Source organism: Microvirga sp. KLBC 81, assembly GCF_003075415.1.
GTDB lineage: Bacteria > Pseudomonadota > Alphaproteobacteria > Rhizobiales > Beijerinckiaceae > Microvirga.
This window is the reverse complement of the sequence record NZ_QDAH01000045.1, coordinates 1-46,875: the sequence shown is the minus strand read 5'-3', so window position 1 is coordinate 46,875 and position 46,875 is coordinate 1. Positions and strand designations below refer to the sequence as shown.

Sequence of the window (46,875 nt, the reverse complement as noted above, 5' to 3'; positions counted from 1 at the left end):
GATGAACTGCCAAATGATGCGGGTCATCTCGTCGCCGTCGAGTTCGACGACCGGATTGGCAACCTTGATCTTCGCCATGATCTCACCTTGCGCTTCTTGAGGAACTGGAACAGGCCTGCCGGCGGCAGGCGGTTACCGGGGGCTATAGCGCGGTTGTGGCCGGTGGGGAAGGTGGGGGGAGGCCCGGAATTCAGCGCTTTCTCACGCTATGCGGACTTTTCCTTACCTCGATGCAGGGCGTGAGGGCGAAAAGCGTGTTGTCCATGGTGGCCTTGGTCCTCACGGTTTTGTCCGTTCTCCGGCGCTGAGCCAGGGCTGCCGTCGCCCTAAGAATGCCCGGTCGCAGCTGCAGGCTCCCCGACCCATTCGTTCATAACAGAGGTTGTGCGCCCGGCAGGCTGCATCGAAGGCGTCCTCCGGCACGCCCCGCTTGATATCCCGAGACCACGCCAATTGCCGTGGAAGAGGGTGGGAACGGGGTGCGCGATCCTGGCCGTGGAGGAGGCGGCCATCGTCAGGCCTGAGGAGAGAATCGCCAGACCGGCAATAGGAAGAGTGGAACGCGGCCAGGACAGTTTGGCTCTCCAAGGAAGAAGGTGGGTGCATGACGTAGCAGACTGAAGAAAAGTTCTGTGTGGGTTTCTGTCCCAACAGTAAGAATAACTGCCTTCAATGTGTGCTTACGCACGGAAAAGCAAGCGTGGCCGAAGTGAGATCCTCTTATTCCGATGGCTTTTCACAGGGCTGGTTCGACGTGTCTGGGGCTGTGAAACGCTGCTCACCTTGAGCAATCGGAAATTTTACTTCGATGTCAAAGAGGAACTGAAATGCGTCTTGCCATTCTTCTCGGGGCGACGGCTCTTGTGCTCGCCGGCTGCCAAACGGCGGAACAATCCATGTCAAATGCCGAGGCTGTCTGCCAGGAGACGGGTCTGAAGCCGGGGACCAAGACCTACACGCGCTGCGTCAACGCCAGCTACCGCAACAACGTGGCCCAGTCGAACACGGCGGCCAATCAGGCGGCTGCCGGTGCCGCTGCCGGCGTCGTCGGCGGTGCGGTGATCGGAGCAGCTGTGGCCCGTCCGCATTACTATTGCGGCTGGGGTGGTTGCTGGTAACGGCGGCGTTCGCAGCCCTGCAAAAGAGAAGCCTCCCGGGGAACCCAGGGAGGCTTTGTCTTGGGTGAGCCGATGATCGCTTAGAACGGATAATGCTGGTTCGGATCCTCGATGGTGATCCAGCGCAGGTCCGTGAACTCGTCGATGGCTGCCTTGCCGCCGAAGCGGCCATAGCCGGAGCCTTTCACGCCGCCGAAGGGCATTTGCGCCTCGTCGCCGACGGTGGGGCCGTTGATGTGGCAGATACCGGACTGGATACGCTTGGCGACCTGCAGGGCGCGCTGGATGTCACGTCCGAACACGGCGGAGGAGAGGCCGTATTCCGTGTCGTTGGCGACGCGGATCGCTTCCTCCACTCCTTTCACGCGGATGATGCTCTTGGCGGGGCCGAAGGATTCCTCCTCATAGATGCGCATGCCCGGAACCACGTTGTCGACGAGCGTCGCTTCCATGATCGTGCCGTTGCGACTGCCGCCTGTCGCGAGCGAACCGCCTTTCGCGACCGCGTCCTTCACCAGCCGCTCGACGCGTTCCGCCTCCTCGGCGCTGACGATGGAGCCGAGCACCACATGCTCGCGGGGATTGCCGGCGGGCAGGGCCTTGGCCTTGGCGGCGAGTTTCGCGACGAACTCGTCGGCCACCTTCTCGTCCACGATGATGCGCTCCGTGGACATGCAGATCTGGCCTTGGTTGAGGAAGGCCCCGAAGGCTGCGGCATTCACGGCGGCATCGACATCGGCGTCGTCGAGCACGATGAGAGGCGCCTTGCCGCCGAGTTCCAGCAGAACGGGCTTCAGATGCCGCGCCGCGATCTCGGCAATGATTTTGCCGACGCGCGTCGAGCCGGTGAAATTCACTCGGCGAACGGCCGGATGGACGATGAGGGCTTCGACGACCTTCGGCGCATCGGCTGCCGCGTGTGTCACGACATTGATCACGCCTGCCGGAAAACCGGCTTGGGACAGAACTTCGCCGATGAGGCGATGCGTGCCGGGGCAGAGCTCGGAGGCCTTGAGCACCAGCGTATTGCCGCAGGCGAGCGGCATGGCGACCGCACGGGTGCCGAGGATCACAGGAGCATTCCAGGGAGCCATGCCGACGCAGACGCCAGCCGGCTGGCGAATGGCGAGCGCGGTCGTGCCCGGCTTGTCGGAGGGGATGACTTCGCCCGTGATCTGCGTCGTCATCGCGGCGGCCTCGCGCAGCATGTTCGACGCGAGCATCACGTTGAACCCGGCCCAGGGCGCGGTGGCACCGGTTTCCTTCACCATCAGCTCGGTGAACCGCCCGGCATTCGTCTGCATCAGATCGGCGGCTTTCAACAGGAGAGCGCGCCGTTCGCCCGGTCCCGTTTCCGACCATTGCGGAAAGGCAGCCGCCGCCGCTTCGATCGCCCTGTTGGCATCCTCGACACCGCCGGCGGGCGCGCGCGTGGCGACCTCGCCCGTCACGGGATCGCGCCGCTCGAAGGTCGCGCCGCTCTGGGCTGTCGCGTCCTGGTCGCCGATGAGTAGCCTTACGTCCATGCTGTCCTCCCTTTACACGCCATCTGAAGAGGCGCGGTGATATCGTTCGAATCGATATTAGAGCGGTTCATTCGCTGAGGCGAAAGCCCCGGCGATGGACATGGCCCTGGAGCATCGTTCTTGCGGAAAGCCGGGTCCCCTTTTCGCTGACGCGGCCCTTCGGGTCGCTGACGCGGATCTCCGGTTCCGCACGGGGCGCTAGGCGCGGCGCTTCGTTTGGCGTTATGGAAGGGGGCATCCTGTCTGCCCCTCGGGCCAGATCTAAATTCAAAGACGCATCATGATCCGCCCCATCATCGTCCTCGTGGAACCGCAGCTTGCCGAGAATATCGGCATGGTGGCGCGCGCCATGGCCAATTTCAGCCTCTCGGAACTGCGTATCGTCGCGCCGCGCGACGGTTGGCCTAGGAAGGGGGCGCATTCGGCGGCATCAGGCGCGGTGCATGTTCTGGAGGGGGCGAAGCTCTACGACACCGTGCGCGAGGCCATCGCCGATCTGAACTTCGTCTTTGCCACCACGGCGCGGGAGCGGGGGCAGATGAAACGGGTCTTCGGACCTGACGAGGCGATGGTCGAGACCCACCGGCGGGGCGCGGAAGGGCAGCACATCGGCATCATGTTCGGGCGCGAGCGCACAGGCCTGGAGAACGACGAGGTCTCGCTGGCGGATGCCATCATCACCTTTCCGGTCGACCCGCAATTCTCGTCCCTGAACTTGGCCCAGGCCGTGCTGCTCGTCTCTTACGAATGGTACAAGCTCGCCACTGGCGGGGCGCTGCCGTTCTCCGGCGAGAGGCTCTCGCCGCCCGCACCGCGCGAGATGGTGACCTCGTTCTTCGACTATCTCGAAGCCGAGCTCGATGCAGTGAACTTCTACCCCGAGGACAAGAAGCCGACCATGACCCGCAACATGCGAGATATCTTCCACCGGCTCGAGATGACGGAGCAGGACGTGCGCACCCTGCGCGGGGCGATTCGCGCTCTTGCGGAAGGGCGCCGGTTGAGAAAGTCTTAAAGATCTTCTGCTCTAATGTTGCCAGGAGCCCTTCTTGCTCCGCACATTCTGATCTGAGATCGCCATGCGCCGCTCGCTGACTGCCCTCGTTGTCCTCGGTTCGTGCCTCGCCGCTCCGGCGGCCATCGCAGCCTCGCCGCCGCAGCAGCCGGAGAAGGGGCCGGGTGGGTCGGACTACAAGATCGCGGAGGTGGTCAAACGCGGGACCGGCACCGTCAGCTCGGGGGCTTACGTCTTCCATGGCAATGATACGCCCGCAGCGCCGCGTCCGGTCGTGGTGTTCTTCCATTCCTGGGGGGCAGTGAATCCGGCCCTCTATGGCGGCTTCATCGATCATCTGGCCCGCAAGGGCTATCTCGCCATCTTCCCGCGCTTCCAGGAAGTGAACCGCTCCCGCCCTGCCGATGCGACGGCGCGGGCGGAGGCTCTGATCCATGATGCATTGGCGGCTATGGCCAATGATGCCCAGGCACGCCCCGATCTGAACCGCGTTGCCTTCATCGGCCATTCCGCCGGCGTGCCGATTGCGCTCAACGTGGCGGCGGCTGTCGAGGAGACCAAGCTCCCTGCGCCCAGGCTGATCTTCGGCCTCGTGCCGGGCGGCATCGCCTCGAACGAGAAGGAGCGCGGCATCATGCTACGCGACCTCTCGACCGTTGATGACCGGACCCTGCTGATCACCATGAGCGGCGATAGGGAGCACCTGCCGAGCGACCGCGCGTCCCGCCGGATCTTCGAGGCGACGAGCGCGATCCCGGCCACCCGCAAGCTCTTCATGCGCGCAAGCTCGGACGATCACGGCTATCCGGCGCTCACCGCGACCCTGGCCTCGCCCGGTTCACCCAAGCCCGAATATGATGCCGCTGCGATCAAGCTCCCGCCCGATCCGCCCCGCGACCCGAAGCAGAAGAATACCTGGAAGTGGAGCGCCGACATGGCGCTCTCCGGCCCCCAGACCATCCTGACCCAGCAGCTCGGGAACAACGGCATCGACACCCTCGATTATCTCGCCTTCTGGAAAACCTTCGAGATGGCGGCCGAGGCTGCCTTCGTTGGCAAGGATGCCGCCGCTCTCGCGCGTGATCCGAAATTCGTGGACATGGGCAACTGGAGCGACGGCTGGCCCGTGCGCCGCCTCTCGGGGCAGATGCCGAAAGCGGAGGGGCAGGAGGAGAAGCCGGAGCGGGGGCCGCGCCGCAAGCTCAACATGTCTCCCACCGAGAACAAGCAGGGACTGAACGATTTTCTGAAGCAGGTTCGTTCGTAAGGTTTGCCGATGCGTATCGATCTTCTGGCCGGGGCGTCCTATAACTCGGCTGTCATGCCTTCTCCCGTTCCCACCATCCTCGTCTTCGATTCCGGCCTCGGCGGCCTCACAGTGTTCTCCGAGGTCCTGAAAGCTCGTCCCGATGCCCGCTTCGTCTATGCGGGCGACGATGCCGCTTTTCCTTATGGACGGTTGAGTGAGCAGACGATCATCGTCCGGGTTCTGGCAGTCATGGAGAGGCTGATCGGCCTTTATGATCCGCAGCTCGTGGTGGTCGCCTGCAACACGGCCTCGACCATCGTGCTGCCGCATCTGCGTGAGCGTTTTTCCGTGCCTTTCGTCGGCACCGTCCCGGCCATCAAGCCGGCGGCCCAGGCGACCCAGACGGGATACATCACGATGCTGGCGACATCGGCCACCGTGACGCGCGAATACACCCGCGATCTCGTCCAGACCTACGCAGCCGATTGCAAGGTCAATCTCGTAGGCTCACGCCTCCTAGCGGGCTTCGCAGAGGCGGAGCTGGCGGGAAACCCAGTTTCCGATGAAGAGCTGATCGAAGAGCTTCAACCTTGCTTCATCGAGGACGAGGGCGGCCGGACGGATGTGGTGTCGCTCGGCTGCACCCATTATCCGCTGCTCCTGCCGCGCCTCCAGAAGCTCGCGCCCTGGCCCGTGACCTGGATCGACCCGGCTCCGGCCATCGCCCGCCGTGTAACCCAGCTCATCGGCTCACCTATTCCGGGGCATGAAGCCGATGAGAACGAGGCTCTGGCGGTCTTCACAGGTGGGGCGGGCATCACGGCAGCCTTCCGCGAGGCCTTGCGTGCCAAAGGCCTGCCGGTCGTGATGATCGAGGATATGCCGCTCCTCCAAGGGTGAGGCGGCTGCGGGCCCGCCTTGATTGACTTATGCCCCGTTTTCTCTTACATCCCTCCCGTTCACGCGGTCCTCACGGGCCGCGTAACTTTTTACGCTCCCGTGGCCCGGCTTTCAGTCGGCCTGTCGTCCCGTCCCTCGAGACGGCCCTTTGGGCCTCCTCGGGATGAGGGGAAGAGGAGGGCGCGTTCCTCGCAAATTCGACACAGAAGAGGAACAGCGATGTCGAAGCGCATTCAGGCCAAGCACAAGCTTGACCGCCGCATGGGTCAGAACATCTGGGGCCGCCCGAAGAGCCCCGTGAACCGCCGCGAATACGGCCCCGGCCAGCACGGCCAGCGCCGCAAGGGCAAGCTCTCCGACTTCGGCACGCAGCTGCGCGCCAAGCAGAAGCTGAAGGGCTACTACGCCAACATCACCGAGAAGCAGTTCCGCCGCTACTATGCGGAGGCTATCCGCCAGAAGGGCGACTCCGGTGAGAACCTGATCGGTCTGCTCGAGCGCCGTCTCGACGCGATCGTCTATCGCGCGAAGTTCGTTGCGACCCCCTTCGCCGCCCGTCAGTTCGTCAACCACGGTCACGTGAAGGTCAACGGCCGCCGCGTGAACATCCCGAGCTATCTCGTGAAGGCTGGCGACGTGATCGAGGTGAAGGACAAGTCCAAGCAGCTCGAGGTCGTGGTCGTTGCGTCGCAGCTCGCCGAGCGTGACGTTCCGGACTACATCGAAGTCGATCACTCCAAGATGACGGCTCGTTTCACCCGCATCCCGACCCTCTCCGAGGTGCCGTATCCGGTGCAGATGGAACCGAACCTCGTGATCGAGTTCTATTCGCGCTAATTCTTGCGAAGTCGATCTCAAACTGAAAAGGCCGCCCGATTGGGCGGCCTTTTTGTTTTCGGGTGAGGCTTACTGCTGGGGGGCGGCGCCGCGCGGGCCGGAGCCCATCGGATCGTGGTGCCTCATCTCCGCCCGGCGACCGTGGTGACCGTCGCGGCCACCGCGACCGTGGCGCTGGCGCCAGCCCAAGCCGTCCTCCACGGCCTCACGCATGAGGCGCGGAGCGACGCGCTTCTGGTCTTCGCTGAACGTATCCCAGAGGGGGCGCAGAGCCGTGGCGATGGCCGACGAGGTCTGGGCGCGCTCGGTCATCATGGTGCTGCGTTGCTCGAAGCGCTGCATGAAGTCTGCCGAACGGCGCTGCTCGCGGTTCTCGCGGAACTGCGTCATTCGCGTATAGCGCTGGTTGGCGGCGTTGCGGATGGCGATCTCCACCGGGCTCCAGATCCTTTCCTGATCGGCAGTGAGCTTCAAGCCAGCCTTGATGGACGCGATGCGGGCATCGACGAAGCGGTTGAAGTCATCCTGCGACATGCGGGGCTGAGCCTCCTCCTGAGCCTGTGCCGCCGGAGGCTCGGCGGGGGCCTGCGCCTGGGCGAAGGCATAGGTGCCGACGCCGGCGAGCATGGCGGCAGCGGTCGCGAGGGTGGCGATTGTCTTCATACGGGTATCCTCCTTGAACACCGATGAGGATGAGATTGCTCCCATCCTGCTCACGGCCGGATGACTCCCGCATGAAATTTTCGTCATGTTGGAAGGATCAGCCCAGGCGCTTCAGGAAACCCGCGAAGCGCATCAGGCCTTCGGGCCAGGGGCCGTGGCCGCTGTCCGTATTGAGGTGTCCGGCGTCGCCAGCGTCGACGATGGCCGAACCCCAGGCATAGGCGATGTCCTCCGCCTTCTCGTAGTCGCAATGCGGGTCCGTACGGCTTGCCACGAGCACCGAAGGGAAGGGCAGGGGATCGCGTGGGATCGGTGCGAAGGCGCGGTCGATGGCAGGGATGAAATCAGGTCTCTCCACATCCGGCATGCTGACCAGAAAGGCGCCCTGCACCTTGTTTCGGGGGAGAAGTGGAGCCGCATGGACGATGGCCAGAACGCCGAGGCTGTGACCGACCAGAACCACGGGCCTTTCGGCGCGCTTCACGTCTTCGGCGATGCGCTCCACCCATTTCTCCTTGTCGGGGGCATCCCAGTTCTCCTGCTCGACCCGCCATGCGGTCGAGAGCTGACGCTCCCATCGGCTCTGCCAATGGTCGACGCCGGAGTTTTCATAACCGGGGACGATGAGGATGTCGCAATCGGAGGTTTTCATGTCCCCGAGATAAAGGCGCACCCTTACCGGTTCAAGCGCTGCGCTTGAACTCCACCGTTTCGGCGCGCTTGAGTGCGGCTTGTCTCTCGGCGATGTAGTCGCGGGTCAGGGGCACCGCATCGTTGCGCTTGGCCAGCTGAATCTGGAACACCACCGCATCCTGCCAGCGGAAGGCGGATTCCGACATGGCAAGGTAGCATTCCCACATCCGGCAGAAGCGCTCGTCGTAGAGCTTCAGCGCCTCGTCCCTCTGAGCCAGGAAACGCTCGCGCCAAGCCTGGAGCGTATAGGCGTAGTGCAGGCGCAGGATCTCGATATCCGTCACCACCAGTCCCGCGCGCTCGATGGCGGGCATCATCTCCGAGAGCACCGGCAGGTGGCCGCCGGGGAAGATGTAGCGGGCGATCCAGGCATTGACCGGGTAGGGCGTGCCGGACCTTCCGATGGTGTGAAGGAGCATCACCCCATCATCCTTCAGCAGCTTGCGGCAGGTCTCGAAATAATCGTCATACGACGCCGGGCCCACATGCTCGAACATGCCGACCGACACGATGCGGTCGAAGCTGCCGGTCGTGGCACGGTAATCCTGAAGCTCGAACTTCACCCGCTCCGCGAGGCCGGCGGTGGCGGCGCGCTTGCGCGAGACTTCCAGCTGCTCCTCCGACAGGGTGACGCCCTTCACCGAACCCGCGCCAGCCACCTGAGCCAGATAAAGCCCCATGCCGCCCCAGCCGGAGCCGATATCGAGCACGCTGTGGCCGCGCTCCACCAGGAGCTTCGCCGCGATGTGTCGTTTCTTGGCGGCCTGAGCCTCTTCGAGGCTTGCATCCGGGTGGTCGAAATAGGCGCAGGAATACTGCCGGTCGCTATCGAGGAATAGGGCGTAGAGCCGCCCGTCGAGATCGTAGTGATGAGCGACATTCCGCTTCGAACGCCGAGCGTCGTTTTCGCCGCGCATCGTCAGCCAGGCGCGGATCTTCCGTAAGCGGTGGAAGGGCAGCTCGTTGAACTCGCCATGCGTGTCCTGAAGAAGGAGCTGGAGCAGGTCCAAGATACCGCCCTGCTCGATGATGAGCCTGCCGTCCATGAACAGCTCGCCGAGCTTCAGTTCAGGGTGGAGGCAGAGAGCCGTCTGGGCCGCGGTATCCGTGAACCGGATGGCGACTTCCGGAAATCCGCCATCGCCGAAGGTGAAGGTCTGGCCCTTGGCGGTGGTCATCGTGAGGGTGCCCCGCTTCACGGCACGCGTGAAGGCGGTGGCGAGGATCTTCTCTGACAGCATGGTCTCAATCCCCGTGCCGTTGATCTCCTGCACGGGGATTGTCGCGCGTTAGGCAAAAATGTCCAGGCCTGGAGTTATGCCCCAGCGGAACCGAAGACCCGCGTGAAGATCGTATCCACATGCTTGAAATGGTAGCCTAGGTCGAAGCAGGCTTCGATCTCCTCCGGCGTCAGGTACTTCGTCACGTCCGCGTCATTCTTGAGAAGCGTCAGGAACTCGCCTTCGCCACGCCAGACCGGCATGGCATTGCGCTGTACGAGGCGATAGGCATCCTCGCGGGAGGCGCCTTTCTGGGTCAGCGCCAGCAGAACGCGTTGCGAGTGAACGAGGCCGCCAAGGCGGTCCAGGTTCTTCTGCATGTTCTCCGGATAGACCACGAGCTTGTCGATGACTCCCGTGAGGCGCGCCAGCGCGAAGTCCAGGGTCACGGTCGCGTCGGGGCCGATCATGCGCTCGACGGAGGAGTGGGAGATATCCCGCTCGTGCCAGAGCGCCACGTTCTCCATGGCGGGCAGCGCATAGGCGCGCACCATGCGGGCGAGGCCGGTGAGGTTTTCCGTCAGCACCGGGTTGCGCTTGTGCGGCATGGCGGAGGAGCCCTTCTGGCCCGCCGAGAAATACTCTTCCGCCTCCAGAACCTCGCTGCGCTGCAGATGGCGTACTTCCGTCGCCAGGCGCTCGATGGAGGAGGCGATCACGCCGAGCGTCGCGAAATACATGGCGTGACGGTCGCGCGGGATCACCTGGGTCGAGACGGGCTCGACCTGGAGACCCATCTGCTCGGCCACGTATTCTTCCACGCTCGGGTCGATATTGGCGAAGGTGCCGACCGCGCCCGAAATGGCGCAGGTGGAAATCTCGCGCTGGGCCTCGATGAGGCGCAGCTTGCAGCGCTCGAATTCCGCATAGGCCTGGGCGAGCTTGAGGCCGAAGGTGGTGGGCTCGGCATGGATGCCGTGCGAGCGGCCGATGGTCGGCGTCATCTTGTGCTCGAAGGCGCGGCGCTTGATGGCGGCGAGCAGCTCGTCCATGTCGCGCAGCAGGATGTCGGTGGCGCGGGCGAGCTGCACGTTGAAGGTGGTGTCGAGCACGTCGGACGAGGTCATGCCCTGGTGGACGAAGCGGGCCTCGGGACCGACGATCTCGGCCAGATGCGTGAGGAAGGCGATGACGTCGTGCTTCACCTCACGCTCGATGGCGTCGATGCGCTCCACGTCGAAGGTGGCGTTCGAGCCCTTCTCCCAAACCTTCTCCGCCGCCTCCTTCGGCACGATGCCGAGATTGGCGAGCGCCGTGGTGGCGTGAGCCTCGATCTCGAACCAGATGCGGAACTTCGTTTCGGGCGACCAGATGGCCACCATCTCGGGACGGCTATAGCGGGGGATCACGGGACTTCTCCTGCGGACGGAATGCTGGGTGATGGCTATGTGATGACCGAGGAGAAGGCAAGGGATGGAAGGCCTTGCGAGTGACATCTCACGATCTAGGGACAGCTTTTGATAAAGGAGCCCCCTGGACGACCCATCTCGGGAATTGTAACGGTATATGGATTATTTTCCTCACGAGAAGAGAACCATGGCCGTCCTGACCGTTACCCCGCGTTCGTCCGAAGACTTTTTCCGCATCAATGCATTTTTCTACGGGGTGGGGCAGGGATCCGTTCGCTACAGCTCCGAGTCGGTGATCGTCCTCGGAACGCCCGATCTGAACCGGGTCGTGCTCAACGGAACCCGGCTCCAATATGACCTGACGCAGGAGAATGCGTGGGCGGGCGGCATCGTCACGAGCATCACGCTCTGGGATCGTGCCTATGAAAAGAGGATTGCCGTGATTAGCGGCCTGAGCATCGAATTGAGCGATCTCGGTCCGAGGTTCGGCACATCCATTTACAGCGTAGGCGGCTTGGTGAGCTATCTCTTCAGCGGTTCCGACTATCTGTTCGGCAGCGGCTACGGCGAGTCACTCTTCGCTTACGACGGAAATGACACTGTGATTGCCGGTGCGGGCGATGACGATATCGCACCGGGTGCAGGCAACGATACTGTCAATGGCGGCGCGGGTTACGACTTCCTGACCTACTGGAACTATGAGGTGGTCGGCGGTAACGACACCACCCCTGGCGCGGTCATCGACCTGCAACTGACCAGCGTCGTGGATCCCTGGGGCGGCACCGATCAGCTCGTTTCCATCGAGGGCGTCGAGGGCACGGCCTATGCAGACACCTTGACTGGTAATGACAGAGACAACTCGCTCTACGGTCTTGAAGGCAACGACCATCTCATCGGTCTCGGTGGCAACGACTTCTTCGTAAGCGGACAGGGTGTCGACACGGTCGAGGGCGGCGGGGGATTCGATACGGTTTCCTACGCCGATTATGCCGGAGCCGGCTCTATCGATGTCGATCTTGTGGCGGGCACGATTAGGGAGGCATGGGGCACCACGGACAATGTTTCCGACATCGAAGCCGTTCGCGGAACAGGCAATGGTGACAAGTTCCTGGGCAGCGATGCGGATGAAAACTTCCAGGGCATGGGTGGCAGCGACACCATTGATGGAGGAGAAGGGGACGATACTGCTTCCTACTCGGCCGATAAGACCCGCGGGGGATTGTCGGGCGTGTCGGTGGATCTTGCCGCGGGAACAGCGCGTGACGGCTTTGGGTCGAGTGATATCCTTATCAGCATCGAAAAAGTCTTCGGCACAGCCTTTGCGGATACTCTCTATGGAAGCGGCCTAGCGAACACCCTGAGCGGAGGTTCTGGCAATGATCGGCTCGATGGCCGAGGCGGGGCCGACGTGGTTGACGGGGGCGTCGGTAACGATAGCCTCACGGCAGGAACGGGTAACGATTGGCTTTATGGCGGTACAGGCAAGGACACATTGGTCGGCGGCAGCGGCCGGGATGGGTTCGTGTTCGACACCAAGGCGTCTGCCGCCAACATCGACAAGATCACTGACTTCAGCGCTCGCGATGACACGATCTGGCTTGATAATGCCGCGTTCACGAAGCTCAAGCTCGGTGGGCTCAGCGCATCAGCTTTTCATATCGGGACTATGGCGCACGATTCCAGCGACCGGATCATCTATGACAAGGCTACGGGAGCGCTTTACTACGATCCCGACGGAACCGGTCTCGCAGCTCAAGTGAAGTTCGCCCTTGTGGGGGCCAACAAGGCGCTGACATCCTACGACTTCTACGTCTATTGATGCTCCAACAGGGGTGTTAAACCCATGCGTTCAACACCCCCTCAACGCTCAATCATTTCTATGAATGATCGAGCTCCGTCCCAAGCGGCAGAGCTTTCGTTCATCCTGTCCGCCGCATAGCTTTGTTCTTATCGTGCCTTCGCGGCTGCCTCGCGAATGGCCGCGATGTTGGGAGCGTAGGCCGAGGGGCCGCCCTTGAAGATAGCGGAGCCCGCCACCAGGACGTTGGCTCCGGCTTCCGCCACCAGAGGCGCGGTTTCGGGGGTGACGCCGCCATCGATTTCGATATCGATGTTCCGGTTGCCGACCATTTCCCGGACGCGCCGCAGCTTCGGGCAGACGGAGGGGATGAAGGCCTGCCCGCCGAAGCCGGGATTGACGGTCATCAGGAGGATCAGGTCCAGGTCGTCGAGCACGGGCTCGATGGAGGCTTCGTGGGTGCCCGGATTGAGGACGATGCCTGCCTTCTTGCCCAGCTTGCGGATGGTCTGAAGCGACCGGTGGAGATGAGGGCCGGCCTCCGCATGAATGCTGATGATGTCCGCGCCCGCCTTGGCGAAGGCTTCGAGATACGGATCGACCGGGGCGATCATGAGGTGAACGTCGAAGACTTTCGACGTGTGCGGGCGGATCGCCTTCACGATGTCCGGACCCATCGTGATGTTCGGCACGAAATGGCCGTCCATGACGTCGATGTGGATCCAGTCGGCGCCGGCGGCGTCGACAGCGCGGATTTCCTCGCCGAGCTTCGAGAAGTCGGAGGCGAGAATGGACGGGGCGATGAGCAGAGGGCGTGTCATGAAAGCGGCGGTAGCACGCGCTTTCTCCAACGGCAACGGGCATTCGCGCCGCGCCCAAACCATTCTAAGACCACTTGGCTGGGGAGAGGCGTTTTTGCCTCTGGAAAGACGTGGACGGCCCTCCCGGATCGGGAGTAGAAGTCGTTCTGAAAAGGGCAAAAACCCTGGCTCTCCCGATGAGAGCACAACAGGACAGGCAGGGCTTCATGCGTAAGGATGTGGTTGTTCTTGGCGCCGGCATCGTCGGTGTGTCGATTGCCGTGCATTTGCAGAAACGCGGCCGTTCCGTTCTCCTGGTCGATAAGCGCAAGCCCGGTGAGGAGACCTCCTTCGGCAATGCGGGCCTGATCCAGCGGGAAGGCGTCTATCCTTACGGCTTCCCGCACGATTTCGGCGCGTTGCTGCGCTATGCGCTGAACAACAACATCGATGCCCATTATCATTGGAGCGCGATTCCCAAGATCGCGCCCTTCCTGCTCCAGTACTGGATGCATTCCCGCCCGGCCCAGCACAAGGCGATCGCGCGAATGTACGCGCCGCTCATCGAGCGCAGCGTCACCGAGCACATGGCATTGGCCGAGGAATCCGGTTCCACGCACCTCATCCGCCCAACCGGTTGGCTGAAGGTGTTCCGTGATGAGAAGAGCAGGGACGAGCAGTTTCGCGACGCCGAGAACGTGAAGCGCGATTTCGGCGTGAACTTCGACGCCCTCAACACAGAGGGGGTGGCCGAGCGCGAGCCTCACCTGAAGGTCGAGACCAAGGGCGGCATCCATTGGACGGACCCTGCCTCCGTCTCCGATCCCCATCTGCTGACCATGGGCTATGTCGGCCTGTTCGAGCGCCTTGGAGGCGAGCTGGCTGCCGGCGATGCCCGGACCCTTGAGGAAACCTCGACCGGATGGCGCGTCCAGACCGAGAAGGGGGCGGTGGAGGCTGGCGCCGTGGTCGTGGCGCTCGGCGCCTGGGCCGACGTGGTCACCAAGCGGCTCGGCTATAACCTGCCGCTCGCCGTCAAGCGTGGTTATCACATGCACTACAAGCCCGAGGGCAATGCGGTGTTGAACCGGCCGACCCTCGACTTCGACCGTGGCTACTTTCTGGCTCCGATGCAGAAGGGGATCCGCCTCACCACGGGCGCGGAATTCGCCGTGCGCGACGCGCCCAAGACGCCGGTCCAGCTCGACCGGGCCGAGCCCATCGCCCGGGAATTCTTCCCGCTCGGCGAGCGCGTCGATCCCGAACCGTGGATGGGCATGCGCCCCTGCACGCCGGACATGATGCCGATCATCGGCAAGGCTCCTCGCCACAAGAACCTGTGGTTCGGCTTCGGCCACGCCCACCATGGCCTGACCCTTGGTCCCGTCACGGGCCGCCTGCTCGCCGAGATGATCACGGGCGAGACGCCGATGGTCGATCCGAAGCCGTATCGGGTTGAACGCTTCTGAGCCTTCCAATCCTGGATTTTCTCGTCATGGCCGGGCTCGTCCCGGCCATCTCGATTTTGAGAAGCACTGTGCCCTTTTCATCGAGATCACCGGCACAGGGCCGGTGATGACATGGAGGATGGTTTCAGCACTTTAGTGCGCGAAGGCGTCCTAGCCTTTGACCAGCCCGCCGAACCTGTCCTTCCACGCTGCTTGCGCGCCAGGGAAGGGCAGGGCGGTGGCCTCGTAGACGCCGCGTGCGATGGCACGGGCCAGGCAATCGCCCGCGAGAGCGCCGATCTCGATGAAGTCCGCCGCCTCATCCTTCAGGGGCTTCTTGCCTGTCGCGGCGGCAAAGACCGTATCTCCGTCGTAAAGGGCGTGGGCGAAGCGCAGGCCCTTCGCGTGGCCGTCATGGGAAATGACAGCCAGCCGCTTGGCTTGCGCCTTGGTCAGCACGGCGTCCGTGGCGACGAGCGCGATGGTTGTGGAGATGGGCGGCGCGGCCTCCTGAGCGCGGCCTTTCCAGTTGAGCTTGCGCATCTCGGGCGTGATCCGACTCGGCAGCCCTAAGCCTCCGAACTCTTGGGCCTCCTCATAGGCTCCTGCCCAGAAATGCGGCCCGTCTCCGACCAGGGTGGAGGCCAGTGCGTTGACGATGACCAGCGCGCCGACCGTGTGGCCTGCGCTCGTCACCGCGCTCGCCGAGCCGAGGCCTCCCTTCAGATCGACCGTTGTCGCCCCATAGCCGCCGCCCGCCGTGCCGAGCGCGAAGTCGAGACCGGCGGCCTTGGCGGCCTCGTAGCCCAGCTCGCGATAGGGCGGATAGCGACCCCATTCCTTGTTGCCGCCGTTGAGGAGATCGAAGGTGATGGCTTGAGGCACCAGGGGAACGAGGGCAGGACCCACGGCAAAACCGATGCCCTTTTCCCGCAGGAAGGCCTGCACGCCGCCTGCTGCATCGAGACCATAGGCCGAGCCGCCTGAGAGGACGATGGCATTGACGCCCGGCACGACCTTGTCCGGCTCCAGCAGGTCCGTGTCGCGCGTTCCGGGAGCTCCGCCATTCACGGCATAGGAAGCGACCGCAGGCTCGTCGAACAGAACGGCCGTGACCCCGGAGCCGAGTTCCGGGTCGTGGGCATTGCCGACCCGAAGGCCTGCCACATCGGTGATGAGATTGCGCAAAGCTGTCATCCCTTAAGGCAACCGCAAAAGCGCCGGCTTCACAAGCAGGCGAGCCTTGCATCCACCAGCTTTCTCAAGAAGCCGGAAAAGGCTAGAAGGCCTCATGCTCAGCGTTTCCTTTCCTGCCGCGGCTCTCGGCGGCCTCATCAGCTTCTTGAGCCCCTGTGTCCTGCCGTTGGTCCCGCCATACCTGTCGTTTCTCGCAGGCACGACCTTCGACCAGCTGCACGCCGGGGATGATCGGGCCGTGCGCCGTCGTGCGATGCTGGCAGCTTTGCTCTTCGTGGCAGGCTTTGCGACCGTGTTCGTGCTGCTGGGCGCGACCGCTTCGGCCCTGGGCCAGGTAATCCGGCAGTACCTTGATGTCCTGAGTACGATTGCGGGCATCGCCATCATCATCATGGGCGTGCATTTCTTAGGCGTCTTCAGGCTCCATTTCCTCCACCGGGAGGCGCGCTTCCATGTGGAGAAACCCATCGGCCTGTGGGGCGCCTATGTGATGGGCCTTGCCTTCGCCTTCGGCTGGACACCCTGCATCGGCCCGGTGCTCGCGGCGATTCTGGCGGTGGCGGGATCGGAGGACAGCGTCTCCTACGGCGCCATGCTGCTCGCAGCCTATTCGGCAGGCCTCGGCATTCCCTTCCTGCTTGCGGCCTTCGCCATGAAGCCCTTCGTCGCCCTCATGAAGCGCATGCGCTCCCGCTTTGGCCTGGTCGAGAAGACCATGGGCGTTCTGCTGATCCTCACCGGCATCGCCTTTCTCACAGGGTGGATCACCAACATGTCCTTCTGGCTGCTTGAGACATTCCCGGTTCTCGGCAAGCTAGGGTAGGGCAGCACAGGAATCGGGTCGTTCTCCCGCTTCTGAGGTTGCAGAGTGATGGTCTCGACAGGGAGACCATCCATGACGTTTCAAATTCGCGGCCTTGAGGCAGAAGCCTTTGCCCCTCTTTTCCGGCTCAGCGACAAGGACCTTGAGTCCATTGGTGCCCAGCGGGTCTATGCGGACGAGGCCGATGCCTATCCCTGCCGGGTCTCGCTGACCCGTGTCCCGGTGGGCAAGGAGCTGCTGCTCGTCAACCATGTTCACCAGCCTGCGCCCTCGTCGCCTTATCGCGCCAGCGGGCCGATCTTCGTCAGCCGCTCGGCCACGACGGGCCATTATCTCGGCGAGCTTGCGCCCATCCTGAAGAACCGGCTCTTGTCCCTCCGCGCCTATGATGCTGCGGCCCTGATCGTCGATGCTGAGGTGGCTGAGGGTGAGACTGTGGTCGAGGTGATCGGGCGCTTCCTGGCCGATCCGCAGGTGGCTCACGTGGATGCGCATTTCGCACGCCGGGGCTGCTTTGCCGCCCGCATCGAGCGCGCCTGAGATCAGGCTATCACCTGATGGCCTGCGGCGGCGAAGAGCGCGGGCATAGCGGCAATCGGCTTCGCTCAAGGGATTTCATGAAAAAACCCGCCCTGTTGCCAGGGCGGGTCTGTTCGTTCGGCTTTAGGCCGATCGATTACATGCCAAGCTCGTTGCCGGAATAGTCGATCTTGCCGTCGGCACCCTTCTTCCAGACGTACATGATGTAGTCCGGACGGGTGATGTCGCCCTTCTTGTCGTAGGAGATATCGCCGATGACGGTCTTGAACGGCTTACCGGCCTTCATGATGTCAGCCATCTTCTTGCCGTCCGTGCTACCCGCCTGCTTGGCGGCCTCGACCAGGATCTGGGCCGCGGCGTAGCTGTAGAGGGTATAGGCTTCAGGCTCGAAGTTCTTGGCCTTGAACTTGGCCACTGCGTCCTTCGCGTTCGGGTTCTTGCGCGGATCCGGCGAGAAGGTCATCAGGGTGCCTTCGGCGCCCGGGCCGGCGATCGAGGTGAACTCGGCCGACACGATGCCGTCACCCGACATCATCGGGGCGTTGAGGCCCTGGTCGCGCATCTGGCGGATGATGAGGCCGGCTTCCGTGTGGAGACCGCCGAAATAGACGACGTCAACGCCGGCCTGCTTCAGCTTCGACACGAGAGCGGAATAGTCCTTCTCGCCCGGGTTGATGCCTTCGTAGACGACTTCCTTGAGGCCCTTGCCGTTCATGGCCTTCTGGGTCTCGTCGGCAAGGCCCTTACCGTAGGGGGTCTTGTCGTGGACGATAGCGACCTTCTTGCCCTTGAACTTGTCGGCGAGATAGCCGCCGGCAACGGCGCCCTGCTGGTCGTCGCGACCGCAGGTACGGAAGGTGTTCCACATGCCGCGCTCAGTGAACTTCGGGTTCGTGGAGGCGGGGGTGATCTGGACGATGCCGGCTTCCTGATAGACTTCCGAGGCCGGGATCGAGACACCGGAGTTGAAGTGGCCGACGACCATCTTCACACCTTCAGCGGCGAACTTGTTGGCAACGGACACGCCCTGCTTCGGATCGGACACGTCGTCGCCGATCACGACCTGGAGCTTCTGGCCATTGATGCCGCCAGCGGCATTGATGTCCTCGACAGCCTGCTCGACGCCGTTCTTCAGCTGAGCGCCGAAAGCCGCGTTCGGGCCGGTGATGGGGCCTGCAACGCCGATCTTGATCTGCGCGCTGGCTGCGCTGGAGAAGGCGAGGCCAAGACCAAGCGCCACGCCGGTCAACAGCATTTTTTTCATGAGGTCACTCCTCTGGGTGGTTTTATGGGCCCCTCTTCCTCGTGGGGCCGGTTTGACGGGGAACCCGTCATCCAAGGTAACATCATGCTGGTTTTTAAGCGGATGTCACCTGGGAATTTATTGGACTTAGCCCTTTGTAGCAGAAGCCTTTTCCCGCCAGGAAAACGGGCCGCTCCGCTCGTAGAGCCAGCGGTACTGCGTGGTCATCTGCCGGGCCCGGGTGTACTGGAACCCGAGGGAGCCGATGATCAGCATCACGATCGTGTCCACTGCGTAGTAGTGAACCGAGAGCAGGGTGCCCCCGAACAGCGCGAAGTGAATGAACCGGACGGCTGCGCCGAGGATGAAGAGATACAGGATCAGATTCCAGTACGGGCGCCAGGTGATGGCGATGGCCCGGCCGGTCATCCAGGCCCCCCAGCCGCCCATGATCACGGTGATGAGGAGGAAGAGCCAGATCGAGGGCTCTTCGTAAAGGATACCCTGCATTAGTGGTGCCCTCCTTCGAGATAGGCCGCGCGGACCTGCGGGTTTTCCAAGAGTTCCTTGCCGGTGCCGCTCATGGTGATGTTGCCGGTCACCATCACGTAGCCGCGATGGGCGAGCCTGAGGGCATGGTAGGCGTTCTGCTCCACGAGGAAGACCGTCATGCCGTCCTTCTCGTTCAGCTCTTTGACGATGGCGAAGATCTGCTTGACGATCAGCGGAGCAAGACCCAGCGACGGCTCATCGAGGAGGAGCAGGCGCGGACGGCTCATGAGCGCGCGGGCGATCGCCAGCATCTGCTGCTCGCCGCCCGAGAGCGTGCCGCCGCGCTGCTGAAGGCGCTCCTTCAGGCGCGGGAAGAGGGTGCAAACCCGCTCCAGATCCTGGTTGAAATGGGCCATGCCGTTGATGGCGGCGCCCATCTGCAGGTTCTCGAACACGGTCATACGCGGGAAGATGCGGCGGCCTTCGGGCGATTGCGCAATGGACAGTTGCGCGATCTCGTGGGTCGGCATCTTGGTGATGTCCCGGCCCGCATAGGTGATGGTGCCTTCACGGGCGCGCGGGTTGCCGAAGATCGTCATCATCAGCGTCGACTTGCCGGCGCCGTTGGCGCCGATCAGGGTGACGATCTCGCCTTCATGGACATCCATGTCCACGCCCTTGAGAGCGATGATGTTGCCGTAATAGGTCTTCACGCCGCGCACGCTCAGGAGCGGCTGACGGCCCGCATGGGCTGCGGTTTGTTGAATGCTTGCTCCAGCGGTCATGCGCCGATCTCCGCTACGACTTGCTGCACCTCTTCTTCATCCGCCACGCCGAGATAGGCGGCGATGACCTTGGGATCATTGCGCACCTCGGAGGGCGTGCCGTCCGAGATCTTCGTGCCGTAATCGAGCACCACCACGTGATCCGAGATCTCCATGACCACGGACATGTCGTGTTCGATCAGGAGGATCGAGGTGCCGTGATCCTTGCGGATCGAGAGCAGCAGCTGGTTCAGCTCCAGCGACTCGCGCGGGTTGAGGCCCGCCGCCGGCTCGTCGAGGCAGAGCAGGAGCGGATCCGTGCACATGGCGCGGGCGATCTCCAGACGGCGCTGGTCGCCGTAGGGAAGGTCGCCGGCCGGGTCGTCGGCGCGGTCGATGAGGCGGGTCTTCGCGAGCCAGAACTTGGCCTTCTCGATGGCCTCCTTCTCGGCCTTGCGGTAGCCGCCGAGCCCGAGGACGCCGAGGAAGGTGAAGCCCGAGGCGATCATGAGCGGGTTGTGCTGGGCCACCAGCAGGTTCTCGAGCACGGTCATGCCGGAGAACAGGCGGATGTTCTGGAAGGTGCGGGCGACCTTGGCCTTCCAGTTGATGTCGAAGCCCGGGAGCCTCTCCAGCAGCAGGTGCGATCCGTCCGGCTTACGCAGAGCGATCATGCCTTCAGTCGGCTTGTAGAAGCCGGTGATGCAGTTGAAGACCGTAGTCTTGCCCGCGCCGTTCGGGCCGATGAGCGCGGTGATGTCGCCGCGCCCGGCCTGGAAGGAGAGGTCGTTGACGGCAACGAGGCCGCCGAAGCGCATCGTGAGATGCTGTACGTCGAGGATGGGATCCTGCAGCCAACGCATTAGCCGTGTCCTTCCTTCACGAGCGAGCCGGAAATGGCCTTGCGCTCTTTCAAGATCACCGAGGGTTCACGTTCCGAGATCAGTCCACGCGGACGCCAGACCATCATCGCCACCATGCCGATGCCGAAGAGCAGCAGGCGGTATTCGTTCGGGTCGAAGCCCGAGCCGAACACGGCCTGGAGGAAGGTCAGGTTACGCAGGATCTCGGGGCCGCCGACCAGCACGATGGCGGCAATCGCCACGCCGATCTGGGAGCCCATGCCGCCGAGCACCACGATGGCCAGGATGATGGCCGATTCCAGGAAGTTGAAGCTTTCCGGAGAGACGAAGCCCTGGCGGACCGCGAAGAACGAGCCGGCAAAGCCGCCGAACATGGCGCCGAGCGCGAAGGCCGTGAGCTTGGTGTTCGTGGTGTTGATGCCGAGCGAACGGCAGGCGATTTCGTCCTCGCGCAGCGCTTCCCAGGCACGGCCGACCGGCAGCTTGCGAAGGCGCATGGTGACGAAGTTGGTGAGCAGAGCCAGTGCCAGGATGAGGTAGTAGAGGAAGACACCCCGGTGCATGGTGTTGAACTCAAGCCCGAAGGTGCTCGCGAATCCGTCTTCGCTATTCGTGAACGGAATGCCGAAGAAGGTCGCGCGTGGGATCGAGGAGATGCCGGCGCCGCCGCCCGTCAAGTCCACCCAGTTGATGAGAACGAGGCGGATGATCTCGCCGAAGGCGAGGGTCACGATCGCGAGATAGTCGCCGCGCAGGCGCAGCACCGGGAAGCCCAGGATGATCCCCCACATGGCGGCCAGGATGCCGGCCAGCGGCAGGCAGATCCAGAACGACAGGCCGAACGTGGTCGAGAGCAGGGCGTAGGAATAGGCGCCGACCGCGTAGAACGCGACGTAGCCGAGATCGAGCAGGCCCGCGAGGCCCACCACGATGTTGAGGCCCCATCCGAGCATCACGTAGGTGAGGATCAGAACGCCAAGATCGATCCAGTAACGGGACTCGCTGAGGCCGCCCTGAATCAGAACGATCAGGAACGGGAAGGCGAGCGCACTCCCCAGGAAGAACGGAAGAGCGAACTTGGACACATGCTGGAACGCGCTCGGCTCCGCATGAACCGGTTCGGTCGCCTGATGGGCGCTGGGCGTGGCCTGGCGATAGGCCTTCGTCGCCGTGAAGGCGTGAAGGAAGAGACGCAGGCCGAAGACCAGGGCGCACATGATGGCGACCAGGCCCCAGCGCTGGCTGAGGAACAGGTCTGCGCCGCTCTGCTCCGTCTTGTAGGAGAGGATCGGGATCGAGAGACCCAAGGTGATCAGGGCCGACTTGGCGGAGTCTTTCAGAGCAGCGGCGAGATCGAAGCGGCGGGTGACCGCATTCGTCTGCGCCGTTGTCGTAATGGAAGGAGCGTTCATGCTCGTTGCTCCTTAAACCTTCTCGACCTCAGGCCGTCCGAGAATACCGGAGGGCATGAAGATCAGAACGATGGCGAGGATCGAGAACGCGGCAACGTCCTTGTACTCGATGGAGAAATAAGCGGACCAGAAGGTCTCGATGAGGCCGATGATCAGGCCGCCGAGAACCGCGCCCGGGAGCGAGCCGATGCCGCCCAGAACCGCAGCCGTGAAGGCCTTCACGCCCGGCACGAAGCCGTCGTTGAAGCTCACGACACCGTAATAGAGCAGATACATGGTGCCTGCGACCGAGGCGAGCGCCGCGCCGATCACGAAGGTTAGCGAGATCGTGCGGTCCACGTTGATGCCCAAAAGCGATGCCATCTTGCGGTCCTGCTCGCAGGCGCGCTGGGCGCGGCCGAGCGAAGTCTTCTGGACAAGATACCAGAAGATCGTCAGCAGCACCGCAGTCACGGCCATGATGATGATCTGCTTGTAGGAGATCGCCACATTGTAGCCGCTCTCGCCCTGGAACAGCACGACCACGTCCTGCACCATGGGCGGGATCGGCTTGTTGCGCGCTCCTTGCGCCACCTGCACGAAGTTCGCCAGGAAGATCGAGACGCCGATGGCCGAGATCAGCGGCGCCAGGCGGAACGAGCCGCGCAGGGGCCGATAGGCGATGCGCTCGATGGCCCAGCCCCATAGGGAGGTGAGCACCATCGCGACGATGAGCACGATGAGAAGTGCCAGCGCGATGGATGAGATCCCGAGCCATGTCGTCAGGATCAGGAAGAAGATGAGCGCGACAAACGCGGAAAGCATGAAGACGTCGCCGTGGGCGAAGTTCACCATGCCGATGATACCGAAGACCATCGTGTAACCGATGGCGATGAGGCCGTAGATCGACCCCAGCGTCAGCCCGTTGATGAGCTGCTGCACAAAGATTTCCATGTCCTACCCTTAGCCCTCTGGAAGCGGGTCTTGCTTTGGGAAAGGCTCAACAAAGCACGATGTGGGTGCAAGGCCAAGCCGATACGTCAGCTAAGCGGGTCTCTAGCAAACGGTTTTTCGTTCGACAACGTACTGTTATGATTCCTATCGGTCTTCTTGATGGAATATTCGGCATGGTTTGATCCAATTGGAAGCAAGCCCCGAAGGGCCGCTTCCAAAGCCTGCACGGAGGACCCATATGGACGGCAACGGCCTTGTGCTCCGCTCGAAAGAGTGGGAGAGGCTTCCTGGAAGAACATGTTGAAGACTCCCGCTCCTCCCTCGTCCGCCGCAACCGGTGCCCCTGGTCTCGACTCTGCCCTCTTCCGTGAGGGCATGAGCCGCGTTGCCGCAGCTGTTCACGTGGTCACCACGGATGGGCCGGCCGGAATCGCCGGTTTCACGGCCACCGCCGTCACCCCCGTGACCGACGAGCCGGCCTCGCTCCTGGTCTGCGTCAACACGGCCGCCCGCTCGGCGCAGGCGCTCCTGTCCAACAGGGTATTCTGCGTGAATACCTTGGCTGCAGACGATCAGGCCCTGGCGAATGTCTTTGCCGGCCGAACCGAGCTTCACGGACCGGATCGCTTCTCGAAAGGGGAGTGGGACAAGCTCGTCACCGGCGCACCTGCGCTCACCACGAGCCTCGTCTCCTTCGATTGCCGCCTGAGCGATGCCCGCGTCGTCGCCACCCACCACGTGATCATCGGCGAGATCGTGAACATCCGCCTCGGCGAACCAAAGCCGGCGCTGGTCTATCAGGGGCGGCTCTATCACGAGTTGTGAGGCTTCGAGGGCGGTGAACCCTTGGAACCTTCGATCCCGACCTCCCTTAAAGGCACATGCTCCTGGAGGTGCGTCCATGCTCAAGCTCATCAGAAATATCGTTCTTCTCCGGCAAGCCTGGAAGTTGCTGAAGCGTCGGCGCTGAGTTTCACGTTGCCCTGGCCGGTCCCGGCGCGTAAGGGCTCCAACCGGTGATCTGGATGAAACCGTCCTTTGCCGCGACGACCATGTGCTTGCGGTGCTTGTGGACGAGGGATCCCGGCCTGAAGCCGTGCTCCTCCCGCCAGCCGGAGGCCTCCCACACATAGACGTAGCGGGAATCGACCTGCGCGAAGGCCTCGATGGAGCCGAAGGCGCGGATCGTGCGAAGGACGTCCTCGATGCTTCCTGTCCAGTTGATCGTCCTTTCGGTCTGCGTGATCCGAGGCCAGTAGGTGCCGGGCCCTTGCGGCTTGGCCTCTTCCCAAAGCCGGGGGAGATCATCGACCAGCTGGCCCGCGATCTCCTTGGCCGCCATCTGACATTTGGCGAGCAGCGTATCGTGAGTTTCCTGAGGGGCTAAGGGGAAGTGCCTCTGGGTGAGGATGGGACCAGTATCGAAGGCGGGCTCCAGGGTGTGGGCCGTAACGCCCCATTCCGGGACGTCATCGAGAATCGCCTTGAACAGAGGGTAGGGGCCGCGCCCGCTCGGAAGGGGCGAGGGGTGGAAGTTGAGGGCATAGGGAACATGCTGCTCCCAACCTCTGATGAGCCAGGGATAGCCCGCCACCACCAGCACCTGGCAGCCTGACGCTTTCAGCGCCGCAAGATCGGCCGGAGTGATACGTGACATCTGAACCGGGATCCGCAGGCTGCGGGCGCGGGAGACCGTGATGTCATTGAAATCATAGATGCTGTCGCAGGGACGGCTGAAAAGCTTCACCGGTTGCCAGCCCTCGGCGATTAGGGTCTCGAACACGTCTCCGAGAAAATCGATTCCGGCAAAGGCGAAGCGCATTCTCAGGTTTTCTCCTCGTCGCCGGCTAAACGCTTATCGAGGCAAGACCGCGTCTCCATGGAAGCCAGGTTTTTACACCGCTTCGATGAAACAGGAACAGCGCGGCCATTGACTCCATTATATTGGAATTGCATTCTACCTTCATGGAAGAGATCTCCAATATTAATGCACATCTCGCTGAGCGTCTGCGCGGATTGCGTGCGGAGCGCGGTTTGACCCTCGATGGATTGGCTGAGCGCACCGGTGTGAGCCGCTCGATGATTTCCCTCATTGAGCGAGGTGAGAGCAGCCCCACGGCAGTGGTGCTCGACAAGTTGGCGGCGGGCCTGGGTGTCACGCTCGCTTCCTTGTTCGCCGAGAAGGAAAACGCCGGGGCCTCGCCCTTGGCGCGCCGGGCCGAGCAGCGCGTCTGGCGTGATCCGGATAGCGGATATGTGCGCCGCAACCTGTCGCCTCCGGGCTTTCCGTCTCCCATCGAACTCGTCGAGGTGATCCTGCCGGCGGGCGCCCGGGTCGCCTACGACACGGGTCGCCGCTCCGTGGGCGTGAACCAGCAGATCTGGATCATCGATGGTGAGATCGAACTGGGACTCGGCGACGAGACCTACCAACTCTCCGCCGGCGACTGCCTGTGCATGGACATCGAGCGACCGACGATCTTCCGCAACCTGTCCGGCCAATCCGCCCGCTACCTGGTGGCTCTGACCACCGAGGCCAAGCCTTCAAATCGTTGAGGAGGTTCGCATGAGCGAGACCGTCACCATCCGCACCCTGTCGCCGAGAGAGGCTGCCGAGCAGATCGGCGCCCTGTCCAAGATTCTGATCGATTGCGTCGAGGGCGGAGCCTCCGTGAGCTTCATGCTGCCAATGACGCGGGACAAGGCGGATACGTTCTGGAGGGGCGTCGCCGATGGCGTTGCCGCAGGCGAGCGCATCCTTCTCGTGGCGGACGAGGACGGTGAGATTGTCGGTACTGTGCAGGTCGTTCTCAAGCAGCCCGAAAACCAGCCCCACCGCGCGGATATATCCAAGATGCTGGTGCATCGCAGAGCGCGAAAGCGCGGCGTCGGCGCCGCTCTCATGCTCGCGGCCGAAGATGCTGCACGCAAAGCCGGGAAGAGCGTGCTCGTGCTCGATACGGTGACCGGAAGCGATGCGGAGCGCCTCTACACCCGTCTCGGCTGGGAGCGCGTGGGCGTTATCCCGAACTATGCCCTGTGGCCGCAGGGCGGACTGTGCCCGACGACTTATTTCCACAAGCAGATCACGCCTGCTTGAACTTTGCAGTTCACGCCTTCCGGCGTCTTGCGGGAACCGGGAAGTGCGATCAAGATTTAGACTTGAGCATAGGGCAGGACATCGCCCTCATGATCGGGTGGGTGCCTGCCTCTGGATCTCGAGACTAGAGAGGGAGTTCTCATGGCATCCAAGGATTTCATCCGCCAGATGGAAGGCTACGGGCTGACGACCGCCCAGATACTCTATCGGATGCCGGATCATCCTACGCTCCTGCAGACCTATATCTGGCAAGACTACGATCTTGCACCCCGCTTCCCGGTGCTCATCGATTTTCTCGAATTCTGGAAACGGGAATTGGCGGGGCCGCTTCATTCAGTCACCATCACTCATGCGCAGTTGATCCGCCCTGCCGAGTTCCGGGCCGTCTCGGGGGAAATCAACATCCATTGAGAGTGATGAATTTTGGATGAGCCTTGGCCCGGAGGCTCAACTCGGCGGGAGCATCGTGCGGAACCAGAGGTCCGTGTCAGCGACCCGAAGGGCCGCGTCAGCGAAAAGGGAATCCGGTTATTCGCTAGCGCGGCCCTTCGGGTCGCATCCGACGAAGCGCTCTCCTAGGAAATAGGCGTCGGGTGGGTCCCAAAAGTGCATTCCACTTTTGGGTCCGATGCTATAGAGAGGCTCGTCGCCTCGAACTGGCCAGGGCTCCTTGTTTTCCAACGCTCGCACATCGCAGATCCTGCTCGCCCTTGCCTCGCAGCCAGGCGAGCGCCTGACCGTGCGCGACATCATGGCCGTGCTGCAGGATAGAGCCTTCGCGCTCCTCATCGTGCTGCTGGGGCTGCCGAACTGCCTGCCCATGCCGCCGCCGATTCCTCTGGTCTGCGGCCTGCTTCTGGGGCTGGTCGCCATCCAGATCGTTTTTGGTCGCGAGGCTCCCTGGCTGCCCGGTCAACTCATGAACCGCTCGCTCGCCCGCACCGATGTGGAGCGGGCCGTTGGGCGGGCGATGCCCGCTTTCCGCAGGCTGGAGCGCTTCTCGCGTCCGCGGATGACTTTCCTCGATACCCCTGTCGCCATGCGCCTCATGGGCGCAATCATCCTGGTGATGGCGCTCGGGCTCCTCTTCGCGCCGCCCTTCGTGGGGCAGATTCCTCTAGGCCTCGCCGTGTGCCTCGTCGGCCTCGGGCTCGTGGAGCGGGACGGGCTCGTGATCATCGGCGGGCTGGTCATCGGGTCCGTCGGCATGGTGCTCAGCCTTGGCTTCGTCTACGCGATCGTCACCGGTCTCGACACTTTCTTCTAACGCTCAAAAGCAAATGCCAGGCGCGAGGCCGGGCCTGAGCGTACTTTTGCATAGCCCTCACCTGAGGAGCGTAGCGTCTCGAAGGGCGAGGGCGTCTCCAGCGCACACTGGATCCCCTTCGAGACGCCGCTTCGCGGCTCCTCAGGATGGGGGCAGATCATCGGAGATAGAATTAGTCGTCATCCTCCTCGAATTCCGGAGCCGACTTCAGCTGGTCCACGGGAATGGTCAGCATGAGCCGCATCTCATCGGCCCTGTTGGCATTGGACGAGCCGGCATTCTGGTTCGAGCCCTGGACGGAGCCTGTCGTCTCCGCGTCGGCGGTCATCCGGAACGCACTCATGGGCAGAGCGACAGTCCGGTCGCCCAGACCTTCCTCAACTTCGATCACCACAGCGGCCACTTGGCCATTGCGGTCGAGCACCACATCCTCGACGTCGCCGATGTCCTTGTTGTCCGGGCCGACCACATCCTGATCCATCAGGTCCGACAGCAGCATGGAGCCCGGGCTCAGCCGGGTCATGAATTCCGAAGAATTCGAAGCTGGGGCGGCCTGATTGGCGGCTTGGGTCGAGGACTGGGCGAGAGCGCCGGTCGCGAGCAAGGTCGAACCGAGCAGGCCAGCCATGAGTAACGTCTTCATCAGTTTCTCCTCCAATCACGTATTCAGCAAGGGTGTAACGCGACGGGAGGGGCTTGGTTCTGACGCCAAGCTCAGATCAGGCGCAGGCCTTTCAGGCTCGCATGGCCCTCGCGGCCGACGATGATGTGGTCGTGGACGATAATGCCTAAGGGCTTTGCCACATCGATGATCTCGCGGGTCATCTTGATGTCGGCGGAGGAGGGCGTGGGGTCCCCCGATGGATGGTTGTGCACGAGGATCAGGGCCGAGGCCGAGAGTTCGAGCGCCCGCTTCACCACCTCTCGCGGGTAGACCGGGGTGTGATCAACGGTGCCGGATTGCTGCACCTCGTCGGCGATCAGCGCGTTGCGCTTGTCGAGGAAGAGCAGGCGGAGCTGCTCCTTGTCCATGAAGGCCATTGCCGTGCGGCAGTAATCGATCACCGAGGTCCAGGAGGACAGGACCGGCCGCTTCGCCACTTCACCTTTGGCGAGACGGCGGGCGGATGCCTCCACGATCTTCAGATCGGTGACCACTCTCTCGCTGACGCCGTCCACCTCCATAAGCCGGGCAGGGGAAGCCGCCAGCACCTCGGCGAAGGTGCCGAAGCGCTTGATCAGCTCCTTCGCCATTGGCTTTACGTCCCGGCGCGGGATCGAGCGGAAGAGCACCAGTTCCAGAAGCTCGTAATCCGGCAGCACGTCGCCGCCCACCTCCATGAAGCGGGCGCGCAAACGATCACGATGGCCGTGATAATGAGGTGTCTCGTCGTCGCTCATGCGTGCTGGAATCTTCGCTCTCGAACGATGGAACGAAGAATCTTTAGCTCAGCCGTCGCGAGATACAAAGTTGCTTTCGGGTCAGCCCGGATTGTAGGGCGGCTTATCCAGACCTTTGGGCGAGTAGGTGAACACCTCGACGCCCGTCTCCGTCACGCCCACCATGTGCTCGAACTGAGCCGAGAGCGACCGGTCGCGGGTCACGGCGGTCCAGCCATCGGAGAGCACCTTCACCTGCGGACGGCCCAGATTGATCATGGGCTCGATGGTGAAGAACATGCCGGGCTTCAGTTCCACGTTATAGGCCGGCTCCACATAGTGGAGGATCGTCGGGGAATCGTGGAAGGTCCGGCCAATGCCGTGGCCGCAGAAATCCCGCACCACGGAGCAGCGCTCGGCTTCGGCATAGGACTGGATGGCCGCGCCGATGTCGTTGGTGGTGGCGCCCGGCCTCACGGCGGCAATTCCGCGCAACAGGCACTCATAGGTGATCTCGCAGAGCCGCTGCGCCCGGCGGGGCACCTCGCCCACGTAGTACATGCGGCTCGAATCGCCATGCCAGCCGTCCAGGAGCAGGGTCACGTCGACATTCATGATGTCGCCGTCCCGCAGCGGCTTGTCGTTGGGGATGCCGTGGCAGACGACGTGATTGATCGAGGTGCAGATCGTCTTGGTGTAGCCGCGATAGTGCAGGCAGGCCGGATAGGCGCCGTTGTCGCGGATGAACTCGAAGGCGAGCCGGTCCAGATATTCCGTTGTGACGCCGGGCTTTACATGCTCGGTGAGCATGTCCAGGCACTCGGCCACCATGCGCCCGGCACGCCGCATCCCCTCGAAATCCTCGGGGCCATGCAGCGGGATATCGGCTGAGCGCTTGCGCTCGACAACGTCGGTCTCGGTCATTCTCGGTCCTTGCGTTCAAGCCCGAATGTAAGGATCATCTTGCTTGGCGCAAGCAAGGACCCTGCTTCAATGGGTTGCGAATAAGCCTCAGGGGTGTCATGAGCAACCCTGTTCATCCGGTTTGGTGGCTTTGGATACTTCCGCAGTGAATGACCCGCGTCCCTTCGGGACCTTTGCGCCTACAGGCATCACCCGTTGGGTGATCGATCGCACGCGCGGTCTGCCTGGCAGCTGGGTCGGGCGCCGCATCGCCATGATCATGCGGCGGGTGGTCATGAAATCCCTGAAAGGTCAGCCCCTCGACCTGGAGACGTTCGGGGTCCGGATGCGGATCGTTCCTTACAAGAACGTCTGCGAACGACGCATTCTTTTTACGCCACAGTACTTTGACCTCGACGAGATCAAGCTCATCGCTGCCCGCAACAAGGACGATTTCACCTTCATCGATGTGGGCTCGAACGTGGGCTGGTACTCGCTCCTGGTGGCCCGCAAGGTCCGCGCGTCCTCCCGGATCCTGGCGGTCGAGCCTCAGCCGGAGATCTTCGATCGGCTAATCCACAACATTCGCCTGAACCCCTTCGGCACGGTCAAGGCGGTGGATTGCGCCGTCGCCGACAAGACAGGTGAGCTCACCCTGTTCCTCGATCCGCTGAACAAGGGCGAGGCGAGCCTCAAGATCGTGAATTCGAGCCAGACCGACACGATTCGCGTGCCTGCCGTGACACTGCTCGATTTGGTGAACCGGGAGGGGTTTTCCCATCTGGATGCGGTCAAGCTCGACGTGGAGGGGGCCGAGGACCTCATCCTCGACCCGTTCTTCAGGGATGCGCCTGCCTCCCTCTACCCGTCGGTCTTTATCATCCCCGACGTTGCCGACCGCTGGCAGGTGGACGTGCGCAAGCTCCTGGAGGGGAAGGGCTACCGCCAGACCCTCCAGACCCGGATGAATCTCGTCTTCGAGAGGTCCAAATAGCCCTCACCGCGGCGTGATGATCTCCACAGGGCGGTCGATGGCGATCTCTTCCGGGGTGATCCGGCAGACATAGGCGTAGGACTCTACCCCCGATGCAAGAGCGTGGCGGAAGGCTTTATCGTAGGCCGGGTCGATGTCGCGTGCCACATCGAAGCGGTTCGCATCCATCTGGATCACGTAGACGAGAGCTGCCCTGGCGCCCAAGGCTGCCATGTCGGCGAGCTCGTAGAGGTGCTTGGCACTGCGGGCCGCCACGCAATCGGGGAATTCGGCAAATCCTGCCTCTCGCATCAGGTGGCAGTTCTTGATCTCAAGGTAGCAGGGCGGTTCTCCATCCTTTTCCAGCAGAAAATCCACCCGGCTGTTCTTGCCGTATTTCACCTCCGGGCGGACACGGTCGTAGCGGGCGAAGGGGACAAGCCGTCCCTCGCGCAGGGCCTCGGCCACGAGGAGATTGGGGCGGGAGGTGTTGATTCCGATGAGCTGCAAGGGGCCGCCGCCGGCCGCCACCTCGACGAACTCCCAGTTGTACTTGAGCTTGCGGGCGGGGTTCGATGCCCGGGAGAGGAACACCCGGCTGCCGGGCTCCTTCAGGCCCATCATGGCGCCCGGATTGGCGCAATGGGCCGTCACGGTCTCGCCGGTATCAAGCTCCACATCGGCCAGAAATCGCTTGTAACGCTCGATGAGCCGACCCTCGAGCAGGGTTTCCTGAAAACGCATTCAATCCATCACTTGAGAAGAAAGGTTTCCCGTAGCAGGGGAGAAGCATTGCCTTCAACCGAACCCTTGCTTGAGAATTGCCGTTTCTGAGGCTAGAGCATCGGACCCAAAAGTGGCTTCCACTTTTGGGATCCATCCGATGCTCCATTTTTCAGGCAGCGCATCGTTCGAGCGGAAAACCGGGTCCACTTTTCCGCACGATGCGCTAGAGCCCCTCAAAAGGGATCGATGCGCATGGCCGTCTCCGTCACAGCCGCCCTTCTCATCATCGGCGATGAGATCCTCACGGGCCGCACCAAGGATAAGAATATCGGCTACATTGCCGAGTATCTCACCGGCATCGGCGTCGATCTGCGCGAGGTGCGCGTTGTTCCGGACGTGGAGGAGGAGATCGTCTCCGCGGTCAACGCCCTGCGTGACCGTTACACCTATCTCTTCACCACCGGCGGCATCGGCCCGACCCATGACGACATCACCGCCGATTGCATCGCGAAGGCCTTCGGCGTCGGCATCGGCCACGACCCGCGCGCCGTCGCCATGCTGCAGGAGCGCTACCAGCCGCACGAGCTGAACGAGGCACGCTTGCGCATGGCGCGCATCCCCGATGGGGCCGATCTCATCGAGAACCCGATTTCCAAGGCGCCCGGATTCAAAATCGGGAATGTCTTCGTCATGGCGGGCGTGCCCTCGATCATGCAGGCCATGCTCGACAACATTGCGCCGACACTCCAGACCGGCGCCCGCATGATCATCGAAACCATCGAAGCCGAGGGACTTGCGGAGGGCATCTATGCCGAGGGCTTGAGCGAAATCGCCGCCACGCATCCGGGCGTCTCCATCGGCTCCTATCCGTCTTTCTCGACAAGTGGTTTTCGCAATCAGATCGTTGTGCGGGGTAAGGACCCCGCTGCGGTCGCCAGCGCCGCTGCCGCCATTCACGAATTGCTTGGCCGCCTGACGGGCGACCGGGCGCCCCTTTAACGCGTTCTCACTCATCACAGCAGATAGACGAGCAAGCCGATGTCACCCACCTCTCCGAAAGCCTTCCCCGTCTCCTGGGATCAATTCCATCGCGATTGCCGCGCGCTCGCCTGGCGTCTCGCCGCGGCTGGTCCTTTCGAGGCGATCATCTGCATCACCCGCGGCGGCCTCGTGCCCGCGGCCATCGTTGCCCGCGAACTCGATCTGCGCCTCATCGAGAGCGTCTGCATCGCGAGTTATCACGACTACAAGAACCAGGGCGAGCTGAAGGTGCTGAAAGACATCGCGCCTTCCATCAAAGCCATTGGTGACGGCCAGGGCAAGGGCGTGCTCGTCATCGACGACCTCACCGACACCGGCAAGACCGCCAAGATCGTGCGCGACATGCTGCCGATCGCGCATTTTGCCGCCGTCTACGCCAAGCCTGCGGGCCGCCCGCTGATCGATACCTTTGTCACGGAAGTGAGCCAGGATACCTGGATCTACTTCCCCTGGGATATGGGCCTCGCTTACCAGGCTCCGATCCGAGAAGGTTCGGCGGGCTAAGCAACGTTTAAGGAGCGCACGTGGCAGAGTTCGATATCGCGCGGACGCGCAAGAGTCTGTTCGGTGCGCTCCTTGATGCCCGCGACCGGTTTGGGAAGAACAAGGTCGCCCTGGAGGATCTCGAGCGTCAGCCCATCACCTTCGGGCGGCTCGTTTTGGGGTCGCTGGTTCTCGGGCGCAAGCTCGCGAGCCTCACCAAGGAACGCGAAACCGTCGGCGTGCTGCTGCCGAACGTTCAGGCTATCGTGGTGACGCTGTTCGGCCTGAATGCCTTTGGACGTATTCCGGCTTTCCTGAACTTCACGGCTGGCATCAAGAACCTCAAGGCAGCCTGCGAGATCGCCGGGATCAGGACCATCGTCACCTCCCGCCGCTTCGTGGAGCAGGGAAAGCTCGATGAGATCGTAACGACCCTGGGAGAGGGGCGGCAAATACTCTGGCTCGAGGATGTGCGCGGAACCCTGACGAGCCTCGACAAGCTCCGGGGCGTTCTCGATACGTGGATGGCGCGCCGGGTTCACGCGCGAGCCGATGTCGGCCCTGACGATCCGGCGGTCGTGCTGTTCACGTCAGGCACGGAGGGCACGCCCAAGGGGGTGGTTTTGTCGAACGCCAATCTGGTCGCCAACGCCTATCAGGTCAAAGCCCTGGCCGGCGACATCCTGACGCCGGACGATGTGTTCTTCGATCCCTTGCCGATCTTCCATTCCTTTGGTCTGACGGCGGGGCTGCTGACAGCTGTTCTCAACGGCATGAAGTCCGTGCTCTATCCGAGCCCTCTTCATTATCGTCAGATCCCGAAGCTCATCGCCGGCACACGCGCCACCTTCATGCTGGGGACGGACACGTTTCTCCAAGGCTATGCCCGCGCCGCGGGTGAGAACGACCTTGCCAGCGTGCGCTACGTCATTGCCGGGGCCGAGCGGGTCAAGGACGAGACGCGCGCGCTCTGGGCCAAGCATGGCGCCGTCATTCTCGAAGGGTATGGCGCCACCGAATGCTCGCCGGTCATCAGTGTCAGCCTGCCCGATCGCAATCGCCCGGGATCGGTAGGGCCGTTCCTGCCCGCCATCGAATGGCGTCTCGATTCCGTCGAGGGTATCCACGAGGGCGGCCGCCTGCATGTGCGCGGGCCGAATGTCATGAAGGGCTATCTCGATCCCGAGAAGCCGGGACACGTCATTCCGCCAGCCGATGGCTGGCACGACACGGGCGACATCGTGACCGTGGATGATGGCATCGTCACCATTCGGGGGCGGGCGAAGCGCTTCGCGAAGATCGGCGGTGAGATGGTGTCGTTCGCCGCGATCGAGACGATGATCCAGGGCCTCTGGCCGGACTTCAATCATGTGGTCGTTGCCCTGCCTGATCCCCGCAAGGGCGAGCAGCTCGCGCTTGTCACCGACAAGCCTGACGCGGATCGGGACGTGCTGCTGGCGCATGCCCGAGAAGAGGGATTCCCCGAACTATGGGTGCCGAAAGCCATTCTCGTTTCTGGCATTCCCGTCTTGGGCTCCGGCAAGGTCGATTATGCTGCCACCGTGGAGATGGCCCGGCGCCTCCAGGCGATGCTTTAGCCACGGGCCGCTTGAGGATCGATCTCACATTCGTCTGTCACAAAGCTGAGAGCACTGTGTTGTCTCGCAAGAGAGCCGCCTTATTAAGGACGGTAGAGGGACAGACGATGGATGCCGCCATGCAAAGGATAGCTCTTGCTCTGGTCTTCTTGGTCTGCGGTTCCGGTGTGCAGGCCCAGCAACGTCTCTCGACACTGAATCTCACATGCGGCCAGGCCCAGGGAGTCATCTTCTCAAGGGGAGCCGCCGTCCTGAGCACTGGCACGTATACCTATGACCGCTTCGTTCGCGACCGTAGGTTCTGCGAATTCAACGAGTATCTCGACCCTGCTTTCGTACCGACCAGAGATACCCCTCAATGCCCTATAGGCTATCGCTGCCGCAGTGGTCCTCCGGATTTCTTTGATGACTGAGCCTGGAGCTGCCGGTCAGAGGAAGGCTGTCCGAGATCTGAGATCCGGTGCAATCGCCTCTTCTTGTTGCGGAGCGAGGATCGTCCTTGAGGAGGGCCTTAGAAGTGTTGAAATTTTATCACACTTCACGAGAAAGGCCCCAACCCGATCGTATTTTGCCTGTTTTTTGAGCAAATGGTCATTTCAAAGAGCAAGTCTGGCGCTCGGAAAGATTGCCTGAATCGAACGCGGCAGTATTGTCACGTTTGCACATGGGTCCTGGACTCAGGCGTTTAAGAATTTTGGAGATACACCATGAAGCTCGTTAAGAGCCTTCTCCTCGGATCGGTTGCGGGTCTTGCTGCCGTTGCTGGGGCTCAGGCTGCTGACCTTCCCGCAAAGAAGGCCGCTGCTGTCGAATACGTTCGCGTCTGCTCCACCTACGGCGCAGGCTTCTTCTACATCCCCGGCACGGAAACCTGCCTCCGCGTCGGCGGCCGCGTCCGCGCTGAGTACCGCTACCTCGAGCCGGAAGATCGCACCGACGACGCGATCGGCTTCCGCGCTCGTGGCCGCATCCAGCTCGACGCCCGTACCGCCACGGCCTATGGCCTGCTGCGTACGTTCGTCCGCTTCGAGATCACCCGCGACACCGGCGTGTACGGCTTCTCGTCCTCTTCGGCTAACGTGGACCAGGCCTTCATCCAGTTCGGCGGCCTGACCGCCGGTCGCGCCCTGTCGTTCTTCGACAACGGCGACCTGCCGACCGAGCATTTCGGCACGCTCCGCTTCTCGGACGCTCCGAACGTGAACCTGCTCGCCTATACCTTCTCGTTCGGCAACGGCTTCTCGGCCTCGCTGTCGCTCGAAGAGGGCCGCTTCTCTGGCCGTGACGCTCTCGGCGTTCTCGAAGATCCGACCGATCCGGATTCCGACCTCCTGATCGCCGGTCAGCGTACGCCCGACGTCGTCGCCAACGTTGCCTACTCCGGCACCTGGGGTTCGGCGATGCTCTCCGGTGCTGTTCACCAGCTCCGCGCGATGCCGGTCGCTGTCGGCACCACCACGGTTCTGGATGACAGCGACTACGGCTTCGCCGTGTCGTTCCAGGGCCACGTGAACCTGCCGATGCTCGCCGCCGGCGACGCGCTGTGGATTGCCGCCACCTACGCTGACGGCGCTCTCGGCTACCTCGGCTTCGACGGCGAGGCTGTTGACGCCGTGTACGATGCCGACGGCGAGATCGACACGACCAAGGGCTGGTCCGTGGCCGGTGGTCTGCGTCACTACTGGACCCCTGAGATCCGTCAGAGCGTGTTCGCTTCGTATGCTCGCGTCGAGTACGGTGAGGCTGCGACCTTCGCGGACTTCAACGAGTGGCGCGTTGGTTCAAACGTGATCTGGTCGCCCGTCTCCAATCTCGACATCGGTGTCGAGGTTCTCTACTCCAACGTCGACCTGCGTGGTGTCGACGACGAGGAAGAGGGCGTTTGGGAAGGCCGTCTGCGCATCCAGCGCGACTTCTAATCGGCTCATCCCGACTGGCTCAGGAAACCCCGGTGTTTATCACCGGGGTTTCTTTCTACCTGGTATGTGGCCAGGCACATCATCCCTAACTTGATGAAGGCTTCGCGGCTGGCATGCCGTCAAATTGCCAAGCTGTTTCGCTTACCTTCAGATATGTCGGGGCGTCGCCCTGGAAGCCGCCATCACCGGAGCTGAGCGATGCCTATATGTCTTGCCCGTCTGTCGAAATCTGGCCTGAGGACCATGGTTCTGGGACTCGGATTGAGTACCGGACTTGCCGGGTGCTCGACCTCGGCTGATGTATCTTACGGCGCATATAGCTTCGGCCCTGGCTACGAAGCTGGTCGCGTCTATGAGAACCGCGTCTATGGCGATACGCAACGAGGCTTCGGAAGCGAGAACTGCCGGACGGTTCTCAGGCGGGAAGTGGATGCCTATGGGCGAGCTTCTTCCATAGAGGAGACGGTTTGCGACTAGAGCCGCTTCCACTTGCGTGGAATCAGCTCCCTTCTTTGCCGTGCCGCATTTTTTTGACGGCGAACCGGATCCACTTCGCCGAAAAATGCTCTCATTGCAGGAGAAAGCATCGGATGGGTCCCAAAAGTGCAAATCCACTTTTCACGTCCGAGGCTGTAGTCTCCGCGACAGGAGCAACATGCGCTGCCGCTCCTGCGAGGCCGATCACAGCACAAGGGAACGAACGCCCACCGTGGCGGTTGCCATAGCGTGAATGCTTCGTCAGGAGAACATTGTTATGAACAACATCATTTGGCTGATCGGCGCCATCGTCGTGGTAATCGCAATTCTGTCCTTCCTGGGTCTTCGCTAGAGCATCGGACCCAAAAGTGGATTCCACTTGCGGGATCGATCCGATGCCCCCTTCTATACAAGGCGCACCGTTGATTGCGGACCTTCGGTTCCGCACGATGCGCTAGGATAGGCCTCTTGCGCTTGCAGGGCAGTCCGATGCTGCCCTGCAGCCTTTCCCATTCTCCAGTCATGCTCGTCATTGACTGAGGTTGGGTCGCTGCCTCCTATTGGATCAGGGCCATCACGGCGGATGCAACATTCACCAGAGCCAGTGCGCCGACCAATGTTGGAATGAGAGGCAGGTGCAGGCGGGGATACCGATCATCCTCTCGGAAATTCTTGCTGTGCAATGGAAGGTGAGAGCGCCGGGCCGCCATTGCTCTACTCCTTGATAGCTCTTTCGAGAATGACTGAACCATGGACTCGAAAGTCAGCGACGCGAGGTGCGCTTTCGCACATTGCGCCTTCAAAGCCCTTATTTTTAGCCATTTAGTGCCGTGTCGCGGTCTTCTGAATCTGGAGAAGTTGACCTTCGATCGCACGCATTCTCGTCATTAGGCGATCGAGTTCGCCGAGAAGGAGCTTCTCATCCTGCTTGGCCTTCTCCACGAGATCGGCGGAGGAGCTGTGGCGGATCCGGTGAAGAGCATCGGCCAGCTGCATGTCCAGGACCCGCATGGCTTTCTCCAGGTCCAGGAACTCCTGATGTAACTGGCTCTCCTTGACCACGCTAGGGCCCCTGCATGCGAAGCAGACAATATTGAGCCTAGGCTACAGGCTATAAGCCGGTTCCACCAAGTAGAAATAAGGCGACCTAGAACTTTTATCAGCAGCCAAGCTGAAACAGAGAGCGTTTCTCCTCGTTCTGCAACGAGGGTCCTCAGCGCAGGCGGCGCACCGTTTCGCCTGAGGATCTTTAATGCTGCCTCCGCCAGGGATGCGTAAGGGGAGAAGCGGCAATCGACTGTAGCAAACTTGCCTGTCCCAAGCGCGCTGTCCCCGGGCAGGGCTGAATGGGATTTGCGGCCTCGCAAGAGGCTGAGTTGCTGCGGGTGCCAAAAACAGAGCGGATAGAGGAGACGCCGCATGGGACAGAAGATCGAGTCGCGTCGCATCGCATTGATCGTCGAGGATGATTTCGAGGTGAGGGGCTTGGCGGCTGCTCTTCTGGAGGAAACGGATCTGCGGGTCGTGGAGACAGCCAGTGCCGAAGAGGCCTTGGATTACCTGCGGAGCCATGCGGAGGACGTTGCTTTTCTTTTTGCCGATGTTCGGCTGCCCTGTCTCATGAATGGTGTCGACCTTGCGCGGACCGTTCGTCTCAAATGGCCTTGGGTTCGCACGGTTCTGACATCAGGACTTTCTTCGGAAGACGGGCTCAGAGACGTACCGCGGGATGTGCGCTTCATGCCCAAGCCATGGAGAGCCCTCGAGGTGTTGATGGAGGCCGAAAGAGCGGCGCAGGCGCCTCGAGGACACTAAGGGGCGCTCAGCTCCTTGGAACCTTGGCGCTCGTCGAGAATTGCCGTCAGCAGATCAAGGAGGATTTTTGCTGATGCCGCAGACGACCGTCGCTACTGGAACATTCCCATCCCGCAAGGCCGCCGATCAGGCTGTCCAGCGGCTCGTTTCAAGCGGCTTCGCCCGCAACAGCATCGAGCTTCATCGCCATGATGAAGACGAGGGGTACGATCTGGAGATCCGTACCCGCGCCGAGAACGTCAAGCGAGCTCAGCGCCTCATCCATGCGTCCTCCCCGATATCTGCGATGAGCATGCGAAACATGGGCCATATGGCATCGGGTGCAGTTGAGACGGCTCGGTCCCATCCGCTCATTGTGCTGGGCGCAGGCCTCCTCGCAGGTTTCGTGATCTACAATCTGATTCCTCGTTCCTCGCAGGAACAGGCGCGCGGGAATCCGTCGGCACGCTCCAGACAACGATCGAAGCGCGCGCGCCATCGCTAGAGCCTCGGGCCCAAAAGTGGACTTGCACTTTTGGGCCCGAGGCTCTTGAGCATTTTTCGGCGCAGTGGATCCGGTTCGCCGTTCAAAAATGCGGCACGGCAAAGAAGGGGGCCGATTCCACGCAAGCGGAAGCGGCTCTAAGGAGGAGATTGGACTGGATCAGGATAAACGCGAACGAGCGACAGGTTACAGATCCTTGTCGTCCGCGCGGTTGCTGCGCGCCTCAAGCCTTTCCAGCAATTGCTTGATCCGGTCAGGGGCGGGCTCCTTCAGGACATCCTGATAATTGGCCTGGAGCTGCCGTCCGATCTGCTTGAGCAATTCATTTTGGCCGGCCTCAGTCAGCCCGTTGGCATCGATGCTCCAACCGGCATGTCTACCCGTGGAATAGGGCGGTCCATCAGCTCGGTGGAACCGCTTTGGCATTCCTGCCTCCCATCTTATTGACGCGTCTTGAGCCAAAGAACGGTCGAGGGCGTCAGGAGTTGCAGCTAAGTTTCTGGAAAAAATGCTATTTTTGACTAATCGGAGGTAGTCGAATTGTCTCAGGTTGATAGCTCCTGCAAGGGCCGAGGACAGCTTGATGCCTCCTGACGTAAGGTGAGGCGACCGCCGGTCGCATTGGTTTCATCTCGCCCCTGGTTCACAAGCTCGACTTTAACAACAAGGGCGGGGGCTCGAAGGGTGCGCGAAGTATTGATGGTCTATTTGTGCGGGGTCATCCTGCTTCTGGCCGTGTCCACCACCATCGACAGCGAGGAAGAGGTCGGGTTAGACCACATCATGATTGCTGCATTCGGATGGCCTGTCTTCACCTCGATTCTTGCGCTGAAGGCCTGGAGCAACCGCTGATCCCATGAACGTTGATTGCGAGGGGCTTTTCTCGCTTCTCAAGCCTCTTTCCTAAGGAGGGACGCCCCCTATAACTCGCCAACGGACATCGGCTCGCGGTGACAGGGAGCTTGCGGAGGCTTGCAAGCGGGACGGGCTCAACAGGGATTCCATGAATAGCACCGCGCCAGTGCCTGAAGGAAAATCTCTCGCACCAAGCCAATCACCAGAACAACGGAAGCGCCTATCGCTGCGCTCTCATCTGGCTCTCATGTGTGTGGGCTTGGCGCTGCCGATTCTCGTCTTCGTCGGCTTCATTCTCTGGCAATTCGCCAGTGCCGAACGAGCGCGGCTGGAGGGAAACGCTCTTGATACGGCCCATGTTATTGCGGCGGATGTCGATCGTGAATTGACTAGCCTGCGTTCGGCCTTGAGTGTTCTGGTTCATTCGCAATTTTTGCAAAACGGTGACATCGACAGCTTCAATCATCAGGTCACCAGCGCCAACCTGATGAATGGCATCAACATCGTCTTGCGCGCGCCTGACGGTCAGCAATTGGTGAACACGCGCGTACCGCGCGGCGAGCCCTTGCCCAAGACTTTCCTGCCCAGCGATCAGGCTGCAATCGACCTCAAGAAGCCTGTCGTGACGGATCTGTTCACGGGGAGTGTTTCAGGGACGCCTCTCTATGCCGTTACGATGCCTGTGATCCACAATGACGAGATCGTTTATCTGCTGTCGGTGAGTGGCTCTGTCGAGCGACTTCAGAAGCTCAGCAGACGAGAAGGGATTCCGATTGGCTGGACGATTGCCGTGGTCGATCGGGGTGACCGCATTCTGGCGCGCAATGCGCGCCATGAAGAGTTCGTCGGCAAGCCGGCGACGCGTGATCTGCAGGAGAACACCACTGGTCCTGCGGGAACATGGAGAGGTTTCACGATCGATGGTCAGCCTGTTCTAGGCGCTTACGCCCGCTCTCAATTGTCTGATTGGCGCGTTGCGGTGGGGGTGCGAGACGTAGAACTCGCAGCTCCGTTGCGCCATTCGCTCTGGTATCTAGGCTGGCTCGGAGCGGGACTTGCCGCATTGTCGGCAGGCATGGCTTGGCTCTTCGGGCGGCATATTACGGCGCCCATGGAGATGCTCGCCGCCCAGGCGGTGGCGCTTGGCCGTGGTGAGATGGTCGCGCGATCGGACATTCCAGTCCATGAGGTCGCCAAAGTCAGCGACGCGCTTGCGGCCGCCTCGGCGGATTTGCGTCAGCGTGAGCGCGAGCGAGATGCGGCTGAGGCGGCTTTGCGCGAGAGCGAGGAGCGCTTCCGGTTTGCCTTCGAAGCTGCCGGTGGAGTTGGCAGTTGGGACTGGGATGTCCCGAACGACCGTATCTATGCCAACGAAACCTTTGCGTCCTTTTTCGGAGTCGATCCCGAGCACGCGGGTGATGGTGCACCTCTGTCGGCTTTCGTTGCCGGCATGCATCCGGAGGATCGGGTGACTGCTGGTGCTGAGATCGAGAACGCCATCGCCACGGGAATGGATTATTCTGCCGAGTACCGGGTTATCGGTTCCGACGGCGCGACACGCTGGATCGCTGCCCGCGGTCGCTGCTATCACGACGAAACAGGCAAGCCCTTGCGTTTCCCCGGCATTGCCATCGACCTCACCGAGCGCAAGCGCACGGAGGAGGCTCTTGCGGCGAGTGAGCGTCGCCTTCAAGCAATCCTCGATACGATCCCCGTGGGCATCGTTATTGCCGAGGCACCCTCGGGGCGCATCATCAGCGGGAACGCCCAGGTCGAGCGTATCTTCGGTCACCCCGTACTGCCGTCTCAGGATGTGGAGAGCTATCGTGATTGGATCGGCTTCCATCCTGATGGGCGTCAGGTGCAGGCAGCGGAATACCCTATGGCGCGCGTACTGCGTGGTGCGGAGGAGCGCGCCGAAATGGAACTGCTCTACCGGCGCGGCGATGGTCGCAAGGCCTGGCTTCGCCTGATGGCTGCGCCGATCCGCGATGAGGTGGGCCGGATCGTCGCCGGTGTCGTGGCTTGTCTCGATGTGGATCGCGAGAAGCAGGCGGAGGCGGCTCTACGCTCGCTCAACGCCACGCTCGAGCAGCGTATCGCTGAAGCAATCACCGAACGCGAAAAGGCGGAAGCGCAATTGCGTCAGGCGCAGAAGATGGAGGCGGTGGGACGTCTCACCGGCGGCGTCGCGCATGACTTCAACAATTTGCTCACGGTGATCACCGGCAATCTCGAAATGCTCCGGCGCAAGGTCGAAAACTCAGGCGATCCGCGCCTCGTACGCAATGTCGACAATGCCGTGGAGGGTGCCAAGCGTGCCGCGCAGCTCACGCATCGTTTGCTCGCCTTCTCGCGCCAGTCGCCGCTTCAGCCTGAAGTCGTGGATCTCAACAAGATCGTCGCGGGCATGTCTGAACTGCTCCGGCGCACCATTGGCGAAAATATCGCTATCGAGACTGTGCTCGCCGGTGGCCTATGGCGCACGGAAGCGGATCCGAACCAGCTCGAAAGCGCAATCCTCAACCTTGCCGTCAATGCGCGCGATGCGATGCCGGAGGGAGGCAAGCTGACGCTCGAGACCGCCAACACCTACCTGGATGAGGCCTACTCCTTGAGCACAGGCGGTGAGATCAAAGCCGGGCAATATGTGATGGTGAGCGTGTCCGACACGGGATCGGGCATGACACCGGATGTGAAGGCGAAGGTCTTCGAGCCTTTCTTCACCACCAAGCCTGTGGGGAAGGGGACAGGTCTGGGGCTCGCCCAGGTCTATGGTTTCACGCGTCAGTCAGGCGGTCATGCGGCGATCTATTCCGAGCTAGGCCAGGGCACGACGGTGAAACTCTATTTTCCGCGCATGATCCGGCCTGGGGACATGATGCGGCCTGTCGAGGAAACACCCGCGCCTGCAGCAGCCCTCGTGGACGGCGAGACGATCCTCGTGGTCGAGGACGAGGACATGGTGCGGGATTTCTCAGTATCCGTGCTGGAGGATGCCGGTTATCGCGTGCTTGCAGCCGAAGATGGGCAGGCGGCTCTGAGGCTTCTTCTCGCCAACCGTGACGAGATTGCCCTTCTCTTTACCGATGTGGTCCTGGCCGGTTCTATGAACGGTCGCAAAGTGGCCGACGAGGCGCTGAAGATCCGCCCTGATCTGAAGGTGCTCTTCACTACGGGCTACACGCGTAACGCCATCGTTCACCACGGGCGGCTCGATGAGGGCATTCAGTTGATCACCAAGCCCTTTGCGGCGGCGAGCCTCGTGGAGCGGGTCAGGCGAATCCTGGATGAGAAGGGCTCTTGAGGATGAAAGCGGTGCTTTTCAGCGGTCAGAAGAGTGTAACGATAGACAAAGCCATGCCCTCCCGTGGATGATGGCGTTATGTCAATCATCCTGCCCCTCGGGAGCGATGGGAATTCTCATCCGGTCGATCTCGCGAACCTGATTATCGAGAATGCGGCGGATTCCTCTTCGTGATGGATGTCGAAGGGCGCACGGTGCCGGCCACCGCCGCAGCGGAGCAAACCTTCGGCTGGATGAAGGAGGAACTGTCCGGGAAGGTTCTGCACGATGTTGTGCATCACCATTATCCTGACGGACGGCCCTTTCCCATGTCGGAATGCCCGCTCGGGCATGTCTTCGAGATACACAGGCTCGTGAAGAAGCATGAAGATGTTTTCTTCCATCGGAACGGCACACCCGTTCATGTTGCCTGCTCCAATGCCCCAGTGATGCTGAACAGCGAGATGGTCGGTGCCGTGCTGATTGCGGTCGACATCACGGAGCCCAAACGCGCCGAGGAGCATCAGCGGCTTCTGATGCACGAACTCAATCACCGGGTGAAGAATACACTGGCGACCGTTCAGGCGCTTGTGACCCAAACGTTGCGCACGTCACCGTCGACTTCAGAGGCCAAGGCAGCAATCGATGCACGCCTGACGGCTTTGTCGTGTGCGCACGATGTGCTCACCCGTGAGCGTTGGGACGGTGCGGACCTGCATGAGATCGCAGCGCGAGCCGTCGAGCCTTTTGCTCTGCCAGGCTTCACCTTGCAGGTCCCGATGTTCGGCTTGCTCCCAACAAGATTCTTGCAATGGCCATGGCGCTGCAGGAGCTTGCGACGAACGCGACGAAGTATGGATCCCTCTCCAATACCTCAGGACAAATCCTTTTGTCTTGGAGGATCGAGGGCGCGCCAAGCGTTCCATGCCTTCATTTCTCCTGGCAGGAGAAAGGGAGGTCCGCCCGTCGTGCCGCCATCCAGACGTGGCTTCGGGCACGTTTGATCGAACGCAGCTTGGCTCAGGAACTCGAAGGCAAGGTGATGATCACCTTCAAGCCAGATGGGGTGATCTGTTCCATCGAGGTGCCACTAAGGTAAGCGGTCCCTAAAGAAAAAGCGCCCTGTGAAGGGCGCTCAAGTTGCGATCCGTAGGGGCAAAAATTGGATCGGTCCCTGTAGGTAATAATTCTAGGGAAAAATGACCACAGAATACTTCAATATCAGAAGTATTACTCCTAAAGTTCAACCTCTTTCGGATGCATGGATCATGTTTCAGTGTTGATCGCAGGGGGCCAAATCAGATACTGCTGCGTTTGCCGTAGGGGCGCTACGGACTAAAAAGGGCCGCGACCTGGACCATAAACAAACACAGGCGTGGCCTCTTTTCCTTCAAGTCTTACTTTGCCGCAACGTTGCTGATTCCAAAGTTTCCGCTGCTCTCAGAAAGAAAAAGCCGCAGTCAAATCAGATTTGACTGCGGCCTCAGCCGTATCTTTTGATGACACGGAAGGTCTCGTTGAACAATAACTATATGATGAAAAATATAACGCCCCTACGAATAGAAGCTGTTTAGATCTCATTCGCCGGAGGGGCAACTAGACCAGATGGTCTATTTCTCTGGGGCTGAAGCTTCCGGGAGGCTCAGATACGCTCGTCTGCAGCCTTGTCAGTCGTGACTACAAGTGCGTCCAGCCCGGTGCCTCTACAGCCTCGGCCGTGAAAAGTGGATTTGCACTTTTGGGACCCATCCGATGCTTTCTCCTTCAATGAGAGCATCGTTGAGAGCGGAAGACCGGATCCACTTTCCGCTCTCAACGATGCTCTAGACACTCAGGAAGCATGAGGAGCCACCCACCATGAGGATGGAATGGTGAGGGAATACCGATTGGAGCAACCGGGGCCATCGTGGATGTTGTCAAGCCAGGGCAGGACCACAGTCTTGAAATGATCTCGATATCCTCGGGCTTCCAAGGCTCGGGGCAATTGCCCGCGTGAGGCTTAACCTTCGAACAACACTCAGGATTCCGCGTTAACTTGTAGGCACAGCTTAAGGTGCTGACCCAGGGAGGGTTCCCATGAACATGTCCGACATGGCTCACAGGGTCACCGATGCGATCAAGCGGATGACAGACAGGCTGACACACCGCAGGGGTACTCATCCCCAGCAGCCATCCGCCAAGAGCAACACTACTGACATGAAGAAGTGAGCCAAAGGGGGTGAGGGTGCCCGAGAGGGTGCCCCACCCCTGATCGTGTTCGTCACCGAGGCTGCGCGAGCATCCTTCCCGCCAGAGAATGCCTCTCCTGGCAGCAACACCGGCACCGGCAGTCCTACTCCAGTCTCGTCAGTGTTTTTGTATCATTCCTTCAAGAGGCGAGAACCGTGAGAAATACACTCGCAACGATAGCAGCGATTCAGCATGGTGGCTGGGTTCTAGAGCCTTTTTCGGTGAAGTGGTTCCGGTTCACCGTCAAGAAATGCGGCCCAGCCAAGAAGAGAGCTGATTCCAGGCTAATGGGATCAGCTCCAGAGCAGCGCATCGTTGAGAGCGGAAAACCGGATCCATTTTTCGCTGACGCGGCCCTTCGGGTCACTGGCGTGCCCTTCGGGTCGCTGACGCGGACCTCCGGCTCCGCACGATGAGCTAGTGGAAGAGCGATAAGGGCGTCGGCTCAGGTAAGCTAGACCGTTTGGACTAGTTGTCGAGGGCGGAACGGCGCCTAGCTTTGACTTGGAACAGCCCCTTGCTGTTCAGCCCCCTGGAAGGACCGGAAACGATCAACCGCGCTTCCGGTCCTTTTCTAATTTGCCGGGCTATGGTGGATCTGGAAGCGGCATCCAGTAGGTTGCCACCACAATGCCGTGGCTTTGATCAACCCAGATCTTCCGATGTGCAGACCAGTAGCCCACCGTACGGTCTGACCATGCCGTAAAGATCAGGATAGGCGAGCCATCCCTGGGAGCCGTTTCAATGGGTTGCCAGCGACCGAAGGAGTGCGAACGAACTGGGCTCATGATGGGCCTTCGGCTACCTGCCGCGTTCCCGCTGTTCCAGTTGCCCCAAGAGCGTGGCGAGACGCTCCGGCAGAGGCTCCCTCATGGCCTTTTCATAATGGACTCGCAGATCTCTGCCGAGCTGGGCGCGTAGCTTCAGATCCCAAAAGTCGGGGTTTGACAGGTTGCCCTGCCTCCCCTTCCACTGATCCTCATCCTTGATCAGCATAATATCCTCACCCTCCGCTGGACCGGCTCACTCTCAGGTTCAGCGCGATATTCGTTGCCATTGGGGAAGGGAACTGTTCGAAATGATTCAGGTTTCAGCGTGGCGTTAACATAAGTTAGTTTCGGCTAATACTGGATGCCCAAGATGGCATCGGCGCCACTCCTGCTATCATGGAAAGCTCCCATTTTGATCTGGTGGATCCGGAGAACGGGAGTTCGGTAAGTCAGCTCATGTTCATGGCGTGAGCCGTGAGGCCATCAAGGCCGCTGTCCTTGGTAGGACGTCCAAAGATCTCCCGATGCCACCTAAGCGATTAGATAAAGAGAAAAGGGCCGCGCCTGAGCTCTGATCTGGTTCAGGTCTGCGGCCTCAGGTCTGCGGCCTCAGGTCTGCGGCCCTT

General features: G+C 61.7%; 45 protein-coding genes and 1 pseudogene. 25 read left to right on the top strand and 21 right to left on the bottom strand.

Annotated features, from left to right (window positions below; genetic code table 11):
- A partial coding sequence (locus tag DC522_RS35460) for a hypothetical protein (RefSeq protein ID WP_205769720.1) occupies window positions 1–243 on the top strand: 243 nt, incomplete at its 5' end.
- Between the two features lie 584 nt (window positions 244–827).
- Complete coding sequence (locus DC522_RS22400; protein WP_116530841.1) at window positions 828–1,118, top strand: hypothetical protein; 291 nt, start codon at window positions 828–830, stop codon at window positions 1,116–1,118.
- An 80-nt stretch (window positions 1,119–1,198) separates the two neighbouring features.
- Here DC522_RS22400 and DC522_RS22395 read toward each other — a convergent pair whose 3' ends face one another.
- Window positions 1,199–2,644, bottom strand: coding sequence for an aldehyde dehydrogenase (locus DC522_RS22395; RefSeq protein ID WP_116530840.1), 1,446 nt, complete (start codon window positions 2,642–2,644; stop codon window positions 1,199–1,201).
- Between the two features lie 280 nt (window positions 2,645–2,924).
- On the opposite strand from DC522_RS22395, the gene DC522_RS22390 reads away from it, so the two are divergent.
- From DC522_RS22390 to rpsD, 4 genes are all read left to right on the top strand, one after another.
- Window positions 2,925–3,659 (top strand): RNA methyltransferase, encoded by a 735-nt coding sequence (locus DC522_RS22390; RefSeq protein WP_116530839.1) that lies wholly within the window; start codon window positions 2,925–2,927, stop codon window positions 3,657–3,659.
- Between the two features lie 64 nt (window positions 3,660–3,723).
- A complete protein-coding gene (locus DC522_RS22385) occupies window positions 3,724–4,926 on the top strand; it encodes a dienelactone hydrolase family protein (protein WP_116530838.1) in 1,203 nt (400 codons plus the stop codon).
- A gap of 9 nt (window positions 4,927–4,935) precedes the next feature.
- A complete protein-coding gene (gene murI, locus DC522_RS22380; RefSeq protein ID WP_116530837.1) occupies window positions 4,936–5,808 on the top strand; it encodes a glutamate racemase in 873 nt (290 codons plus the stop codon).
- A gap of 219 nt (window positions 5,809–6,027) precedes the next feature.
- Window positions 6,028–6,645: a 30S ribosomal protein S4 gene (gene rpsD / locus DC522_RS22375; protein WP_116530836.1), complete on the top strand. Its 618-nt coding sequence runs from the start codon at window positions 6,028–6,030 to the stop codon at window positions 6,643–6,645.
- Window positions 6,646–6,714: 69 nt separating this feature from the next.
- On the opposite strand, the gene DC522_RS22370 is transcribed toward rpsD, so the two are convergent.
- The 4 genes from DC522_RS22370 to purB form a co-directional block, all read right to left on the bottom strand.
- On the bottom strand, window positions 6,715–7,308 hold the full coding sequence (locus DC522_RS22370; protein WP_165820259.1) for a Spy/CpxP family protein refolding chaperone: 594 nt from the start codon (window positions 7,306–7,308) through the stop codon (window positions 6,715–6,717).
- A 97-nt stretch (window positions 7,309–7,405) separates the two neighbouring features.
- On the bottom strand, window positions 7,406–7,960 hold the full coding sequence (locus DC522_RS22365; RefSeq protein WP_116530846.1) for an alpha/beta hydrolase: 555 nt from the start codon (window positions 7,958–7,960) through the stop codon (window positions 7,406–7,408).
- Window positions 7,961–7,991: 31 nt separating this feature from the next.
- Window positions 7,992–9,242: a cyclopropane-fatty-acyl-phospholipid synthase family protein gene (locus DC522_RS22360; RefSeq protein ID WP_116530834.1), complete on the bottom strand. Its 1,251-nt coding sequence runs from the start codon at window positions 9,240–9,242 to the stop codon at window positions 7,992–7,994.
- A gap of 74 nt (window positions 9,243–9,316) precedes the next feature.
- On the bottom strand, window positions 9,317–10,630 hold the full coding sequence (purB, locus tag DC522_RS22355; protein WP_116530833.1) for an adenylosuccinate lyase: 1,314 nt from the start codon (window positions 10,628–10,630) through the stop codon (window positions 9,317–9,319).
- Window positions 10,631–10,817: 187 nt separating this feature from the next.
- Here purB and DC522_RS22350 point away from each other — a divergent pair, with 187 nt between their 5' ends.
- Window positions 10,818–12,449, top strand: a complete 1,632-nt coding sequence (locus tag DC522_RS22350; RefSeq protein ID WP_165820258.1) for a calcium-binding protein — start codon at window positions 10,818–10,820, stop codon at window positions 12,447–12,449.
- Between the two features lie 128 nt (window positions 12,450–12,577).
- On the opposite strand, the gene rpe is transcribed toward DC522_RS22350, so the two are convergent.
- Window positions 12,578–13,249 (bottom strand): ribulose-phosphate 3-epimerase, encoded by a 672-nt coding sequence (gene rpe, locus DC522_RS22345; protein WP_116530831.1) that lies wholly within the window; start codon window positions 13,247–13,249, stop codon window positions 12,578–12,580.
- Window positions 13,250–13,455: 206 nt separating this feature from the next.
- Between rpe and DC522_RS22340 the strand changes: the two genes are divergently transcribed.
- On the top strand, window positions 13,456–14,697 hold the full coding sequence (locus DC522_RS22340) for an FAD-binding oxidoreductase (RefSeq protein ID WP_116530830.1): 1,242 nt from the start codon (window positions 13,456–13,458) through the stop codon (window positions 14,695–14,697).
- A 150-nt stretch (window positions 14,698–14,847) separates the two neighbouring features.
- Here DC522_RS22340 and DC522_RS22335 read toward each other — a convergent pair whose 3' ends face one another.
- The gene (locus tag DC522_RS22335) at window positions 14,848–15,864 is read right to left on the bottom strand and encodes a P1 family peptidase (RefSeq protein WP_116530845.1); all 1,017 of its coding nucleotides are present in this window, start codon (window positions 15,862–15,864) and stop codon (window positions 14,848–14,850) included.
- 103 nt (window positions 15,865–15,967) lie between these two features.
- Between DC522_RS22335 and DC522_RS22330 the strand changes: the two genes are divergently transcribed.
- Window positions 15,968–16,696 carry a cytochrome c biogenesis CcdA family protein gene (locus DC522_RS22330; RefSeq protein ID WP_116530829.1) on the top strand — a complete coding sequence of 243 codons (729 nt, stop codon included), beginning with the start codon at window positions 15,968–15,970 and terminating at the stop codon, window positions 16,694–16,696.
- Between the two features lie 72 nt (window positions 16,697–16,768).
- Window positions 16,769–17,236: a DUF1203 domain-containing protein gene (locus DC522_RS22325; protein ID WP_165820257.1), complete on the top strand. Its 468-nt coding sequence runs from the start codon at window positions 16,769–16,771 to the stop codon at window positions 17,234–17,236.
- Between the two features lie 136 nt (window positions 17,237–17,372).
- Here the strand turns inward: DC522_RS22325 and DC522_RS22320 are convergent, their stop codons facing one another.
- The 6 genes and pseudogenes from DC522_RS22320 to DC522_RS22295 form a co-directional block, all read right to left on the bottom strand.
- Window positions 17,373–18,500 (bottom strand): branched-chain amino acid ABC transporter substrate-binding protein, encoded by a 1,128-nt coding sequence (locus DC522_RS22320; RefSeq protein WP_165820256.1) that lies wholly within the window; start codon window positions 18,498–18,500, stop codon window positions 17,373–17,375.
- Between the two features lie 126 nt (window positions 18,501–18,626).
- A complete protein-coding gene (locus DC522_RS22315; protein WP_116530826.1) occupies window positions 18,627–18,989 on the bottom strand; it encodes a DUF6867 family protein in 363 nt (120 codons plus the stop codon).
- Complete coding sequence (locus DC522_RS22310) at window positions 18,989–19,756, bottom strand: ABC transporter ATP-binding protein (RefSeq protein WP_116530825.1); 768 nt, start codon at window positions 19,754–19,756, stop codon at window positions 18,989–18,991. Before DC522_RS22310 ends, DC522_RS22315 begins: the two co-directional genes overlap by 1 nt.
- A 32-nt stretch (window positions 19,757–19,788) precedes the next feature.
- Window positions 19,789–20,598 (bottom strand): annotated as a pseudogene (locus DC522_RS22305) (ABC transporter ATP-binding protein); the annotation flags it as partial.
- The gene (livM, locus tag DC522_RS22300; protein WP_116530823.1) at window positions 20,598–22,010 is read right to left on the bottom strand and encodes a high-affinity branched-chain amino acid ABC transporter permease LivM; all 1,413 of its coding nucleotides are present in this window, start codon (window positions 22,008–22,010) and stop codon (window positions 20,598–20,600) included. The gene livM and the pseudogene DC522_RS22305, both read right to left, overlap by 1 nt.
- A gap of 12 nt (window positions 22,011–22,022) precedes the next feature.
- Window positions 22,023–22,943, bottom strand: a complete 921-nt coding sequence (locus tag DC522_RS22295) for a branched-chain amino acid ABC transporter permease (RefSeq protein ID WP_116530822.1) — start codon at window positions 22,941–22,943, stop codon at window positions 22,023–22,025.
- 297 nt (window positions 22,944–23,240) lie between these two features.
- Here DC522_RS22295 and DC522_RS22290 point away from each other — a divergent pair, with 297 nt between their 5' ends.
- Window positions 23,241–23,768, top strand: coding sequence for a flavin reductase family protein (locus tag DC522_RS22290; protein WP_116530821.1), 528 nt, complete (start codon window positions 23,241–23,243; stop codon window positions 23,766–23,768).
- 148 nt (window positions 23,769–23,916) lie between these two features.
- On the opposite strand, the gene DC522_RS22285 is transcribed toward DC522_RS22290, so the two are convergent.
- Complete coding sequence (locus DC522_RS22285; RefSeq protein ID WP_116530820.1) at window positions 23,917–24,765, bottom strand: methionyl-tRNA formyltransferase; 849 nt, start codon at window positions 24,763–24,765, stop codon at window positions 23,917–23,919.
- Window positions 24,766–24,908: 143 nt separating this feature from the next.
- On the opposite strand from DC522_RS22285, the gene DC522_RS22280 reads away from it, so the two are divergent.
- From DC522_RS22280 to DC522_RS22265, 4 genes are all read left to right on the top strand, one after another.
- The gene (locus DC522_RS22280) at window positions 24,909–25,499 is read left to right on the top strand and encodes a helix-turn-helix domain-containing protein (protein WP_116530844.1); all 591 of its coding nucleotides are present in this window, start codon (window positions 24,909–24,911) and stop codon (window positions 25,497–25,499) included.
- Window positions 25,500–25,509: 10 nt separating this feature from the next.
- The gene (locus DC522_RS22275; protein ID WP_116530819.1) at window positions 25,510–26,043 is read left to right on the top strand and encodes a GNAT family N-acetyltransferase; all 534 of its coding nucleotides are present in this window, start codon (window positions 25,510–25,512) and stop codon (window positions 26,041–26,043) included.
- 141 nt (window positions 26,044–26,184) lie between these two features.
- Window positions 26,185–26,454, top strand: coding sequence for an usg protein (locus DC522_RS22270; protein WP_116530818.1), 270 nt, complete (start codon window positions 26,185–26,187; stop codon window positions 26,452–26,454).
- Between the two features lie 259 nt (window positions 26,455–26,713).
- A complete protein-coding gene (locus DC522_RS22265) occupies window positions 26,714–27,310 on the top strand; it encodes an exopolysaccharide biosynthesis protein (protein WP_116530817.1) in 597 nt (198 codons plus the stop codon).
- A 172-nt stretch (window positions 27,311–27,482) separates the two neighbouring features.
- Here DC522_RS22265 and DC522_RS22260 read toward each other — a convergent pair whose 3' ends face one another.
- From DC522_RS22260 to map, 3 genes are all read right to left on the bottom strand, one after another.
- Window positions 27,483–27,953: a PRC-barrel domain-containing protein gene (locus DC522_RS22260; protein WP_116530816.1), complete on the bottom strand. Its 471-nt coding sequence runs from the start codon at window positions 27,951–27,953 to the stop codon at window positions 27,483–27,485.
- Window positions 27,954–28,024: 71 nt separating this feature from the next.
- The gene (gene radC, locus DC522_RS22255) at window positions 28,025–28,711 is read right to left on the bottom strand and encodes a DNA repair protein RadC (RefSeq protein WP_116530815.1); all 687 of its coding nucleotides are present in this window, start codon (window positions 28,709–28,711) and stop codon (window positions 28,025–28,027) included.
- Window positions 28,712–28,792: 81 nt separating this feature from the next.
- Window positions 28,793–29,614, bottom strand: a complete 822-nt coding sequence (gene map, locus DC522_RS22250; RefSeq protein WP_116530814.1) for a type I methionyl aminopeptidase — start codon at window positions 29,612–29,614, stop codon at window positions 28,793–28,795.
- A 145-nt stretch (window positions 29,615–29,759) separates the two neighbouring features.
- Here map and DC522_RS22245 point away from each other — a divergent pair, with 145 nt between their 5' ends.
- Window positions 29,760–30,587: an FkbM family methyltransferase gene (locus tag DC522_RS22245; protein WP_245444421.1), complete on the top strand. Its 828-nt coding sequence runs from the start codon at window positions 29,760–29,762 to the stop codon at window positions 30,585–30,587.
- 3 nt (window positions 30,588–30,590) lie between these two features.
- On the opposite strand, the gene sfsA is transcribed toward DC522_RS22245, so the two are convergent.
- A complete protein-coding gene (gene sfsA / locus DC522_RS22240) occupies window positions 30,591–31,310 on the bottom strand; it encodes a DNA/RNA nuclease SfsA (protein WP_116530813.1) in 720 nt (239 codons plus the stop codon).
- A gap of 228 nt (window positions 31,311–31,538) precedes the next feature.
- Between sfsA and DC522_RS22235 the strand changes: the two genes are divergently transcribed.
- From DC522_RS22235 to DC522_RS22215, 4 genes are all read left to right on the top strand, one after another.
- Window positions 31,539–32,291 carry a molybdopterin-binding protein gene (locus DC522_RS22235; RefSeq protein WP_116530812.1) on the top strand — a complete coding sequence of 251 codons (753 nt, stop codon included), beginning with the start codon at window positions 31,539–31,541 and terminating at the stop codon, window positions 32,289–32,291.
- Between the two features lie 39 nt (window positions 32,292–32,330).
- Window positions 32,331–32,837 (top strand): xanthine phosphoribosyltransferase, encoded by a 507-nt coding sequence (gene gpt / locus DC522_RS22230; RefSeq protein WP_116530811.1) that lies wholly within the window; start codon window positions 32,331–32,333, stop codon window positions 32,835–32,837.
- A 20-nt stretch (window positions 32,838–32,857) separates the two neighbouring features.
- The gene (locus DC522_RS22225; RefSeq protein ID WP_116530810.1) at window positions 32,858–34,414 is read left to right on the top strand and encodes an AMP-binding protein; all 1,557 of its coding nucleotides are present in this window, start codon (window positions 32,858–32,860) and stop codon (window positions 34,412–34,414) included.
- Between the two features lie 707 nt (window positions 34,415–35,121).
- Window positions 35,122–36,333, top strand: a complete 1,212-nt coding sequence (locus tag DC522_RS22215) for a porin (RefSeq protein ID WP_116530809.1) — start codon at window positions 35,122–35,124, stop codon at window positions 36,331–36,333.
- 1,299 nt (window positions 36,334–37,632) lie between these two features.
- On the opposite strand, the gene DC522_RS22210 is transcribed toward DC522_RS22215, so the two are convergent.
- Window positions 37,633–37,872, bottom strand: coding sequence for a hypothetical protein (locus tag DC522_RS22210; protein WP_116530808.1), 240 nt, complete (start codon window positions 37,870–37,872; stop codon window positions 37,633–37,635).
- A 357-nt stretch (window positions 37,873–38,229) separates the two neighbouring features.
- Between DC522_RS22210 and DC522_RS22205 the strand changes: the two genes are divergently transcribed.
- Both DC522_RS22205 and DC522_RS22200 read left to right on the top strand, forming a co-directional pair.
- Window positions 38,230–38,625 carry a response regulator gene (locus tag DC522_RS22205; protein ID WP_116530807.1) on the top strand — a complete coding sequence of 132 codons (396 nt, stop codon included), beginning with the start codon at window positions 38,230–38,232 and terminating at the stop codon, window positions 38,623–38,625.
- Window positions 38,626–38,698: 73 nt separating this feature from the next.
- Window positions 38,699–39,109 carry a hypothetical protein gene (locus DC522_RS22200; protein WP_116530806.1) on the top strand — a complete coding sequence of 137 codons (411 nt, stop codon included), beginning with the start codon at window positions 38,699–38,701 and terminating at the stop codon, window positions 39,107–39,109.
- 186 nt (window positions 39,110–39,295) lie between these two features.
- Here DC522_RS22200 and DC522_RS22195 read toward each other — a convergent pair whose 3' ends face one another.
- Window positions 39,296–39,535, bottom strand: coding sequence for a NepR family anti-sigma factor (locus tag DC522_RS22195; RefSeq protein WP_116530805.1), 240 nt, complete (start codon window positions 39,533–39,535; stop codon window positions 39,296–39,298).
- A 258-nt stretch (window positions 39,536–39,793) separates the two neighbouring features.
- Here DC522_RS22195 and DC522_RS34990 point away from each other — a divergent pair, with 258 nt between their 5' ends.
- The 3 genes from DC522_RS34990 to DC522_RS22185 all read left to right on the top strand — a co-directional run bounded on the left by DC522_RS34990 (window position 39,794) and on the right by DC522_RS22185 (window position 44,254).
- A complete protein-coding gene (locus DC522_RS34990; protein ID WP_165820255.1) occupies window positions 39,794–39,961 on the top strand; it encodes a hypothetical protein in 168 nt (55 codons plus the stop codon).
- A 262-nt stretch (window positions 39,962–40,223) separates the two neighbouring features.
- On the top strand, window positions 40,224–43,271 hold the full coding sequence (locus tag DC522_RS22190; RefSeq protein WP_165820254.1) for a PAS domain S-box protein: 3,048 nt from the start codon (window positions 40,224–40,226) through the stop codon (window positions 43,269–43,271).
- Between the two features lie 173 nt (window positions 43,272–43,444).
- Window positions 43,445–44,254 carry an HWE histidine kinase domain-containing protein gene (locus DC522_RS22185; RefSeq protein WP_116530803.1) on the top strand — a complete coding sequence of 270 codons (810 nt, stop codon included), beginning with the start codon at window positions 43,445–43,447 and terminating at the stop codon, window positions 44,252–44,254.
- A 2,026-nt stretch (window positions 44,255–46,280) separates the two neighbouring features.
- Here DC522_RS22185 and DC522_RS37360 read toward each other — a convergent pair.
- Window positions 46,281–46,475, bottom strand: a complete 195-nt coding sequence (locus tag DC522_RS37360) for a NepR family anti-sigma factor (protein ID WP_116530801.1) — start codon at window positions 46,473–46,475, stop codon at window positions 46,281–46,283.
- Window positions 46,476–46,875 lie beyond the last annotated feature (400 nt).

What these genes read in the sequence shown, in the direction of transcription:
- DC522_RS22400 (WP_116530841.1), top strand. Translation starts at nt 828, where the DNA reads ATGCGTCTTGCCATTCTTCTCGGGGCGACGGCTCTTGTGCTCGCCGGC.
- DC522_RS22395 (WP_116530840.1), bottom strand. Translation starts at nt 2,644, where the DNA reads ATGGACGTAAGGCTACTCATCGGCGACCAGGACGCGACAGCCCAGAGC.
- DC522_RS22390 (WP_116530839.1), top strand. Translation starts at nt 2,925, where the DNA reads ATGATCCGCCCCATCATCGTCCTCGTGGAACCGCAGCTTGCCGAGAAT.
- DC522_RS22385 (WP_116530838.1), top strand. Translation starts at nt 3,724, where the DNA reads ATGCGCCGCTCGCTGACTGCCCTCGTTGTCCTCGGTTCGTGCCTCGCC.
- murI (WP_116530837.1), top strand. Translation starts at nt 4,936, where the DNA reads ATGCGTATCGATCTTCTGGCCGGGGCGTCCTATAACTCGGCTGTCATG.
- rpsD (WP_116530836.1), top strand. Translation starts at nt 6,028, where the DNA reads ATGTCGAAGCGCATTCAGGCCAAGCACAAGCTTGACCGCCGCATGGGT.
- DC522_RS22370 (WP_165820259.1), bottom strand. Translation starts at nt 7,308, where the DNA reads ATGAAGACAATCGCCACCCTCGCGACCGCTGCCGCCATGCTCGCCGGC.
- DC522_RS22365 (WP_116530846.1), bottom strand. Translation starts at nt 7,960, where the DNA reads ATGAAAACCTCCGATTGCGACATCCTCATCGTCCCCGGTTATGAAAAC.
- DC522_RS22360 (WP_116530834.1), bottom strand. Translation starts at nt 9,242, where the DNA reads ATGCTGTCAGAGAAGATCCTCGCCACCGCCTTCACGCGTGCCGTGAAG.
- DC522_RS22350 (WP_165820258.1), top strand. Translation starts at nt 10,818, where the DNA reads ATGGCCGTCCTGACCGTTACCCCGCGTTCGTCCGAAGACTTTTTCCGC.
- rpe (WP_116530831.1), bottom strand. Translation starts at nt 13,249, where the DNA reads ATGACACGCCCTCTGCTCATCGCCCCGTCCATTCTCGCCTCCGACTTC.
- DC522_RS22340 (WP_116530830.1), top strand. Translation starts at nt 13,456, where the DNA reads ATGCGTAAGGATGTGGTTGTTCTTGGCGCCGGCATCGTCGGTGTGTCG.
- DC522_RS22330 (WP_116530829.1), top strand. Translation starts at nt 15,968, where the DNA reads ATGCTCAGCGTTTCCTTTCCTGCCGCGGCTCTCGGCGGCCTCATCAGC.
- DC522_RS22325 (WP_165820257.1), top strand. Translation starts at nt 16,769, where the DNA reads ATGACGTTTCAAATTCGCGGCCTTGAGGCAGAAGCCTTTGCCCCTCTT.
- DC522_RS22320 (WP_165820256.1), bottom strand. Translation starts at nt 18,500, where the DNA reads ATGAAAAAAATGCTGTTGACCGGCGTGGCGCTTGGTCTTGGCCTCGCC.
- DC522_RS22315 (WP_116530826.1), bottom strand. Translation starts at nt 18,989, where the DNA reads ATGCAGGGTATCCTTTACGAAGAGCCCTCGATCTGGCTCTTCCTCCTC.
- DC522_RS22310 (WP_116530825.1), bottom strand. Translation starts at nt 19,756, where the DNA reads ATGACCGCTGGAGCAAGCATTCAACAAACCGCAGCCCATGCGGGCCGT.
- livM (WP_116530823.1), bottom strand. Translation starts at nt 22,010, where the DNA reads ATGAACGCTCCTTCCATTACGACAACGGCGCAGACGAATGCGGTCACC.
- DC522_RS22295 (WP_116530822.1), bottom strand. Translation starts at nt 22,943, where the DNA reads ATGGAAATCTTTGTGCAGCAGCTCATCAACGGGCTGACGCTGGGGTCG.
- DC522_RS22290 (WP_116530821.1), top strand. Translation starts at nt 23,241, where the DNA reads ATGTTGAAGACTCCCGCTCCTCCCTCGTCCGCCGCAACCGGTGCCCCT.
- DC522_RS22285 (WP_116530820.1), bottom strand. Translation starts at nt 24,765, where the DNA reads ATGCGCTTCGCCTTTGCCGGAATCGATTTTCTCGGAGACGTGTTCGAG.
- DC522_RS22280 (WP_116530844.1), top strand. Translation starts at nt 24,909, where the DNA reads ATGGAAGAGATCTCCAATATTAATGCACATCTCGCTGAGCGTCTGCGC.
- DC522_RS22275 (WP_116530819.1), top strand. Translation starts at nt 25,510, where the DNA reads ATGAGCGAGACCGTCACCATCCGCACCCTGTCGCCGAGAGAGGCTGCC.
- DC522_RS22270 (WP_116530818.1), top strand. Translation starts at nt 26,185, where the DNA reads ATGGCATCCAAGGATTTCATCCGCCAGATGGAAGGCTACGGGCTGACG.
- DC522_RS22260 (WP_116530816.1), bottom strand. Translation starts at nt 27,953, where the DNA reads ATGAAGACGTTACTCATGGCTGGCCTGCTCGGTTCGACCTTGCTCGCG.
- radC (WP_116530815.1), bottom strand. Translation starts at nt 28,711, where the DNA reads ATGAGCGACGACGAGACACCTCATTATCACGGCCATCGTGATCGTTTG.
- map (WP_116530814.1), bottom strand. Translation starts at nt 29,614, where the DNA reads ATGACCGAGACCGACGTTGTCGAGCGCAAGCGCTCAGCCGATATCCCG.
- sfsA (WP_116530813.1), bottom strand. Translation starts at nt 31,310, where the DNA reads ATGCGTTTTCAGGAAACCCTGCTCGAGGGTCGGCTCATCGAGCGTTAC.
- DC522_RS22235 (WP_116530812.1), top strand. Translation starts at nt 31,539, where the DNA reads ATGCGCATGGCCGTCTCCGTCACAGCCGCCCTTCTCATCATCGGCGAT.
- gpt (WP_116530811.1), top strand. Translation starts at nt 32,331, where the DNA reads ATGTCACCCACCTCTCCGAAAGCCTTCCCCGTCTCCTGGGATCAATTC.
- DC522_RS22215 (WP_116530809.1), top strand. Translation starts at nt 35,122, where the DNA reads ATGAAGCTCGTTAAGAGCCTTCTCCTCGGATCGGTTGCGGGTCTTGCT.
- DC522_RS22205 (WP_116530807.1), top strand. Translation starts at nt 38,230, where the DNA reads ATGGGACAGAAGATCGAGTCGCGTCGCATCGCATTGATCGTCGAGGAT.
- DC522_RS22200 (WP_116530806.1), top strand. Translation starts at nt 38,699, where the DNA reads ATGCCGCAGACGACCGTCGCTACTGGAACATTCCCATCCCGCAAGGCC.
- DC522_RS22195 (WP_116530805.1), bottom strand. Translation starts at nt 39,535, where the DNA reads ATGCCAAAGCGGTTCCACCGAGCTGATGGACCGCCCTATTCCACGGGT.
- DC522_RS22185 (WP_116530803.1), top strand. Translation starts at nt 43,445, where the DNA reads ATGGATGTCGAAGGGCGCACGGTGCCGGCCACCGCCGCAGCGGAGCAA.
- DC522_RS37360 (WP_116530801.1), bottom strand. Translation starts at nt 46,475, where the DNA reads ATGCTGATCAAGGATGAGGATCAGTGGAAGGGGAGGCAGGGCAACCTG.